A 54,935-nucleotide genomic window follows, 5' to 3' on the forward strand; every position below is an offset into this window, starting at 1 on the left:
ACGGCGCGGTGCGGGGCGGGGCTCCGAGCGAGACGCCGTGGCGGCGGCCGCGACGGCGCGGGGCGCCATGATCGGCTCGTCCATTTCGATTCCGGCATCCGCCCACCAGGCGATCAGCGCTCGCAGCGCTTTCTCGTCATGTGGGGTAAGGGCAGGTCCGGACTGGGTCATGTTGACGTGCACGTTAACGTAATAGCTTTGATCCCGACGGCGGGACGCGCTAGATGGGTAGTCGATCCTAGGGTATGACCGAAGACCTGCAAGCCGAACACCGCATAAAACAGACGCTGTACACAAAGAGGGAAGGTGCCAGCCTGATGACCGACACCGCAATCGAACGCGAATCCATGGAATACGACGTCATCATCGTCGGTGGTGGCCCGGCCGGCCTGTCCGCGGCCATCCGCCTCAAGCAGATGGCGGCTGATGCAGGTTCGGAGATTTCCATCGCCCTGCTGGAAAAGGGGGCCGAGGTCGGCGCCCACATCCTCTCCGGTGCCGTGGTCGATCCCAAGGCGATGAATGAGCTCTTCCCGAACTGGAAGGAACTCGGCGCGCCGCTCGAAGATCCGGTCAAGACCGACATTTTCGAAGTGCTCGGCGAGGCCGGTTCGATCAGCCTCCCGACCCTGATGTTCCCGCCGCTGATGAGCAATCATGGTTGCTATATCGTGTCTCTGGCCAATGTCTGTCGCTGGCTGGCCGAGCAGGCTGAGGCGCTGGGCGTGGAAATCTATCCGGGCTTCCCGGCTGCCGACCTCATCGAGGAAGATGGCGCCATCAAGGGTGTCGTCACAGGCGATTTCGGTCTGGCCCGCGATGGCGGCCACAAGGATGGCTATCAGCCGGGCATGGAGCTGCGCGGCAAATACACGCTGATCGGCGAGGGCGTGCGTGGCTCGCTGGCGAAAAAGCTGATCAGCCGCTTCAACCTGTCCGAGGGCAAGGAACCGCAGAAATTCGGGATCGGCATCAAGGAACTCTGGCGCGTGAAGCCGGAGAACCACAAGCCCGGCATGGTCAAGCATACCATGGGCTGGCCGCTTGACGGCCAGACTGGCGGCGGCTCCTTCATGTATCATTTCGGCGATAACCTGGTTTCGATCGGTTATGTCGTTCACCTGAACTACAAGAACCCCTACCTGTCGCCCTTCGAGGAATTCCAGCGTCTCAAGACCCACCCGGCCATCTCGCCTGTGTTTGAAGGTGGCGAACGGATTTCCTACGGCGCCCGTGCCATCACCGAAGGCGGTTACCAGTCTGTTCCCAAGCTGGCCTTTCCGGGCGGTGGTCTGATTGGCTGTTCGGCCGGATTCGTGAATGTGCCGCGCATCAAGGGCAGCCATAACGCCATGAAGACCGGCATGCTGGCGGCGGAGAGCGTTTTCGCCGCGATCACCGATGGGCGCCAGCATGACGAGCTGACCGAATACCAGAGTGCCTACGAGAACTCCTGGGTCGCCAAGGACCTCAAGCGCGTCCGCAATGTGAAACCGCTCTGGTCCAGGCTGGGTACTTTTTTCGGCGTCGCCTTTGGCGGGCTGGACATGTGGTGCACCACGATCTTCGGCGGCTGGTCACCCTTCGGCACGATGGGCCATGGCAAGACCGACGCGGAAAGCCTCGAGCCGGCCTCCAGGCACAAGCCGATCAATTATCCCAAGCCGGATGGTGTTTTGACCTTTGACCGCCTGTCGTCGGTCTTCATCTCGAACACCAATCACGAGGAGGATCAGCCGATCCACCTCAAACTCTCCGATGAAGAGCTGCAGAAGATGTCGGAGCTTGGCGAGTTCGCCGGTCCGTCGACGCGCTATTGCCCGGCGGGTGTCTATGAGTGGGTCGAGGACGAGACCAGCGGCGAACAGCGCTTCCAGATCAACGCGCAGAACTGCGTCCACTGCAAGACGTGCGACATCAAGGATCCCAACCAGAATATCAACTGGACGACACCGGAAGGTGGCGGCGGTCCGATGTACGCCAATATGTAGACCCCACCGCCTCCGGCCCTTGCGCCGGAGGGATTGCAGAGCGAGCATGCGGACATGAGTTCATCAGTCCGCATGCTCGCCCTCTGCCTGGCCGCGACGGCCTTCTCATCCTGCGCCAGCACGTCTGCGCCGCCCGAGGAGGGAGGCTCTGTCTATGGCGCGTTCCTGGCCGCGCGCTATGCCGGTGTGAACCGCGATGTCGACGGGGCAGCGACGCACTATGCCCGGGCCCTCGATCAGGCCCCCGGCAATGCGACGCTCGCCGACCGGGCTTTCATCACGACCCTGTTGTCGGGCAATACGGATCAGGCGGCACAGCTGGCCCGCTCGACCGTCCAGGCCGGTGACCCCAGTCGTCTGGCCACGCTTTATGTTGCCGCCGACCAGATTGCCGAGCGCCGCTATCGTGATGCCATTGCCAGCCTGGAGGCGGCGCCTGATTACGGCCCGTTCAACACGCTCATGCGCGATCTCCTGATCCAGTGGGCGATGATGGGCGAGGGCCAGGCGGTGGCGGCCATGGATGCCGCTAACGAGACGCAGGCGCCGGGCTTCCTGTCGTCTCATCTCTGGCTTCACAAGGCGATGCTGGCGGATGTTGCCGGCGAGGCAGAGGCCGCCGATGCGGCTTACCGGACTGCGGCCTATTCGGCCGTCTTCCCGCGCCTGGCGACCGAGATGTATGGCAATTTTCTCGAGCGCGAGGGACGCCCGGACGAAGCCCGGGCCCTGTATGAGACAATGCTCGAAGCCAATCCGGACGGGCCCTTCGTCACCGATGCGCTGCGTCGCCTCGATGAGGGCGCGCGCCCGCGCCGCCGGCCCGGAGTGGCGCAAATGGCGGGTCGGGCCCTGTTCGGCCCGGCTTCCGACCTCGCCGAACAGGCCGATATGGACCTCTCGGTGATTTATCTGCGCATGGTTCAGCGCCTGGATCCGGACTATGCCCCGACCCGTCTGGCGCTGGCCGGGACATTGAGCCGGATCAGCCTGCCCGACGCTGCGCTTGCGGAATATGCCGCGATCACGGACGCCCCCTTTCGTTTCACGGCCGAATTCCAGCGCATTCTCCTGCTGCAGAATATGCAGCGTACCGAGGAGGCCAACCTGCTGGCCAATCGGCTCTGGACCGAGGATGGCGGGGTTGAAACCAAGCTCCTGGTCGCCGATCTGAGGCGGATCAATGGACAGTGTGGTGAGGCCATTCCGCTCTATGAGGCGATCATCGCAGATCGCGATGTGCCGGCCGACTGGCGCTACCATTATTATGCCGCGGCCTGCTATCTTGATCAGGATGACTGGGCGTCGGCGGAGGGGCACTATCTTGCCGCGCTCGAACTCGCGCCGAACGAAGCCACCTTGCTCAATGACCTGGGCTATTTCTGGATTGATCGTGGCGAACGCATCGAAGAGGCTTTCGCGATGATCCAGCAAGCCGCTGATGCTGACCCGTCGAACGGCAATGTCATCGACAGCCTGGGGTGGGCGCACTACCGGCTCGGTCACTACGAGGCGGCGGTTGAGGCTCTCGAGCGTGCGGCCGCGCTGGCGCCGGGCAATGCGACCGCGAATTACCATCTCGGCGATGCCTATTGGCAGGTCGGGCGCGAGCTGGAAGCCGGTTTCCAGTGGCGCCGGACGCTCGATCTCGATCCGCGTCCCGAGCAGCGTGAGGGGCTGGAGTATCGCCTGACCCATGGCCGTCCCCCGAATGAAGAACAGCATGTGGCCCAGGAACTGACGACTGCGGGTGATGATACCGCGGGTGAACCGTGACACCAGAGCCGCTCACCGAGCTGGCCCCGGCCAAGGTCAATCTGACCCTGCGCGTCGGTGCGCCGCGTCCCGATGGGTATCACCCCCTCGACAGCCTGGTCGTCTTCGCGGATTGGGGCGACACGGTCGAGGTGCGTCCGGGGCCCGGCCTGCTCCTGACCCTGTCCGGCGAAGCCTCCCGCAGCCTGCCGCCAGACGGCAATAATCTCGTTCTCCAGGCCGCGCGCGCGCTGCAGGCAGCGGCCGATATCGATGACGGCGCGATGATCCGGCTCGACAAGCAGATTCCGGTCGAGGCCGGGCTGGGCGGTGGTTCCGCCGATGCGGCCGCGACGCTGCGCGCGCTCAACCGTCTTTGGGGTCTGGACTGGACCCTCGACCGGCTGGCCGAGATCGGTCTCAAGCTGGGCGCGGATGTGCCGGCCTGTCTCTATGCCCGCCCGCTTCGCATGCGCGGGATTGGGGAGTGGATTGACATCCTGCCCGCCTTTGACGCGTTTGATGCGGTCATACTCAATCCGGGCGTCGCGGTCCCGACCGGGCCGATCTTCAAGGCCTTCGATGCCGCCGACCCGGCGCCGCTTGCCGAGGCCGGCCCGATGGGCGAGGACCGGCTCGACTGGTTGCGGGGCGAGCGCAATGATCTGGAAGCGCCGGCGCTGGCCTGTCATCCGGAGATCGCCCAGGCACTCGACTGGCTGCGTGATCAACCCGGTGTCGAGCTGGCGCGCATGTCCGGCTCGGGTGCGAGCTGTTTTGCCCTGTGCGCTGATCGCGCTTCAGCGGAAGCGATTGCGAAAGCCTATGATGGTTTCGCCCGCGCCGTTCGCCTGACCGGAGCGGTGCGGTGATTGTGACGATCTGGCCGCTGCTCGCGGCGTTCATCCTGGCGTGGAGCGTGGCTGGTCTCGTCCTGCGCGTCGGCATCCTCGATCATCCCAACCAACGCTCCAATCACGCCCAACCGACGCCGCGCGGCGGAGGGCTGGGCATTGTCGTCGGTTTTTTCGGCGCGCTCGTTTTCATCCCCGTCATGGCGCCGACCGACGGCGCAGCCTTGTTTGGCCTCGCCTTGTGCACCGTGATGGCGGCAGGTCTGGGCTTCGTCGATGACCTCGTCACGTTGAATGAGCGCCCGAAATTTGCGGTGCTGAGCCTGATCAGCCTGGCCCTGGCCGGGATGACGGGGCCGGTCACCGATCTGGGTTTTGCGCTGCCCTGGATGATCGGTTGGCTCGGCTCGGCGCTCTTTGCGTTCACGCTCGCCAATGCGGTCAATTTCATGGACGGGTCGGACGGTTTGATGGCGGCGAGCCTAATCCCGGCGGCGCTGGTCCTCGCCATCCTGGGCGAGGGACCTTTCATGCTGGCCGCGCTGGCACTGGCGGCTTCGCTGGCCGGCTTCGCGGTCTGGAATGCGCCGCTTCTCTCGGCTCGCGGGCGCCTCTTCAGTGGTGATGTGGGATCGCTGGGGGCGGCGGTCATTCTCGCCGGGCTGGCACTGGTCTGGGCCTCCCGCGCACCATCAGGGTCAGTCTGGCTGGTGCCGCTGCTCGTGCTTCCGCTTCTGGGCGATGTGCTGCTGACCATGGCGGCGCGGGTCAAGGCCGGGCGATCACCCTTCGTGGCGCACCGGGCCCATGCCTATCAATTGCTCATCGCCCTGGGGATGAGCCATGGGCGTGTGGCAATGATCTGGGGCGGGATGAGTGTCGGCTGTGGCGTGCTGGCGCTGGTCGCCAACGCGGTCTCGCCGATGGCCGGACTGCCGGTCTTTGTGCTGGCGGTGATTGCTTTCAGCGTGCTGCATCAGGCCTGGCGCCGCAAGGCGCGGGCGGCCGGTCTCGATACCTGGCAATAGGCCGGGAGATCAGTAAGCGCGTTCGACCACGAAGTCGGCGAGGTCTTCCAGGGCGACGCGCCATTTATTGGCCGGGAAGATGGCCAGCGCCTCACGGGCGCGTCGGGCATGGGCGCGGGCCTGATTGACGGTCGCTTCCAGTGCGCCATGAGATTTGATCAGGCGGATGGCGGTGTCGAAATCACCCTCGGCCTGTTCGCCGCGCGCAATCACGCGGTCCCAGTATTCGGCCTCGCTCGCCGACGCGGCGGAGATTGCCAGCGCGACCGGCAGCGTCACCTTGCCTTCGCGGAAATCATCGCCGGTGGATTTGCCCAGCTTGGTCGAGGCCCCATCATAATCCAGCGCATCATCGACCAGCTGGAAGGCCAGGCCGAGTTCGCGGCCATAGGTCTCCAGTGCCGCTTCCTCGCGGGCATCTCGGCCGGCGACAATGCCGGAAACCTGCGCTGCGGCGGCAAACAGGGCGGCGGTCTTGGCATCGATGATCTGCATATAAGTGTCGACCGAGACGCCGACATCCTTGACCGCGGACAGCTGGCGCACTTCGCCCTCGGCAATCGTCGAGGCGGCGTCGGACAAGACGCCCAGCGCCTTCATCGATCCCGCTTCGACCATCAGGGAGAAGGAGCGCGCGAACAGGAAATCGCCGACCAGGACGGAGGAGGCATTGCCCCAGACCAGATTGGCCGCGACCTTGCCGCGGCGCATGCCGCTCTCATCGACGACATCATCGTGCAGCAGGGTGGCGGTGTGGATGAATTCCACCGCGGCGGCGAGCTTCAGCGGGGCAATATCGCTGTAACCCAGCATGTTGGCGGCGGCGACCGTAATCATCGGGCGTACGCGCTTGCCACCGGCTTCGATCAGATAGCGGGCCAGTTCCGGGATCAGCTCGACATGACTGTCCAGCCGCTCGAGGATAAGCGCGTCGACCTTGCGCATGTCGTCATAGGCCAGAACTGCCAGCGCTTCCGCGGCATTCGGGATCTCGGCGCTCTTCGCTGCCGCGGCCGTTTTGACACTCACCATGCTGTCCACGCCAGCTGTCCTCTTGATGCAGGCTCAATTGCTTCCGACAATAGAAATCGACGGACCGCCCGGCAAGCACAAGGGGCGGTGACGAAACAGCACAGGTCAGGGCGCTGATCCTGTGTCGGTCCCACACAGCGCCATGCGGCGCGGAGGTATGCCCCAGTGAAAGAAGTCCTGCGGACCAATGACCCGGTCAAGCTCTCCTATGCTCAATCAATTCTGCGCGATGAGGGGATTGAACCCATCGTGCTCGATCAGGGCATGTCCTCCATGTATGGCGGCGGTCTGCCGGTCATCAAGACGCGCATCATGGTGATTGACGAGGATGCCCACATGGCCGCGAGCCTGCTGGCCGAGCTGCAGGAAGAGGACCGTCCGTGACAGCGGACAGCGCCACCACGCTGGACCGCCTGCTCGACGGGCGGGTCGTCCTGCGCCAGGGCCGGGATGGCTATCGCGCCGGCATGGATGCCGGCCTGCTCGCGGCGGCGCTGGACGCGAAGGAGGGCGAAACCCTGGCTGAATTCGGCTGCGGCGCCGGTGCAGCGCTGATGTGCGCAGCCTGGCGGCTGACCGGGGCCAGCTTTGTCGGCGTTGAGCGCGATCCCGAGGCGGCCGCCCTTGCGACCGAGAATGCGGCGGCCAACGCGATGGGCGTGCGGGTGAGCGCCCAGAACGCCGATATCATGCAGCTTGGCACCTCGCTGAAAGTCGACCAGGTCTTCTTCAACCCGCCCTTCTTCGACGACCCCAAGGCCCTGCGAGCCCCGAAAGACGAAAAGCGCGCCGCCTGGCTGACCGGCGATGTGCCCTTTGCCGATTGGGTCCGCTGTGCCGCGCGGGCGCTGAAGGCCAAGGGTCGGCTGACCCTGATCCATCGCGCCGATCGTCTCGCCGACATCCTCACCGCGCTTGACCGGTCCTTCGGCTCGGTCGTGATCAAGCCGATCCATCCGCGCAGCGGCGAACCGGCCAAGCGTGTCATTGTGCAGGCAACAATTGGCGGCAAGGCGCCGCTTGTCCTGCTCGCCCCGCTGGTCCTGCATGAGGGTGAGGGGCATTCTGCCGAGGCCGACGCCATCCTGCGTGGGCGGGCTGTTCTGGAGATGGGCGCATGACCATAACGATCATTCTCGTCGTTCTCGCCTTCGTCCTGTTGATCGTGCTGGGCGCACGCGGACGCAAGCAGCGGGACAATGCGGCCGAGGCCGCGCGGCGGGCCGTGGAGGCACGCTTCGAGCGGCGTGATGAGGATGCTGCGTCGCACAAAGACGAGGACTCGCGTGCTTGATTAGACGGGCCGGCTTGCCTAGTGTCCGCGCGATTTCTTCATCTCGATTTTTCCAGCGGGAATTGATGCCATGGCCGCCGCGAAAGCGCCCTCCTTCCAGGAGCTGATCCTCCGTCTGCAGACCTATTGGGCGGGCAAGGGCTGCGCCATTCTCCAGCCCTATGATGTCGAGGTGGGCGCCGGGACATTGCACCCCGCGACCACGCTGCGCTCGCTCGGCCCGCGTCCCTGGAAGGCCGCCTATGTCCAGCCCTCGCGCCGTCCCGGCGATGGCCGCTATGGCGAGAACCCCAACCGGCTGCAGCATTATTACCAGTTCCAGGTCCTCCTGAAGCCGTGCCCGTCGGACATTCAGGACCTCTATTTGGGCTCGCTCGACGCCATCGGCATTGATCGCGATCTGCATGATGTCCGCTTCGTGGAAGATGACTGGGAAAACCCCACCGTCGGCGCCTGGGGGCTGGGCTGGGAAGTCTGGTGCGACGGTATGGAAGTCAGCCAGTTCACCTATTTCCAGCAGGTCGGCGGACTCGATGTCGACCTCGTTTCCGGCGAGCTGACCTACGGGCTCGAACGCCTGGCGATGTATGTCCAGGGCGTCGAGAATGTCTATGATCTCGACTTCAACGGCGCCGGCATGACATACGGCGACGTCTTCCTGGAGGCCGAGAAGCAGTATTCGGAATTCAATTTCGAACATGCCGATGTCGACATGCTGATCGAATGGTTCAAGGGCGCGGAAAACCAGTGCATGGCGCTGCTCAATCTCGACAAGCCGCTGCCCCTTCCGGCCTATGATTTCTGCCTGAAAGCCTCCCACCTCTTCAACCTGGTCGATGCCCGCGGCGCCATCTCCGTCGCCGAACGCGCCAGCTGGATCGCCCGCGTCCGAGAACTCGCCAAGGGCTGTGCCGAGGCCTGGGTGAAGAGCGAGCGCGCGCTGGTGGAGGCGGCTGAGTGATGAACTCGCTCTCACAGGTCCTTCCCCTTGATGGGGAAGGTGGGCCGGCGCGAAGCGGCGGGTCGGATCGGGTGAAACGCGTCAGCGTTCCGTCACCAATCGCCGATCACCCACTCCGTCTGGCCGCTGCGCGCCCAGCCACCTCGCCCATCAAGGGCGAGGACCTGACGAGCCAGGAGACCACCCCATGAAACTCCCCCTTCGCGGTGGCTGTCAGTGCGGCGCGGTTCGCTATGAGATCAGCGGGAAGCCGATGGCGCTGTATTGCTGCCATTGCGCGACCTGCCAGCAGCAATCCTCCTCGGCCTTTGGCATGTCCATGCTGGTGCCGCGGGACGGGTTCAAATATCTCAAGGGCGCGGTGGCGGCCTTTTCCATTCCCACCGACAGCAAGTCGAAGAAGCTGGGTCATTTCTGCGGGGATTGCGGCACGCGGATCGCCAATGACACGGCGGGCAAGCCGGCCCTGTCGCTCAAAGCCGGCACGCTGGATGATCGCGCCAAGCTGAAACCCGTCGGTCATATCTGGGTCAAATCGGCCCAGGACTGGATGATTTTTGATGAAGACGCGCTGATCTATGACGGCGCCCCGGATGACGGCTATTTCGCGCTCATGCAGCGCTACGCCGACCAGGAATACGCCTGACGGCGCAAGTGAAAGTCCGACACGATGTCCGAACTCCTGTTTGAAATCTTCTGCGAGGAAATCCCGGCCCGCATGCAACCGCGTGCCGAGGCCGATCTGGAAAAGCTGCTGGGCGACAAGCTCAAGGCGGCGGGTCTGGCCTGGAGCTCGCTGACCACATTTGCCGGTCCGCGCCGCCTTGGCCTGGTGATTGACGGTCTGCCGGTGAAGACGGCGGATGTCAGTGAAGAGCGCAAGGGCCCGCGCGTCGGTGCGCCGGACAAGGCCGTGGAAGGCTTTCTGCGCGGCGCCGGTGTCGCCTCGCTGGACCAGTGCGAAAAGCGCGAGGACAAGAAGGGCGAATTCTGGGTCGCCAAGATCGAAAAGCCGGGCCGGGCCACCGCCGAGGTGATCGCCGAGGCCATCCCCGAAGTGATGAAGGCCTTCCCCTGGCCCAAATCGATGAAATTCGGCGAGGGCGAGAAGACCCAGCGCTGGGTGCGTCCGATCCAGCGTCTGCTGTGCGTCTTCGGTGGCGACGTGGTGCCGGTCGAGGTGTTCGGCATCGCGGCGTCCAATATTACCGAAGGTCATCGCCGCATGGGCCGCGGGCCCTTCACCGTGTCGAACTACACCGAATACCAGGCGGTGCTTGAAGGTGAGGGGCATGTCCTGCTCGACCGTGCCGCCCGCGAAGCGCTGATCCTCGAGGGCGCGCGCCAGGTCTGTTCGGACGCCGGGTTTGAACTGGTCGAAGATGCGGGCCTGTTGACCGAGGTCGCCGGGCTGGTGGAATGGCCGGTGCCCGTGCTGGGCGAGATGGATCCGGACTTTCTCGATCTGCCGCCGGAAGTCATCACCCTGACCATGAAGACGCACCAGAAATATTTCGCGGTGCGTGATCCGAAGACCGGTCAGCTGGTCTCCAAATTCGTCACGATTGCCAACCAGGTTGCCCCTGATGGCGGCGTCGCCATCGCCGCCGGCAATGCCCGCGTCCTCTCGGCCCGCCTCTCGGATGCCCGCCACTTCTGGGACAATGACCGCAAGACGCCGCTCTCGGACATGGCGGCGCAGCTGTCGAAAGTAACCTTCCACGAAAAGCTGGGCACGGTCGCCGACAAGGTCGAACGCGTCGCCGCCCTGGCCCGCGAACTCGCCGCGGTCGTCGGCGCCGACCCGGACCTGGCCGAAAAGGCCGCTCGCCTGGCCAAGGCCGATCTCGTCTCCGAGATGGTCTATGAATTCCCCGAACTGCAGGGTGCGATGGGGCGGTATTATGCGCTCGACCAGGGCGAAGATGCTGCCGTCGCGGATGCGATCAAGGACCATTACAAGCCGCAGGGGCCGTCTGACGAAGTGCCGACCTCGCCGGTCTCGGCTGCCGTCGCGCTGGCTGACAAGCTGGATACGCTGGTTGGTTTTTGGGTAATTGATGAGAAGCCGACAGGATCGAAAGACCCGTTTGCCCTGCGCCGCGCGGCGCTGGGGGTAATCCGAGTTTGCTTGTCAGCGTCGATGCGGATTCGCCTGGTTGAACTCATTGAGCGCCATGAAGATCGAGTGCGTGTGTCAATGCGGAACCTGTCTCGGGGCTCCGTATCTGTCGATCCGGTGATTAAACGTAATCACTACCCGGCATATGGTCGGCATGTCAGCGATGACGCGACCGACCTCCTCGCCTTCTTCGCCGACCGCCTCAAAGTCCATCTCCGCGACGAGGGCATCCGTCACGATGTCATCGACGCCGTCTTCGCGCTCGGCGATGACGATCTTGTCCGGGTGACGGCGAAGGCGCGGGCGTTGCAGGCCTTTCTTGATACCGAGGATGGCGCGGCGCTGCTGGCGGGGAATAAGCGGGCCTCGAACATTCTCGCCAAGTCCGAGGGTGATCTCTCCGGTGAGCCGGATGCGGACTATCTCGCAAACGCGCCCGAATCGGCCGAGCGCGCGCTGATCGCGGCGCTCGCGTCTGCAGGCCCCGCGGCGACCGCGGCGCTGGCGGACGAGGACTTTGCCGCCGCGATGACGGCGCTGGCTTCGCTCCGTGCACCGATTGATGCATTTTTCGACGACGTGACCGTTAACACGGACGACGGCGCGTTGCGCCGCAACCGACTTCTCTTATTGTCCGCAATTCGCACGGCCATTCGCGCCGTCGCCGATTTCGACAAGATTTCAGGCTAGGGGCTCTTTCCATGACGACTGACACCAAGTGGGTTTACGCCTTTGGCGGCGGTGACAGCGAAGGCGAAGCCGGCATGCGCGAGCTGCTGGGCGGCAAGGGGGCCAATCTGGCTGAAATGGCCAAGCTGGGCCTGCCCGTCCCGCCCGGCTTCACCATCACCACGGAGGTCTGCACGGCGTTTTACGACAATAACCAGGCCTATCCCGACACGCTGAACGGCCAGGTCGAGGCTGCGCTGGCCAAGCTGGAAAAGGCGGTTGGCAAGGCGTTTGGCGATCCGGCCAATCCGCTCCTCGTGTCGGTCCGTTCGGGCGCTCGCGCCTCGATGCCGGGCATGATGGATACGGTGCTCAATCTGGGTCTGAATGACGAAACCGCCGAGGGGTTGGCCAAGCTCTCCGGCGATCGCCGCTTTGCCTATGACAGTTATCGCCGCTTCATCCAGATGTATTCCGACGTTGTTCTGGGCGTTGATCACGCCGTCTTCGAGGACATTCTCGACGGCTTCAAGGATGACAATGACTATTCCCTCGACACCGAGCTGAGCTCGGACGACTGGGAAAGCATTGTCGCCCAGTACAAGGCCGCTGCGGCGCGCGAACTGGGCCGGGATTTCCCGTCCGATCCGCGCGAACAGCTCTGGGGCGCCATTGGCGCCGTCTTCGGCTCCTGGATGACCGATCGCGCCAAGACCTATCGTCGCCTGCACGACATCCCGGCGAGCTGGGGCACGGCGGTCAATGTCCAGGCCATGGTGTTCGGCAATATGGGCGAGACCTCCGCCACCGGTGTTGCCTTCACGCGCGACCCGTCGACCGGCGAGAGCGGCTATTACGGCGAATTCCTCGTCAATGCCCAGGGCGAGGACGTGGTCGCCGGCATCCGCACGCCGCAATGCCTCACCGAGGCGATGCGCGAGAAGATGGGCGACGACAACCCGTCCATGGAAGCGGCGATGCCGGAGAGCTATGCCGAACTGGCCGCCGTCTTCGACAAGCTGGAACGCCACTACACCGACATGCAGGACATCGAGTTCACGGTCGAACGCGGCCGGCTCTGGATGCTGCAGACCCGCAATGGCAAGCGCACCGCCAAGGCGGCGCTGAAGATTGCCGTCGACATGGCGTCGGAAGGCCTGATCTCCACCGATGAAGCGGTGATGCGGGTCGATCCGGCCCAGCTTGACCAGCTCTTGCACCCGACCCTCGATCCCGATGCCGAGCGTGACATCCTCACCTCGGGCCTGCCGGCCTCGCCGGGCGCGGCCTCGGGCAAGGTGGTGTTTGACAGCGACGAAGCCGAAGAGCGCGCCAAGGCCGGCGAGAAAGTCATTCTCGTGCGTATCGAGACCTCGCCGGAAGACATTCACGGCATGCATGCCGCTGAAGGCATCATCACCGCTCGTGGTGGTATGACCTCGCACGCCGCCGTGGTGGCGCGCGGCATGGGGCGTCCCTGCGTCTCCGGGGCCGGCGCGATCAAGATCGATTATGCCAACAAGCAGTTCGTCGTCGGCCGCCGCATCGTCAAGGATGGCGAGATGGTCACGATTGACGGCGCTTCGGGCCAGGTCCTGATGGGCGAAGCCAAGATGATCAAGCCGGAGCTGACCGGTGATTTCGGCAAGCTGATGGTGTGGGCCGACAAGGCGCGGCGGATGAAAATCCGCACCAATGCGGAAACGCCGAATGATTGCGAGACCGCGGTCGAGTTCGGCGCTGAAGGCATCGGCCTGTGCCGGACCGAGCACATGTTCTTCGAATCCGACCGGATCGCCGCCGTGCGCGAAATGATCCTGTCGAATGACCAGGACGGCCGGGTGACGGCGCTGGACAAGATCCTGCCCATGCAGCGCGATGACTTCGCGCAGATCTTCCGCATCATGGGCGAGCGTCCCTGCACGATCCGCCTCCTGGACCCGCCGCTGCACGAATTCCTGCCGCACACCGAGGAAGACGTTTTCGACGTCGCCAAGGCGACCGGCCTGCCGGCCGACCAGCTGATGGCGCGGGCCCGTGACCTGGGCGAAAGCAATCCCATGCTCGGCCATCGCGGCTGTCGTCTGGGCATCACCTATCCGGAAATCTACGAGATGCAGGCCCGGGCGATCTTCGAAGCCCAGGTCGCGGTCGAAAAGGAAACCGGCTTCCAGCCCCTGGCCGAAGTCATGATCCCGCTGGTCGCCGCTCCCGCCGAGCTGGCCATTCTCAAGGCGCGCGTTGCCGGGGTCGCCAAGGCGGTTGCCGAGGAGACGGGCGGCAAGCCGAAATACCTGATTGGCACCATGATCGAATTGCCGCGCGCCGCCCTGATGGCCGGTCAGATCGCCGAGGATGCGGAATTCTTCTCCTTTGGCACGAATGACCTGACCCAGACCACATTCGGCCTGTCGCGCGACGATGCCGGCAAATTCCTTTCGGAGTACATCGAGGCCGGCATTTTCGAGAAGGATCCCTTCGTGACGCTGGATCGTGACGGGGTCGGTGACCTGGTCCGGATTGCAGCCGAGCGCGGCCGGGCGACTCGCGAAAGTCTCAAACTGGGTATTTGCGGCGAGCATGGCGGGGACCCGTCATCCATCGATTTCTGCGAGGAAATCGGCCTGGATTATGTGTCCTGTTCGCCATACCGCGTGCCAATTGCGCGCCTTGCCGCCGCCCAGGCGCGCCTGCGTCGACAGTAATAAATCCTTGTATTCGCCACTGAATATCCTGCCCCTCTTGGAAGGGGCGGGTATTTTCTTATTTGTAACCAAGTGCCCGGCTTGACCGCTATGGTCGCCTCAAATAGAGAGGCGCGCTGATTTCACGAAGGATTCAGACAAGGCGCGTCATGGTAATCTCGTCGCAAGACGGCACGATTCGTGAAAGGCCGAGTTTGACGCTGGACAGGAAATACGGAGATCGAATGGACCTCGACGCGGCACGCAGCCAGCAAAAGCAGGTAGCGACAGCATTGCACATGCTGGCGACCCTGGTGCTGTGCGCGATGACGGTCCTGCTTCTCAACCTGGCTTCCGACCGGGCCCGTGAACAGGACGAGACCCTCGTCTGGCAGGCCATGGCTGCGCGCTATCTTCAGGCCGGTGATGTCGACGCCGCCTGGCAGCCGCCGGAAGAATTGCGTTTCGCGTCGCTGACCCTGGAAGCGGACGAGGATGCCGGCGTTGTGCTGACAGCGCGTTCGCTGGATGACCTGCGTACCTTTGACAATACCCATCTGGAGTTAGCTGCCGGCATCTCGGCCGAGGTCGATTGCCTGGCGGAAGCGATCTATTATGAGGCGCGCAGCGAGGCCTTTGTTGGCCAGCTGGCCGTGGCCCAGGTCATTCTGAACCGGGTCGATAATCGCAATTATCCCAACTCGATCTGTGGCGTGGTCTATCAGGGCTCCGAACGCCGGACCGGTTGCCAGTTCACCTTCACCTGTGACGGGTCCATGGTCCGCGAGCCGCGCGGGCGCTCCTGGCGCCGGTCACAGCTGGTCGCCCAGCACGCCTTCATGGGGTTTGGCCGCGATGTGACCCGACGCGCGACGCACTACCACACGGTGGCGGTTGACCCGTATTGGAATGACGGCCTTGTGCGCACGCGCCGGATCGGCACGCATATCTTCTATCGTTTCCCGACCCTGCGCGAACGCGCAGCCGGCATTGTCCGCGAGCGCGACGCCTAGGCGGAAACCGGGTTTCCTCAGGCGGCGCCGGCCTGACTGGCACGGTATCGATGCTCCGGCCGCGACGTGATGAATCGCGCTTGGCGATGCCAAATTCATTGTTAATGTGTTGTTTCTAGTGTGCGTGTTCCGACCTCGTCCTGCTTCTGTTCCCGGGAGACCGCATGGCAGCCGCCCAAACCGGTAAGATACCCGACAGGCTTTGGCTCTGCATGAGCGACAGCAACCGCACGCGCGTCTTGTCGCGGGCGTTGGCCAAGGGTTTGGGCATGACGGTCTATATGGGGCCGACCATGGACGAAGAGGGCCCGGTCGCGCTGATCGTCGCCGATGACGCCCATGCCGCCCGGATCGCCGACGCGCGCAAGAATGCCGCGCCCAAGCAGCGGTCGCTTCTGGTCACCGGGAATGCCCGACGCAGCGGCGCCGATATCTTTCTCGATCATGATGCCGATGCCGGCACCGTCGCCAATGCGATTGACGGGCTGCGCGCCTATCGGGCGCATGAGCTCGCCATTCCCGCTGATGCCGAGATTGGTCTCGGCGCGACCCAATCGCTCGAGGCGGGTGAGTTCTCGATCCAGACCCGTGAACAGGCCAGCGATGTCGCCATCCTGCTCGGCCGCGCCACGCCGCGTCCCTGTGCGACGGCGGTTGGCCTCTATGTTTTGCTCGCCAATGCGATCGAGCACGGCAATCTCGGCTTTGATGCCACGGAGAAGGCCAAGGGGCTGGCGGAAGGCAATTGGGAGCGCAAACTCGCCAAGCGCATGACCGAGAGCGAGTATGAGGATCGCCGAGTCCATCTGCGCTTCCAGCGCGGTGGCCGCATCCTCTCATTCATCATCCAGGATGATGGCGAAGGCATTGATGCCGAGACGGCTGAGATGGCGGACCCGTCGCGCGCCGGTTATCGCGGCAAGGGCATCAAGCTGGCCAAGTCGATGGGCTTCGGTCAGGTCAATTATCTCGGTATCGGCAATACGGTGGAGGCAACCGTCCTGCTTCCGCAACGGCTTGAAAGCAGTGCAGCGCCCCGAGCCGCGATGGCGCGGTGAGGGGGACTTGCCACATGAACGTCCTCTGAACCGGGCGCTCAGCCAGGCCTCATCTCAACATTGCTAGTGTCAGCTCAAGCACGGAGATTCATCCGAACGGGAGCTGCACATGTTTCATCTCAAAGCCTTCACAAGCGCCATTGCCCTGGGTGCGACCCTGGTGGCCGCGTGGCCGTCTGCCGCCCAGGCACAAAGCCGCAGTGGTATCGATCTGCACCCCAACCGTGATTGCGGCATCCAGGTCTATCTGTCCAACTCGGCCGGCGTTGCCGTGCCCAAGGCGGATTCCCGATTGAGCGGCTCCTATGTCTTCCATCTCTACCAGGCCATTCCGACCAGCGATCTCAATCTGCGCCTGGATGGTCGATTCTCCGGTGGTGGAGCGCATGACACGGCCCTGGCTCGCAGCCATTTCGGCCTTGGCTATGTGGTTCGCGGCGGCTATCGCGGCATGGATGAGATCCGTGATGCGGAACTGGGACAGGACGCGATGTTGCGCGGCTCCCTGTCGGTTTACGACCAGGCCGGCCGCCTGACCTGCTCGACCCAGGTCGTTGATGTCATGCCGATGTCGCTCCTGACATTCCAGCGCCCGGTCGTGCAGCGCAATCAGAACCGGATCCCGACAAACGGCCCGACGCCAGCGGAACAGGCCCGCGAGCGGATCGCCGCTGCCAATGCAGCCGCGCCGCAACAACGTCTCACGCCTGCCCAGTGCGCCCGTCTGCGTTCTGCCCGACCGGCCCAGTGCCGCTACGACTGAACCTGGTTTTCCTCCGACCCCAAACTGGCCCGCCCTGATCTCAGTGGCGGGCTTTTTCTTGTCCGGACCGGCAAGATGAACAAGATCCCCAAATCCGTTCATCTACCTGTTTTGACTATGAATGCAGCTCTCAGCATTCGCTCATCACATGCCCTTTAGAACAGGTGACAGGCTTCGATGCATCGGGCGTCGGCCAGCAAAACGGAGTAGTCAAAATGAAAACCCGCTTTCTCATTGCCAGCGCCCTCGCGGCGGTTTCCATCCTCGGCACGGTCGGTGCAGCTGAAGCACAATCGCGCAACCGCGTCTCGATCGCCCAGGAAGGCTATCGGAACGATATCGCCGGCCGTCAGCAGGGCTATCGCCAGAGCATGGTGATCAACCAGCGCGGTGAGCGTCAGTACGTCACGGTCATCCAGGACGGTGCCCGCAACGGCACCACGGTTGGCCAGCGCGGTCGCTACAACGAAGCGCATGTCGATCAGTATGGCCGCAATAATGACGCCGTGGTCGGTCAGCAGGGCTACAACAATTACGCCCGCAATGTTCAGACCGGCAATCGCAATATCGTGGGTGTTTCCCAGATGGGGCGGAACAACACGGCTGTCACCGATCAGTACGGCAATAACAACGCCGCCGGGGTGATCCAGGTTGGCAATGGCCAGTCGGCCAATGTCCGCCAGACGGGCTCCGGCAATGTGACCCTGGTTATCCAGGGCGACCACTAGGACGACCCCGCCGGGCGCTGCGGCAGGACGCCGCTGCGCCGACTGGGCCGCCACCAGCCAAGGAGGCTGACATGGGTATTAAACTGATTTCCCTGAGTTCGCTGGCGGCTATGGCCAGTATCTGGTTCGCCGTTGAAGTTGATGAAGCGCCGGCTGAAGCGCGCCTCGCCACGCTGGAGAATGGTCCGGCCTGCGGCATCGATCTGACCGAGACCGCTGACGGACTCGTCGTGACCGCTTGGAGTGCTCCGGACGCCGGGTCAAGCTGGGACATGATCATCACCCAGCGCACCGGTGGAGGCTCCTTTGATCTCTATCAAGGCGGCGATATCGAATCCTTTGGTGAGGGCGCGGTTGTCCTGTCCGACATCACCCTGGACATGGAAACCGATTTCACCGCGCGGCTCTCGACCTGGAGCCCGCAGGGCGAGCTGCTTTGCCGCTGGGGCGACGCTGTCTGACGTGGCAGCGGGACCCGTCCGCTACCGACATTGCAACGACATGCCAGACCGGGACGCCCAGACGGGTTCCCGGTCTGCCAGTGCTTGGCCGCCGTTGCGGCAAGCCTGAACACGCCGGCGTCTTGTCGATGCCGGCGCGGCCCCCCATCTGTGCAACTCAACACTCGGGGAGTTAACCGAAATGAGCATCACCTTGTCGTCCGTCGCCCGGACTCAACTCGATCAGGTCTATCGCGCCGTCGACATCATCCTGGCCAAGGGCGAGGCCCACGCGAAGGAAAAGGGCGTGGAAGACAGCGTGTGGCTCAACTGGCGGCTTTCGCCGGACATGTTCGCCTTCGCCCGTCAGGTCCAGCTGGTCTCCGATTTCACCGTGCGCGGCATGTCGCGCCTCGCCGGTGCAGAACCGGCATCGCTGCCTGACACGGAAACCAGTTTCGCCGAGCTCCGCGAACGGATCGCCAAGGCGCGGGAGACCGTCTGGGCCCTCGATACCGCTGCGATCGATGCAGACCCGCAAGGCGAAATCACCTTCCCGGCGGGCCGCGATCGCGAAATGACCCTGCCGCGCCAGACCTATCTGCAGAGCTTCGTCATCACCAACGCCATTTTCCATGCCTCGACGGCCTATAATATACTGCGCCAGCTTGGCGTTCCGCTCGGCAAGGCCGACATGATGGGCATGACCGGCTAGTCGATATTTCATGGCGAGGCTAACCTGTCCGAAAACAGGGGAGTCTTGCCATGACCATTCTTGCAGCCCTGCTTCTGGCGGTTGCCCAACCGGCGGCTGCCGAAGTCCCGTCAGATACCGGGATAGACGCGTTCGAGCCGCAGGGTTTCACGACCCGCTTCACGGTCGAGATCGCGGCCCCGATCACCGAGGTGTTCGAGGCCGCGACCGGCGATGTCACCGGTTGGTGGGATCACAGTTTCTGGCCGAACCCGGCCGAAATGGTGATCGAGCCGCGCTTTGACGGCCGCTTTTATGAACGCTTCGAGGCGGGGTCGGACAATGGCACCTTGCATGCGCGGGTGATCTTTGTGCGAGCGCCGCATCAATTGCGACTGCATGGTCCCCTTGGTCTCTCCGGCCGGGCTTTCGACCTGGTCACGAGCTGGTCGCTCGCGGAAATCGATGCGGGTGAGGCGACGGCCTTTACCGTCGAATTGCATATGGCCGGGGAAGTGGATGCGGAATTGGCCGGTATCGTGCGCTCGGTCTGGGTGCATTTTATCGATGACCGACTGAGGCCCTGGGTTGAAGCCGACTGCCATTTGACGCCGGATGTGCCTTGTTCAGCCTTCGCCGATCAGCCTTGACCTTGGCAGCTCCCCGCACCAGCCCTATCTCAGGGACATGACGGATTTCGAGGACCTTCCCGGACGCTTGCCGCTCTTCCCGTTGGGCGGTGCCATTCTCCTGCCCGGAGAAATCCTGCCGTTGAATGTGTTTGAGCCTCGCTATCTCAACATGGTGGACGATGCCCGTAACGGAAGCGGGCATATCGGCATTATCCAGAGCCGCTCGGGCAGCAATCCGGAGAAACCAGAATTGGCGCCGATCGGGGGTGCAGGGCGGTTGAAGCAATGGCAGGAAACGGAAGACGGTCGCTATCTGATCACCCTTGTTGGCGTGAGCCGCTTCCGCGTGCGTCGGGAAGTCGCGGCGGACAAGCCCTATCGGGTCGCCGAAGCGGATTATGCCGATTTCGCCAATGATCTCTTGCCGCGCCAAATTACGGATGCTGACCGTGATCGGCTGCTTGGCTTGTTGCAGGCCTGGTTCGAGGCGGAACAGCTCGCCGCTGACTGGCGCACGCTTCGGGAGGCACCCTTGCCGGTTCTGGTTGATCAATTGGCCATGTCGGCCCCTTTCCCCGCCGCCGACCGGCAAGCCTTGCTGGAAGCATCGAATACGACTGCGCGGCTGAATCTGATGCAGGATCTGTTGGCCGAGCGGATCGCCGGCAATGCCGGCGGATCGATGCAATAGGCGTCAGCCGGTCAGCCAGTCCCTGGCAGGGCTCTTGGAGGTAAAAGCGCGAGCCTGGTCACCATTTCGAGCATGTGCCTCACAAGCCAGGTTGGCCTCGGCGTGCTGTTCGGAGCGAATGACATAAGCCACGCGATAGCCCTTGAAGAGCCGCGCGACAAAGCGCGTCCGTTCCTCCCACTCCATGGCGGTCAGATCATAATCCGCATCTCGGATGTCGTAGAGCACCAGACGTGATCTGAGTTGCTTGGCGATGATGGTGAAGGCGGAAGCGGGTGCGCGCTCGCTGCCCGCCTTGCGTTCGCCCTGGGCACGGAGCTCGATGACGCCGTCACTGAGCTGAAGGTCGAACCCTTCCATGGAATAGCTGGAACTCATACCTGCCACCCGTCCGGCCCCAGAAAATGCGCACCCGCGCGGAGCTTAGCGTGTTGCGGCGCTTTCGGTCACCCCACGCAGCCAAATTCGCGCCTCCTGGCGTGAGCGGCAGGACAGACCCTGGCCGTTTCGCATGTCGAGGTGATGCAGGACGCGTGCGACCTGAGCGTCCTGGTCCTGGCGATTGACGAAGGCTGTCGGCCGTCCCTGGCAAAGGCGGGCAATCAATCGCGCGCGCTCTTCCCATTCAGAATCGCTGAAATGGTAATGAGCGCCGCGCACATCGAAGAGAATGGCGCGGGTATCCGAATTGGCCAGAAAGGACTCGAAGGACCGCCGGGGATCGCGTCCCATGGCGGCCGTGCGCGTGCCGTCTGTCCGCATCTCCAGCACGTGGCCGTCAATGCGGATGTCAAAGCCTTCCATCGAATAGGCCTGGGCCACGCGCTCTCCCTTACATCGTGAAGGGGCGGTTATGGCGCCAATCATGCCGAGAATAAGGCGCTTTGGCCACTCATGGCGGGCAACCGCCATGCGCCATCGGGTAGCTAGTCCGGCACGCGGGCCTGCAGGCAGGCACAATTGCGCATCTCATTGGCGCACAATCGATCCAGCCATTCGTCCAGGGCGATGGCGAGAACGCGCTGCTGGGACCAGTTCATCTGTACCGAGACGGTCCCGAGCCGACGCTTCTGCTCGGCGGTCAGACGAACAGTTGCGCGATGCTCGAGCGGGGCGTCAGGTCCGGGCAGTGGGGGCGGGATATTGGGGGCCGCTCCTCCACTGCAACACCCGCCCAGCGGCGAAGCGGAAGCAGGTGTTTCCCGGCGCCGCCTCGCGGACGGGCCGGAACCGGATTCAGACGCCGGGTGTGCGACCGGCGCAGGCTTGCCCGCGGGAGACGCCGTCTTGCGGGCAATCAGGGATGAGCGGGTGTCGTCGTCCTCGCGCGCCAGGTTTTCCGGGCGCGGCGGATCAATGTCCCGGCGCTGCGGCAAGTCTGTATAGGAGACCTGGCCCAGGGGTGAGGGGATGGCCGGCGAGGCTTCGCCCTTGCGGGCCAGGAGACCGGCATGAAGGCTGGCGTATTTGGCGCTCATGGAGATGTCCTTCCTGTCGGGGCTCACGCCGTGAAACGGCGGCCGAAAGGTTGATGGGCGGTGCGGCGGCGGTCCGGCTTGCCCGGCGGCGGACCGCTATCGGCCTTGCGGCGATCGACCCCGTCCCAGTTGGAATTGGCGGAGGCGGCGGGTTCGGGCGGTGGCGGTGCACCTGTGCCGGCGAGGGCATAGCCCGGCTGGTCTTCCAGCGCGTCCTCGTCGTCATCGACTTCCTGGCCCGACATGCCGGCCGTGGCCGGTGACAGGATGTCGGCCTCGAAGGTGGAGCGCGGCGGCCGGTCCAGCATGTCGCGCGGATCACTGGCCCGCATGCGCATCAGCCGGTCATCGAGATAGGCCCACAGATTGGCGACTTCGCTGGCCGAGCGGCTGGTTTCGGAGACTTCACCGACCGTGCGGCCATCAATCATCGAGGCGGCAAAGTCGACGCGATGGTGCAGTGTCACCGGGGCCACCGTGCCGTGCTGGGAGAGGGCGACCGCGGTCTCGCCGGTGATCCGGGCCCGGGCGGTGGCCGAATTGATCACGAAAACCAGCGGCTTGGCCTGAATTTGCACGATATCGACGGTCGGTCCGACGGCGCGCAGATCATGCGGGCTGGGCCGGGTCGGCAGCACGACCAGATCGGCATGGGTGATCACCTCGGCAATGGTCGAGGTCACGGCGGGCGGCGTGTCGATGATGATCAACCGATAGCCGGCCTCCGAGAGCAATTTGATGTCGCGCCCCAGATCCGGCACGGAGATGCGGGCGAAGGCGGGGACGGCGCTGGACCGCGCATTCCACCATTTCGCCATCGAGCCTTGCGGATCGGTATCGATCAGCGCGACCGGTCCCGCGCCGGACACTTCCGCCTGCACCGCCATGTGCGCCGAAACGGTGGTCTTGCCGGACCCGCCCTTTTGCGACGCGAAGACCACGACTTGAGCCTTGCCTGCCATTTCAGCACCTCTCCCGTCTGACCGCCTGCTGGCCGTCTCATGGAGGGTCATGAAAACAGGCATGTCTTGCCCGAGGTCTAAGCTTCGCCCGGGAATTTAAGTCGAAATTTCGCCGTATTGTCTGAGTCTTGTGACGCAGCATGCTGCAAGGAGCCCGACCCATGGCCGAAAAGACGGTCACATCCGGTGACATTATCCGCATCATCGCTGCCGTCCTGCTGCCACCGCTCGGTGTCTTTTTGCAGGTCGGGATCGGGATCCAGTTCTGGATCAATATCGTGCTGACCATTCTCGGCTATATCCCGGGCATTGTGCACGCCGTCTGGATCATCGCCCGGCGCTGACCGCCTCCCGCAGGTCGTTTGGTCGGGCAGGGGACGCGTTCACAGCCAGTCCCGCCCGGAGCCGGCAACACCTCATGCTAGGCTGTCTGCCAGCTGAGGAGATTTGCCATGCCCGAGCCGACCGGAACCGAGACCGCCCTGAACCGCTATACCGCGCTCTACGAGGCGCTGGGGCGTGCGCGGCCGAAGCCGGATGGCGATGCGCGTCCCTTCGCGGCCGCAGCCCTGATCCGGGCGCCGCAGGGCGAGGCGGGGCAGGATGTGCGCAGCCTGGTGCAGCGCACCCGTGAGCATTTCCGCACCCTGAAGGAGGAATCCGGCGGCTGGCGGGCGCCCAGCGGGGCCCTGCGCTGGATTTATGCCGCGATGATGGCCGCCCAGTCGATCGACCCGCAGCGCTATTTCGCCCTGCGCGATGCCCTCAAGGCTGCCCGCAAGGCGTCGGGCACCGGCACGCTTTATGCCGGCGGCTCCCGCGCGGCGCTGATCCTGTCCCTGTCGGACGAGACGACCGAGACCCTGATCGCCCGTTTCTTTGCCATCAAGGCGGCGATCAAGCCGCCCTGGTGGCGCCGTGACATGTCGGTCACCGACATGTTTTCGGCCGCCCATGCCGCCGATGGGGCGACGCCGGGCGAGATCGTGGCACGCCGTGATGCCGCCGAGGCCATCTTCGCCGCTGACCGCGTGCTCAAGGGGCACAAGCGCGAAGGCGCCCGCCTGTGCACGCTGATGGGCACCAATCCGCACCAGGTCGTGGCCGGCTTTGACGCCCTGCGCCAGGCCGCCAGGGCGGAGAAAAAGCTGCGGCACGACCATGACAGGACCATGCTGGTCGCCTGGGCCTGCGAGGGCCTGGAACCGGCCGACATGGCCGCGATCGAAGGCCTGCGCGAAGCCCTGCCGCGCCGCTGTGGCGGCGCCGGTCATGCCCGCACGCGCCTGGCGCACCAGGTCCTGATCGCCGACCGTCCCGCTCCGCCGGGCACCAGCATCTCCGCCATCAGCGCGGTCATCGCCGCCCAGGCCGCCATGGTCGCCGCCATCGTCGCCTCAACCTCTGCTGCGACGACGGTGACATCGAGCTAGGCCGGGGCCCGGACGCAGGCACGCCTTTGTCCCCGTACGCGTCAGCGCCGGAGGGAGGAGAGGGGAACGGGATGTCGGCCAATGCCGATAACCGGTTGATTTGATAACGTGACATCGTCGACATCCCGTCCGCGGAGTTTTCCCGGGCTGTCTCCACCCCGATTCCAATGCGTCAGGTAGATGGGGTCGGTCGTTTAGTGCCCCGCGACCTGGTCGCACGCCCTGCCAGCGCCAATGGCTGTCACACTACCGCCCGGACAGGCTCCGCACGCTTCCGGGCACAAGTGACTGAGCTCGCGCCTCCCGTCCCGAAAACCGAGGGCATTATCGCGTGGTGGAGAGGGGGGAGGATAAGTTTGGCTGATTTTTTTGTCGGCACACACTTTCCCTCTCCCTTGGGAGAGGGGCAGGGTGAGGGGTAAACCCCGGTGAACGCAGGAGTTTTCCCCCTCATCCGCGCTACGCGCACCTTCTCCCAAGGGAGAAGGAAAGGGGTGCGCAGCGGGGATAAGTTGCGTCAATAGCCGCGCATCCGCGCTCGCCCATTTGGCTCATTGTACAGTCATCTTCGCCTCGCTAGCTTGAGCCGACAGACAGGGGACAGTTCATGACACCGACCACACGCACGCTACTCGCCAGCCTCGCCGCGCTTTCCGCACTCGCCGCACCGGCCCTGGCCCAGAAGGGCGCCGCGCCCGCGGCGACGGCCGATTGCGGTCTCTCCGCGACGGCGGACTGGGGCGGCGATCCGGCCAGCGGACTGACCGCCCGGGCCGTCACGGCTTGCGACGCGAACGGCCGCATCCACGCCACGCTCAGCCTGGTCGATGCCACCGGCACGACGCAGTTTGAGGCCCGCTACCCGACCGACGAGGTCATGCTCCTCGCCTGGGCCGAGCCGGGCCAGCTCGCCCCCGCCCTCGCGGACTGGCTGACCGCCTTCACCGATCTCGACAACACCACCCACATCCCCGGCCCCGACGCCGAATTCCCCTTCTACGCAGCCGAAGACCTCACCGAGACCGACATCAACACCCTGCGCACCGAGGCACGCGACATGGCCTGCTATGTCCAGGGGATGGAAAGCGCGAATTGCCTGGTGCGTGAAGGCGATGGCGTGCGCGAAATCGGCTTGATGCTGTTTCCGGGCTAGGTTTTCCGCCTCTCCCCGACCGGGGAGAGGTCCCGGAGCGCACCAGCGCGCCGGGGGTGAGGGGCGCGCCGCCCTGCGGCGCCAGGGAAGGTTTTTAATGGGCGCTGTCGCGCCGCCCCTCATCGACCCTGCGGGCCACTTCTCCCCGGTCGCGGAGAAGCAATTGAGGCCCTTCCCCTTGATGGGGAAGGTGGGCCGGCGCGGAGCGCCGGGTCGGAAGGGGTGAAACGCGCAGCGTTCCGGCTCCGGCCGTCCATCACCCACTCCGTATTGACAATTAGAGCGTGTCCAGAAAAAGTGTGATCGTTAGGGGAAGGGGTAGCGCCCGGAAACTAGCGTGCTTTATGCACTACGCAATGGTAGCTCAGTGGATAGAGCGTTCGCCTGCTAAGCGAAGGGTCGGGGGTTCGAATCCCCCCCATTCGTTTCCAAATCAACGATGGTTTCTGGATCTTTTATGACATCGTTACCTTATACTACTTCTCCTGGGAATATAACAAAATCTTTAGTTGCTATTAAAGCTGCTACCGTTCCGGATCGCGTATCCGGAGATTTTGTGAAGACTATATTGAAAGTGCCTGGTGGTTCTGGTGATCAGATAAATTCTTTTCTTAAAAAGTTGGGTTTCACGAACTCTGACGGCTCACCAAGTGAATTGTACAAGAAATTTAGAAACCCAAGTTCGTCTGGGAGGGCGATTGCAGATGCAATCCGGCATGCGTATGCCCCGCTCTATCAGAGAAATGAATATATGCATGAACTCGATGACGAAGGGTTGTTGGGTCTAATCGTTGAAACAACCGGTCAAGCACATGATTCTAATCCGGTGAAATTGATATTAAGTTCAATTAAGCATTTGAAGGATTTTGCAAATTTTGAAACTACGGAGATTCAAGGGGGCTCGGCTGACACTGCTGCGCAACCTTTAACAAGAGATAATGCGGCCTCAAGCAGTCATTCGGCTCAGCAAGGAATAGGCTTGAACTTAGGATATACGATTAATTTGAACTTGCCAGCGACCTCTGATCCCGCTGTATTCGATGCTATATTTAGAAGTTTGAAAGAAAACTTGTTGAGGCCCGAAGATGGCTAGGCGCCCGGACGGACTTGTTCGTGCATTTGGTATGTCAGGTCTCCAGTTGGTGAGTGGTCTTTCGGCCATCGAAAAGTCGTTTGGTATCAAGCTTGGTCATGTGTCAGGTGGAGAGGTTGGGCGCAAGGTCGAAGAGTACGGCCAGTTTGACAAAAGCATTCGGGTCGAAGCAGCCAGTATGTCAGAGCTCTACGAAGTTTTCTATTGTTTAGAAAACTCAATAAGGAAGTTAATTTCTGATGTTATGTTTGATGCGGATGGTGCTGGGTGGTGGGATGGGGACCGAGTTGACGCTAAGAGAATTAGAGAGCCAGCTGCTGCAAGGCGAAAAAAGGAAGTGGATAGCGGAATTACTCCCAGATCGGACCGTCTTATCGAGTACACGACATTTGGTGAATTATCCCAACTGATTACTGATAACTGGGAGCTTTTTGATCCGATATTCAGTTCAAAATCAGCGGTGAGCAATATTTCGAACCAGCTAAATTTGTTAAGGGGTCCGATTGCGCACTGTAATCCTACAGATGATATAGAGCACGAACGGTTAAACCTAGCTGTTCGTTCCTGGTTTAGAATTATGTCTTAATTGTTTGTTTGGGCTGTCGGGTGGTGATTATCTATATTCGAACGTGCGCCCTGAGATTGTCATATTAGCGTTTAAGAAAGATACTCCTCGGATCAAGTCCACGCCCCCTCACTCCCCCCGCAACTTCAAAACCTCATCCCGCAGCCTCGCCGCTTCCTCAAACTCCAAATCCGCCGCCGCCTCGCGCATCCGCTTCTCCAGGTCCGCGATCACCGCGACCACATTATCCCCCGCCACAAACGCCGCCTGATCCGCCTCGCGCAGGCCCTTCGGCCGACCATCGCCCTTCTTGCGTCCCTTGGCAGCCACACCACGCCCCTTGGCTTGCGACTCCATCACTTCTTCCAGGATGTCGCTGATGCCCCTTGTGATCGTCGTCGGGGTGATGCCGTGTTCTTCGTTGTGGGCGATCTGTTTGGTGCGGCGGCGTTCGGTTTCGTCCATGGCGCGTTGCATCGAGCCGGTGATGCGGTCGGCGTAGAGGATGACTTTCGAGTCAGCGTTTCGGGCGGCGCGGCCGATGGTCTGGACGAGGGAGGTTTCTGACCTCAGGAAGCCTTCCTTGTCGGCGTCGAGAATGGCGACGAGGCCGCATTCGGGGATGTCGAGGCCCTCGCGCAAGAGGTTGATGCCGATCAGCACGTCATAGACGCCGAGGCGGAGATCGCGGATCAGTTCGATGCGTTCGACCGTGTCGACGTCGGAATGCATGTAGCGGACCTTGAGGCCCTGCTCATGCATGTATTCGCTGAGATCCTCGGCCATGCGCTTGGTCAGCGTGGTGATCAGGGTGCGGAAGCCGCGCTCGGTGGTGGCGCGGGCCTCGTCGATGACATCATCGACCTGGCTGGCACCATCCGCCGCGACCGGGCGCACTTCGACCGGCGGGTCGATCAGGCCGGTCGGGCGGATGACTTGCTCCGTGAACACGCCACCGGTCTGGTTCAGCTCCCACTGGCCCGGCGTCGCCGAAACCGAGACGGTCTGCGGCCGCATGGCGTCCCATTCCTCGAATTTGAGCGGGCGGTTATCGAGACAGCTTGGCAGGCGGAAACCGTGATCGGCCAGCGTCTTCTTGCGGCTGTAATCGCCTTTATACATGGCGCCGAGCTGCGGAATGGAGACATGGCTTTCATCGGCGAAGACGAGGGCGTCTTCCGGAATATATTCGAACAGGGTGGGCGGCGGCTCGCCCGGCTTGCGGCCGGTGAGGTAGCGGGAGTAATTCTCGATCCCGGCGCAGGAGCCGGTGGCGCCGAGCATTTCCAGGTCGAACTCGGTACGCTGCTGCAGGCGCTGGGCTTCCAGCAGCTGGCCCTGACTTTCCATCCAGGCGAGGCGTTCCTTGAGTTCGGCCTTGATCTTGACGATGGCCTGGTTGAGCGTCGGACGCGGCGTCACATAGTGCGAATTGGCGTAGAATTTCACCGATTTGAGCTCGGTCATCGTCTTGCCGGTCAAGGGATCGAATTCGGTGATCTGCTCGACCTCATCGCCGAAAAAGCCGATGCGCCAGGCGCGGTCGTCATAATGGGCGGGGAAGACTTCCAGATTATCGCCGCGTATGCGGAAAGTGCCGCGGATAAAGGCGGCGTCATTGCGGGTGTATTGCAGATCGACCAGCTGGCGCATGACGGCGCGCGGATCGGCCATGTCGCCGGGCTTCAGCTCGAAGGTCATCGCCGTATAGGTCTCGACCGAGCCGATGCCGTAAATGCAGGAGACCGAGGCGACGATGATGACGTCATCGCGTTCCAGGATGGAGCGCGTGGCGGCGTGGCGCATCCGGTCGATGGCCTCGTTGATGGAGCTTTCCTTCTCGATATACGTGTCGGTGCGCGGCACATAGGCCTCGGGCATGTAGTAGTCGTAATAGGAGACGAAATACTCGACGGCATTGTTGGGGAAGAAGCTCTTGAACTCGCCATAGAGCTGGGCGGCGAGCGTCTTGTTCGGGGCCAGGATGAGGGCCGGGCGCTGCACCGCCTCGATGATCTTGGCCATGGTGAAGGTCTTGCCGGTGCCGGTCGCGCCCAAGAGGACCTGGTCGCGCTCCTCGCTTTTCAGCCCCTCGACCAGTTCGGCAATCGCCTGGGGCTGGTCGCCGGTGGGGGAATATTCCGACACGCATTGGAAGCGCTGCCCGCCCTCGGACTTTTCCGGCCGGTCCGGACGGTGCGGCGTCCAGTCGCCGGCGGTCGACACGCTGGTGAGCGTATCGAGCACGAAGTCTTCCGGAGCGGTGAGCGTGTCGTCGAGGGTCAGCTTGGCCATGGGACTGAATATGTGACGCCGCGCGGGCGAGGGCCAGTGCTGCACTGTCACCGCCTTGCCACCGTGCTGTCAGGAGCGCGCATGGCGTATGAGCGGGCGTTAGGGTGATGTTCAGCGACACAGGGTTAATGTGAAGGCAGGAGATCCAGACAGATGACCCTTGCCCTGCCCCTGCCCAACCGCCTCAGCGTGCTGCTGGTCGACGACAGCCGCCCGGTTCGCGCCGTTGTGCGAACCTTGCTGACGGGACTGGGTTTCGGCCGGATTTTCGAGGCGGCCGATGGCGATGAGGCCCTGGTCCTGGCCCGCACTTGCGGTCCGGACTTTGCGCTGATCGACTATGATCTGGGGATGAGTTCCGGCCTCGACCTGGCCCGGCGTTTCCGGGACCCGGTGCAGTCCCTGCGTCCGGACCTGCCGCTCATTCTGCTGGCGGCTGACGGCTTTGCGCATCTGGTCCGCGGGGCCGCTTCGGCGGGCGTGTCGGCCGTTCTGCCCAAACCGGTCAGCCCGTCGCGGCTGCGCGAGACCCTGTTCGGCTTGTTACAGCCTGAAATTATGGCCCCGCCAACCTACGGTGCCAGCCTCCAGGCTCTGGATGGAGTGGACCCATGCCGAATGAGCCGCTGAGCGGATTGCGCATCCTGGTGGTTGAAGATGTTGCGTCGATGCGCAGCCTGGTGGTGAAGCTGCTGGGCCGGCTCGGCTGCGAGGATGTGTTCGAGGCGGCGGACAGCGAGACAGCCTGGCACCATCTCAAGCGTCATCAGTTCGATGCGGTTCTGCTCGATTACGAGCTGACCTCCGATGATGGTGTGTCCCTTGCCCGGCGCGTGCGCAGCGACAAGGCGCTGGTCAATCGGCATGTCCCGATCATCCTGCTGACCGCGCATGACGAGGCGCCGATCGTCGAGGCCGCGGGCAAGGCAGGCGTGGATGCCTGTCTGGTCAAACCGGTCATGCCCGACCGTCTCGGGCAGCGCATCCTCGAAGCTGTCAAACACCGCCGGGCGATGAATGGTCTGCCGCCGGGCACCACGGAAGTGTCCTGGACGGACTGATCAATCGGCTGACGGTACCGTCGTGGGGTCAGGCCATTGCTCGGGAAAGATCAGACCGTCCGTGTCAAAGCCGCGGGCCTGAAGGTCGGTGAGGCGAGCCTCGACGAAGTCCGCACCGGGCTGGGGGTTGCGGGCCAGGATCCACAGATAGCGCCCCTCGGCCTCGGAAATCACGGCCCAGCTGTAGTCCTCGGCCAGGTCGATGATCCAGTAATCGCCGAAGAAGGGGCCAAAGAAGCTCACTTCCAGACGGGCATTACTGTCCGGGTCGGCGATGCGGGCGCGGCCCTCGGCTGTGTCTCCGGGACCGGCGAGCCCGTCCTTCCAACAGCGATTGAGGACGCCAATCATCCCGTCCGGGCGTCGCGAGTATTCCGCTATGACACCGTCACAGCCGCGCTCGAAGCCATGATCCGCGCGGGCAATCTCGAACCAGCGACCCAGATAGCGATCAAGGTCGACCGCGGCGACGGTCTGTGGCGGCGTGTCGCCAGCCAGCCGGTCGCGCGGCGGCGAGGTGCAAGCCGACAAGGGCAGGATGAGCAGGGCAAGCAGAATGGCAGGCGCGCGCATGACAGGCTCCAAGGGTTGCGACCTTCGGGGAGATGGCGCATTGGATCGCCCGATCAAGGCCTGCACGCCAATCCCGTCAGAGCACGGGCGGCGTGGCCTCAGGCGTCGTCATACACGTCCGCTTCGATCACCGCGTCCAGGCCCAGTTCGAGATAATCGCCGAGCATGGGCGCGCCGAGCAGGTAATCCTCGGTCGGGCCGCTGCGGCGGCTGCGGGCCTCCCGGACGGCGCGGTGGAAGTCGCGACCGTCGTAGTCGCCGCGACCAATCCAGTAGAGCGCCACCAGATCGGCCTGGGCCTCCTCGTCGAGCGAGCCCAGCCAGTCCTCGATTTCCGTGCGGATCGGATCGACCTCCCCGGTCAGCAGGTTCTCGACCGCATCGGTCTCGCCACTGTCCGGATCCCTCTCGAAATCGTCGATCTGTTCCTTGCTGTCATAGGCGCGGGCCCGGTCTATCAGGGAGCGCACCATTTTTTCTGCGATGTTCATGACCTTGCCTTTCCAAGCTTGCCAAACTGAACGCGACGCAACGGTTTGACGGTAGCACAAGACGGGGTCCCTGTGACGGGCGATCGGGTCGTCCGGCCTGCGACGGTTCAGCGCGTCTGCGCCCCAGCCCGGTCAAGACTTGGTTAAGGCGGCGGGTGCACACTCCGGGCGTCATTTGATTCCCTTGTCGCCATTGCGAGAGACCATGTCCGGCAGTTTCGACCGCATCCGCGTCCTGATCGTTGAGGACAATGCGCACATGTCGACCATCCTGCGTACCATCCTGCAGGGGTTCGGCGTGCGCACGATCGTGGAAGTGCGCGATGCCGCCGATGCCTTTGAGACAATGCGTGACGTCAATCCGGATTTTGCCCTGGTCGACTACATGCTGGGCGATCTGAACGGGCTGGAATTTACCCGGCTTGTGCGCACCGCGTCGGACAGTGCCAACAAGTATCTGCCCATCGTCATGGTCACCGGTCACACGGACCGCTCCAAGGTGATCGAGGCGATCAATGCCGGTGTGAATGAATATCTCGCCAAGCCGGTCCGCCCGGTTGATCTTTTCCACCGCATCTCGGCGCTGATCGAGCGGCCGCGCCGCTTCATCAAGGCCCCGACCTATTTCGGACCGGACCGCCGCCGCCGCCAGGACCCGCGCTATGCCGGCCCGTGGCGCCGCGATGGTGATGACGAGAAGTCATCCGCGAGCTGACACCCGCCCCGTCGCATCAGGCTAATCGACCGCCCGGTCCGTCACGAGGACCACACAGGTGGGTTGGTCGCCCATCGCCTGCTCCAGTTCGACAGCGACGGTTACAGCCCTCAGCTCTGAATCATCGACCGTGCAGGTGACGGACGTGTCGGGCGCCCACTCGAATTCGATCCGGATCGTGTCGCCATAGGGCAGCAGGAAGGTGATGATGCCGCTCAGCGCGTCATCGGGGTTGATACTTCCGGCGCTGTAGAAAGCCGTCTGGTGAGGCTCGATGGCGGTCCCCGCCAAGGGCGGCTGGCCCCATTCCCCGCTGGTCAGCTCGGTGAAGCCGAGCTCCAGGGGATTCTCACTGTTCGACTGGATATCGAAGCTCAGGCTGCGCGCAAACTCTTCCTGCAGGCGTTTGGCTTGCACCGGTTTGGGCGTGTCCGGACCCGCTGTTGGCGCTTCGGCCTGGGCGAGCGGTGTGGACGACAAGGCGATGGCAAGGGCGAGCATGGACAACATGGGGATCTCTCTTTGTTTGGAGCCCGGAAGGCTTGCATGTCTGCCGCTAAATCTTCCTGAACCGACGTCCATTGGCTGGACGCGGCGTGCGGTCAGCTTCCCTCAAGCGCTGTCTGTTCGACCTCGACCCGCCGGTAAACCGAAAACACGATCACGGCCTCTTCCGCTCCGACCGCCTTGCGCTTGCGGATAATGGTCGAGAAATCGGCATTATTGACCAGCAGGTCCGGGCCGAGACGGGTCAATTCCTCACGCAGGACAAGCGCTGTGTCGCAACTGAGCGGGGCGCCGCACCCGGAGCGGCAGGCGATGGCATCGGCCTCGCTCAACAAGGCCTGCATGCGCTGAGCCGCGACCGGATCTCCGACCAGGGCACGCCCATAGGCATCGAAACGGACCTCGTCGAGATGATAGAGAATTCCCCACTCGCTCTGCATGTGGCTCTCCGCACAACACGCCCTGAGTGTACCCGTTTTGTTCCGTCGCTTCAAGCGGCAAGCCGCGAAGGTGTCAAAGGGCGGCGAGGGCCGCCTTGATCTCGGCCTCGGTCGAGCACCAGCTCGTGACGAAGCGGGCGGACCCGTCCGGCCATTGGTAGAATTGGGCGCCGGCCTTGCGCAGCCGGGTGGCGAGGGCGTCGTCCAGACGAACGAAGATTTCATTGCCGTCGACCGGGTGCAGGACGTCTGCGCCGTTCCGGGCGGCAAAACCATCGGCCAGTGCCCGTGCCCGGGCATTCGCCGTGCGCGCGAGATCGAGCCAGAGATCATCCTTCAGCCAGGCTTCGAACTGGGCCGCCATGAAACGCATTTTCGGCGCCATGTGCCCGGCCCGTTTCTGACGCGCCTGCAGCTCCTCAAACCGGTCCATGACCGAGGGGAAGAGGATGACGGCCTCGGCGCCCAGGGCACCATTCTTGGTGGCGCCGAAGCAGAGTGCGTCGACACCGGCCTTCCAGGTCAGCTCGGCCGGGCTGCAGCCGAGTGTGACCAGGGCATTGGCGAAGCGGGCGCCGTCCATATGGACGAAAGCGGGGCGTTCCTTGACCCGGCGGGCGCGGTCTTTAACCTCGGACGGCGTGTAGGCCGTACCGCTTTCGCTCAGATTGGACAGGGACAATACCCGCACCGGGCTGGTGTGGACGAATCCTTCGGGGATCTCGCCCAGCGCCCGATCAAGCGCGCCCAGGCTGATCTTGGCATGATCGCCTTGCAGCGGGATCAGCTTGCCGCCTCCGGTGAAGAATTCCGGCGCCCCGCGCTCATCGCGATGAATATGCGCCTCATCATGGCAAAGAATGGCGCCGTGGGACGGACACAGGACGGACAGGGCCAGCGCATTCGACGCCGTGCCCGAGACCGCAAAGAGGACTTTCAGATCGGTCTCGAAAATCTCCTTCAGCCGCGCCTCGACCCGGGCCGAGATCGGGTCGGCACCGTAGGACGGAGCGAAATCGCGATTGGCCGCTGACAGCGCGTCGATCAGATCAGGATGGGCGGGGGCGGTGGTGTCGGAGAGGAAATTCATTCCCGTAATGGACAGATCAAGCCACGCCGCGTCAATCGCCGAAGGCGGGGTCCGGCACAAGCGGCGGCAGGGTGTCGCGCATCTGGTCAGCCGAGGACGTGAAACGGGCAGACGGATCGGCCAAGGTCGGCTGGCCACCCAGATCACGGCCGGGAAAACCGTTTCGTGCGAATAGCGCCTGGATCTGCTCCGCGGTCATCTGCGCCATGGCGGCGCGACCGCGGGCGATATTCTCCTCGCTGGCATATTGCAGCATGGGCAGGCCATCGCTGGCCATGAAAGGCGTGCAAGCCAAGGCTCGACGATTGGCATCTGATGTCGACTGGCAAAAGACCGAGCGAACGGCATATTCAGTACCACCGCCACCGCCCGGGAAGGGTATGGCCGCCCGGTCATCATTGAAGGGATTGGTGTCGCTGAGAATGTTTGGCGCTTCGTCGCCACCGGCGGGCTCAGGGCTGACCTCGGCCAAGTGTTCTGCGGCGGGATTGGCAACCGGTTCCGGTGTGGTCTCCGGCGAGACCTCGGGCGCGGCGTCGGGCTCTACCGCGTCTTCGATCTCTGAGACTGGTTCCGGGTCAGGTTCAGTCACCGGCTCAGGCTCAGGCTCCGGCTCGATGACCGGGTCCGTGACGAAGACGATATCGAGCACGTCGGGTTCGGGGGGGATCGCGTCAGGTCTCGGCATGAAGATCAGGCCGGTGACGATCAATGTGTTGATGGCAAGCGCCATCGCGCCGGCGGTCAGACGGCGACGCAAGGCTTCGGAAAGGGGCGTCAAAAACACCACGCCCGGTCGTTCCTCTCGCTCGGCCCCCGCCGTCACGCATCCTGCTTAGACCAGTGCGTGAGGTGTGACCAGACAGGCCGACGCAAAAGTGTCGACTCAGAGCCTTGCGGCGGGTTCGGCCCAGACGACATAGCGCTCTGGCCCGGGCACCAGGCTGCCGAAGGGCCAGCAGGTCACGAGGGCGAGCCGGGTCGGGCCGAGCGCCGGTTCGATGCCGGATCGTGCGGCGTCCACCACGTCCATGCCGGTGACACGATAGCGCAGCGGCGCCTGGCCCGCCTGCTCGACAACGATGAGATCACCCGGCCGGACCGCTTCGAGAAAGGCAAAATGCGTGTCGCGGTGGGCGGCGATCACGCTGACGCCCGGCTCACCCGGCCGGGCCGAGGCCCCCAGCAGTGTCGGGCCGAAGGCCAGGGCTTCACTGCCGCCATCCGACAGGATGATGGCGTGTTCGCCGAGAGACGGGACGGAGAGCCGCGCCACGGGCCGAAAATCGGCCCAGGGCCATGGTGTGGACGCGGACTCCCCGTCGATTGCGCGGGTCCAGGACTGTGCGAGGAGGACCTGCGCAATATCGGCCTTCAACCCCAGCCAGGCGCCTTGTGCGAAGACGAGGCATCCGGCGGCCAGAAGGCCGAGGGCGAGGCGGTGTGTCGGCCTGCCGATCACCACAGACGCTCCCCGCGGCGCGTGACCAGCCAGATCAAAGCGAGGATCATCATCAGGGCACCCAGTCCCATCAGGATCTCGCGCGGTGTCGCGGTCGCCGGCAGGGCCAGGCCATTGGCGCGTTCGGCTTCACCGCCGGCGACCGGCGCGGCGAGCCGGGCAAACAGGCGGGCGTCAGCCCTTGCGTGCTGAACCGGTGCAGCCTCGCGCTCGCGTATCGAGTCGAAATCCCAGCCTTCCGGGGTCATGACCGGGACATCGCGCGCTGCCAGCGGGGTGCCATCCGGACGGGCCGGCGTGACGTCGACCGCAACCAGGCTGGTCAAGCGAGAGACTAGGTCAAAGTCGAGAGCGGTTTCCAGCACGGCTGCGTCAATCTCGGCCTGGCTGGCGCCCTGGAAGCGGCTTTCCTCGAGGGCCCGGATCCGGTTGCGCCCGAACAGGGCGGCAATGCCCTGACCTTCGCGGGCATTGGCGAGCGACAGGGTTTCGCGCCACATTGAACCGGCCAGCGCGCCCTCGATGACCATCACGCCGTCGCGTCGGCCCAGCCGGGCGGTCAGGGTGACCGGTTCGCCATGATAGAGGTCAGGCAGCGGTGCCGGCCAGATCTCGCTCAGCGCGTCCTCCGGGAAGAGGGCATCAAGATCGGTCATGACCGGCCGCTCCAGGGCCGTGAACAGCGCTTCCATGCGGGCTTCAACCTCGGAAACCTGGCCGATATGGGTGAAGGTGCCACGGCCGAGGCGGGCGGCCCGACTCATGAAGTAGGCATTTGGCGCGGACCCGATCCCGACCGGGAAGAGGCGTGAACGGCCCAGGCGGTCATTGATGGCGGAGAAGAGCTGGGCTTCATTGCCGATCGCGCCATCGGTGAGGAAGACGATCTGGCGCACCCGTTCGTCAGAGTCGATGTCCGCATCACGCAAAGCGGCATTGAGCGCCGGCAGCATTTCCGTACCGCCCTGCGCCTCGAGCCGGCGGGCGAAGGCGAGCGCCCGCGCGATATTGCCGTGGCTGGCCGGGACCGCTTCGGGGAAGAGCTGGTCCATCGTGTTGTCGAAGCGAATGACATTGAAGTGGTCAGTCGGTTCCAGGCGTTGCAGGGCGGTGATGAGAGCCGCGCGGGCCTGACGCATTGATGCGCCGCCCATGGAGCCGGAATTGTCGATCACGAAAATGGTTTCGCGGTCGCGGCGCGCAATGGCATCGCTCATCTCTGCCGGTGGCAGGACCTGGGCCAAAAGATAGGTCTCGCCGTCCCATTCCTCGATGAAGAGGGCGGCGCTGGCGGCATGCGGGTCGGCGGGGCGCCAGGTCAGTACGAAATCGCGATTGGCCGGGATCGGGCCGGCGGCCAGCGAGACGCGGGCGGTCTCGTCCGGCAGGCGCTCAACGAGAGTGGCGTGATAAAGGCTGGCCACCTCGCCGAGCGTAAAACCGGCATCGAGTTCGGCGGTGATGGTGACCGGCAGGCGCAGCTGGTCGCGCGGCTCAACGGACGGATGCAGGATGGGCGGTGTAATGCGGGCAACGTCCGGAACGGCGGGACTGTTAGCCAGCCCGGTCGAGGCCAACAGATAATCGCTGCCCTGCGGAATGTAGCGCGGGGTCAGGCCGAGCGGCTGGCGAAGCTCGTAACGTCCGTCCGAATAGCGCGCAACGCTCTGGTATTCCAGCTGCACGATGATGGTCTCGCCCGGGCCGATATTGGCAACCGAGGTGGTGAACATGTTGGGGCGTTCCTGCTCCACGAGGCTGGCGCGCTGACCATTGCGGCGCGCGGTCTCATAAGTGCGGCGGGCCTGCTGGCGCTCCTGGATCTCCCCCTCGATGAAACGGTCACCGACCTGCATGCGCAGCCGGTCGACGCCGCTATCCTCGGGCATGGGAAAGACATAGGTCGCCTCGACCCAGGCATCCGACGGGTTTTCAAAGCGCTGGGTGATCGTGGCACGGACCACCGGGCCGGAAATGTCGAAGGCGATGTCGGTGGCGACCATGGGCGCGGGAATGTAGCGGCCCGGTTCGATCGTGCGGATCAGCAGCGCGCCCTCATTGATCTCGGAGAGGCGGACCAGCTGGCCTTCGTCAATCTCGCCGGGCGCCGGTGTGTCGGCCCGGGCATCTGACCAGAGCAGCAAGGTGGCGGCGAGTGCCGCGACGGCGAGGAGAAGCCCGAACCAGGCTTGTGACCCGGCTGTCTGGTGCGTGCGTGTGGTCGCCATGCGAACCTCCCCGATATGTGCCGGCCGCCCCGTTCTGCGAGGGTGTTTGCGGAGCGACCGGCGTCCCTGTCCACGGTCACGCTGGTCCCCGATCACGAAGGTGACAGGGCGGTAATGCGGCGATTGCGGGGAGAATTGGGGCGATGTCAGGGCGGGGCGTATCGGGGCGAACCGGGGTGAGGCATGCAGAATTGCTGCCCCCCATGGGCGATCTTGCATAGCTGGGGGATTGGCGTGCCGGGCGAGCGGGACTAGGCTTTTTGCCTCCAGCCGAGCTCTACCGGGACATCATCATGACCTTTACGCCGTCCGCCGCGCTTCAGCGCGTGAAACCTTCCGCCACGCTTGCCGTCACCCAGAAGGCACGGGAACTCAAGGCGAAGGGCATTGACGTGATCTCGCTCGGTGCCGGTGAACCGGATTTCGACACCCCCGACCACATCAAGGATGCGGCGATCGAGGCGATCCGCCGCGGCGAGACGAAATACACCAATGTTGACGGTATTCCGGAACTCAAGGATGCGATCATCAAGAAATTCCGGCGCGACAATAACCTCGACTACGAAGCCAACCAGATCCATGTCTCCACGGGCGGCAAGCCGGTCATCTACAATGCCCTGCTGGCCAGTCTGAATGCGGGCGATGAGGTCATCATCCCGGCGCCCTATTGGGTGAGCTATCCGGAAATGGTCAATCTGGTGGGCGGCACGCCGGTGACGGTGAAGGCCGGTATCGAGACCCGGTTCAAGATCAGTCCCGATCAACTGGCCGCCGCCATCACGCCGAAGACGCGCTGGCTGATCCTCAACTCGCCATCCAACCCGACAGGCATGGGCTATACGCGCGGTGAGCTGCGGGCCCTGGCTGATGTGCTGCTGGCCCATCCGCATGTCTGGGTGATGACGGACGACATGTATGAGCACATTGTCTATGAGGGCTTCGAGTTCGCGACCCTCGCCGAGGTCGAACCGGAACTCTATGACCGCACCCTGACCATGAATGGTGTGTCCAAGGCTTATGCCATGACCGGTTGGCGCATCGGCTATGCCGGCGGGCCGGCGGCGCTGATCAAGGAAATGGGCAAGGTCGCCTCGCAGACCACTTCCAATCCTTGCTCGATCTCGCAATGGGCGTCGGTGGAAGCGCTGAACGGCAATCACGATTTCCTCGCCGCGCGCAATGCGGCTTTCCTGCGTCGCCGGGATCTGGTCCTGGCGGACATCAATGCCGCTGAAGGCCTGGTCGCTCCGACACCGGAAGGCGCTTTCTATATCTTTGCAGATTGTTCCGGCGCGATCGGCAAGACAGCGCCGGATGGCAGTGTCATCAAGACTGACACGGATTTTTGCGCGGCCTTGTTGGAGGCCGAAGCCGTTGCCGCCGTGCCGGGCGTCGCATTCGGGCTCGAGCCGGGCTTTCGCATCTCCTACGCCACCTCCGACGAGGCGTTGACCGAAGCCGGCAAGCGCATTCGCCGCTTCTGCGCGTCGCTGCGCTAATTATAGAAATTATCAATGTCAGGGCCAATAAATCCTGATTTGAATTATGGAGGTGGGACGCCTACATAGAACAGGACGCCGCGGCATGGCCGCACGCGAATGACAACAAGGAGAATGATATGAGCATCAATATGGGTCTGTCCGACGCACAACGTGAAGCCATGGCCAGCGCTGTGACCGCCGTCCTGGCAGACACGTATGCGCTCTACTTCAAGACGCATGTCTATCACTGGAATGTCACCGGACCGCGCTTTCACGATCTGCACGCCCTGTTCGAGACCCAGTATAACGAGCTGTGGATGGCGACCGATGTGATCGCCGAGCGCATCCGCGCCCTCGATGTTGTCGCTCCGCGCTCCTATGACGAGATGTCCAGCGCCGCGGCGATCAAGTCCGGCGGCGAGGCCAAGGACGCCAATGACATGCTGCGTGACCTGCTCAAGGGCCATGAGACAGTTGTTGCCACGATCCGCAAGGCGCTCGACCTGGCCGGCGAGCATGGCGATGAAGCGACCGCGGATATCCTGACGCCGCGTCTCACCGAGCATGAAAAATCCGCCTGGATGTTGCGGTCCACAATCGGCTGATCTGTCGGATCGGTTCGTTGACGAGAGCCCCGGTGCCTGGCGCCGGGGCTTTTCTCTGGGCGCTCGGCAAAAAAATGCCCCGGCTCTGGGGAGAGCCGGGGCAGTGATTGTGAAGCGGGCCGGGGAAGCCCGAAAAAGATGGCGCCGGGTCCTAAAGGGGAGGAGAGGGACCCGGCGCGATGTTGCGCGCCCAAATGGGGAGGAGAGGCGCACAAAACTCAGATGGGGAGATCTGAGGAGCGGCTGTTCGCCGCGTCGGGTGTGTATATGGGCGATTTGCGCTGATGGCAGAAGTGCCATGGCGGCATGTCAGTTATGCAGAAACGCGAGGGCTGAATGCTTTTCGTCATGCATTGCTGCATTGTTGCCATAATTGGCCAGGACCAGGCGCAAAACCGGCGTGATTGACCAATTGACCCGTCTGTCAGCTCTGCCAGCGGCGCGCCTGTTCGATCAGGAAATCGCGAAAGGCGACAATCCGGCGCGAGCCGCGCAATTCGCTGGGATAGACGAAAAAGACCTCGAAATCCGGCCCGTCGAGCTCCGGCAGGACACGGCTGAGTTTCTGGTTCTCGCGGGCGACATAGTCGGGCAGGGCGGCAATGCCCATGCCGGCTTCCACCGCTTTCATGACCCCGTAGATCGTATTGACCTCGATCACCGCCGGACGCGGCGCTGCGTCGGGATCCCGTCCGGCCTTGGCCGCCCAGTCCAGACCCGGGATCGGTGCCAGCTGGGGCGGGCCGTAATAAATGATGGCGTGATCATCGAGCTCGGCCGGCGTCGCGGGCGCGCCCTTGCGGGCGATATAGTCATGGCTGGCATAGAGGTGCTGGCGCACGGACAGCAGCTTGCGCTGGACCAGGTCATTCTGTGTCGACGGCCAGGGACGGATCCCGACCTCCGCTTCCAGCCCGGCCAGGTCGAGTTCGTGGTCGTCCAGCATGAGGCGGATGCGGATATTGGGATATTCATCGTGAAATTCGGCGAGACGCGGCGCCAGCCAGATCGCACCCAGCGCTGTGGGCGCCGTGACTTTTAGCTCGCCGGACGGTTCGTCGCGGGCATCATGCACATGCGCTTCCGCGATCGCGACCTTGGAGGCGATCTCATGCGCCGCGCCGTAGAGGAGATTGCCCGGTTCGGTGGGAATCAGGCCACGGGCGTGGCGATGGAAGAGGGTAACGCCGAGATCGTCTTCCAGCGCCGCAATCTGCCGGCTGACAGCCGATTGCGACAGGCCGAGCATCTCGGCAGCCTTGGTCAGGGACCCGGCCTGCGCCGCCGCATGAAAAGTCTTCAGCTTGTCCCAGTCCATGCCCCGTCATCTCCCCGTACGGAATCGGTTTGGGGCAGTCTATCCGGAAAAAGGCGAATCGCGAGCCTGCTACTCGGTGCCGTCCTGATCCCCGTCCTGAACTTCGTCCTGGTCGGTCTCATTCGCGCCTGGCTCGCTGGTGTCGAGCGTTGGCAGGTCTACCGTGAAGACTTCGCCGTAACGGCCCTCGCGAAGCAGTTCAATTCGCCGGTGCTGCACGGCCGACATCAAGATGGCGGCATTGGTTGGCATGGTCGCGCAATTGGCAACCACGCCGGTTTGCTGGGTTTGTTCGGCATTGTTGAAACCGAATGAGGTCATGGTCGACGGGCCGGCAACTCCCGTGCAGCGGCGCGAGCCATTGATCATGTCCGCAATCTGCCAGTCGGACACGCGGGCTGACACGGGACGGCCTGGCTCGAGCTGTTCCGCTGTCTCGTCATTGGCGTAGCGGGCCAGGTGCTGACGCAGATCGGTCTCGAAATCCGGGAAAAGGACCCGGGCCTCATCATAGGCTTCGGAGACGCGAAGCTCCCTGTCATTCACTTCAACTCCGCGCAGGGCATTCACGAACTCCCGTGCGGTCTGGTCAAGCTGTTGCCAGACGCCAGCACCGGTATACGCCGAGCGGCGCAGCTCCGGACTGCCGACAGACCCGTTGAAGAAACCGTACATGACGCGCGGATCGTCCCAATTGGCGTAGACGATGTTGTGGCGGATATCATTCAGGCTCAGGCGCTGACCTTCGACTTCGAGAATCTTGGCTTCGAAGACATTCTCGTCCGTGCCGTCGGCCTCCATGCGATTGATCCAGCGGACCGGATAATTGAGCATGGTCTGCTCGATGATCGCGACATTGTAGAGATTGAACCAATAGGCCAATTGCTCGTCCCGATTGAGACGTGACAGGCCACCGATCTGATCCGGCAGCGCCTCGAGATCTTCGCGCTGGTAGGTGATGGCCTCCCGGTATTCATCGTTCAGCACGTGATAGACAACCCGATTGCCTTCATAGCGGTAGCGCGTCGTGTTGGATGTGTTGATGCGGGTTCCGGTCTGAACCGGGCGGGTCCGCTCCGGGTCGCGGTCCATTGGCGGTACGTTGAGGACGATACCGCGCAGGATCACGCTCCAGCCTTCGTGATCAATCACCAGATTGGAGTCTTCATTGGCCTCGGCGAAGATCGAGAAATCCGCCATGGGCTGGGACTGGGCGTCGCTCACCGGGATTGAGGCAATGGCAATCAGGGCGATGCCGGCAAGAAAATAACGACGCATGGGAAAGCTCCAGTCACGATTGCGCCGTTTGGGCGCTTGATTGGGCGCGAAACTAGCGGCAGCGTGTGACAAGACAAGGGGGACTGGCGTTAAATAAATTCCACCTCCCCCTCATCTCACCGAAGGCCTCAGGCGTTGATATTGCTTGATCGGCTGGCCGGATACCGCGCACCCTTGACCTGGTCAGCCAGCGCGTCGAGACGTGCGCGTTCCTCGCCGCCAAGGCCAATTTCGGACCCGCGAAGGTTGGACTCCAGATTGGCCAGCTTGGTTGTCCCCGGAATGGTCAGGATATCCTCGCCTTGACCGAGAACCCAGGCCAGGGCGATCTGCGCCGGCTTGGCATTGTGGGCAATCGCGATGGCCTTGACCTCTTCCACCAGTTCGAGATTGGCCTTGAAGGCCTCATCCTCGAAACGTGGCTGGGTCGCCGCCGAGCGGAAATCGCCCTTCGCCGGCTTGTAGTCGGCCGTATAGCGCCCGGTCAGCAAACCCCGTCCGAGCGGGGAATAGGCGACGAGTGAGGCGCCGATATCGCGAACACCCTTGAGGGGCCCATCCTCGATATCGCGTGAGAAGATCGAGTATTCCGACTGAAGGGCCGAGATCGGGTGCACGGCATTGGCCCGTCGCAATGTGTCGGCGGAGGCTTCCGACAGGCCAAGGGCGCGCACCTTGCCCTCTTCGACCAGCTTCGCCATGGCACCGACCGTGTCCTCGATCGGCGTCTTCAGATCGACGCGATGCAGATAATAAAGATCAACATGGTCGGTTTTGAGAAAGCGCAGGGAGTCTTCGATGGCGCTGCGCATATTGGCTTCCGACCCGTCGACATCGAGAAAGGCGCCGGTCTCCTTGTCACGGACGGGCCCGAACTTGGTAGCGATGACGACCTTGTCCCGGCGGTCATGGAAGGCTTCTCCGAGCAATGTCTCATTGGCACCCATGCCGTAGAGCTGGGCCGTGTCGAAATGGTTGACCCCGGCCTCGATGGCGGCATGCAAAAGGGCGACACCGTCCGAGGTTTCCACGGCGGGGCCGTAGAATTCCGACAGGCCCATACAGCCCAGTCCGATGGCGTTCACGAAAATGCCCGAATGTCCGATTTCGCGTTTCATCATGTTCTCTGGTCTCCCGCTGCTCGCCGCCGTTTTGCGCGACGAGGGTGTTGATGCCTGGCGAGCCGCTTGGCAGCTGGCAAGCTTGCTGCGTGTGAGTGCTCACTCACAGATAGGTGGCGTTGGTTACCCATGCAAGGGCGATCGGGAAATTATAGCGTCAGAGCGTCCAGCTGTCCCAAGCGGCATCAATAGCCGCCTCGATATCGGACGCAGCCCAGTCATGACCGGCTAGCGCCTGTTTCAGCATGGAGATCAGCGGCGGAAAGAAGAAGGCGCGCAAGACATTGGCCGGCAAGGGTTTGATCAGGCCGGCCTGCTTTCCGTCGCTCATCAGCGCCGCAACATGGCGGTAGAAACCTTCATGGGCGACGCCTTCACTGCCCGCGAGCGGGCTTTCGCCGAAGCGCTGTCCATAGGTGAAGGCGGCCGCGTCGGACAGGTAGGCATTCCAGACGCCAAGCCAGAGCTGGCCGAAACGGTCGCGCAGCGAGGCGTCCGGTCTGGTCTCGGCCTGGATGCTCTCGAAAACTTCCTGCTTGAGCTGCCGGTAGACCGCCACGAAGAGCTCGTCCTTGCTCGGGAAATGGCGATAGAGCGTGCCCTCCGCCAGCCCGGTCTTGCGCGCGATCGCGGCGGTGGTTGCCGCGGCAAATCCGTCTTCGGCAACAAGGTCGAGCGCGGCGCGCATGATGCGGTTCCGGGTCGTGCTCAGATCGTTCAGCATGACATCCGGTCTCCCGTCATGGCGCGCCGCAGCGCGAGGGTGTGGCTATTCCTGTGATGCCAGGAAGCGTTCGGCATCCAGGGCAGCCATACAGCCCATGCCGGCAGCGGTCACGGCCTGGCGATAGACATCATCGGTCACATCGCCAGCGGCGAAGACACCCGGAATGGAGGTCTTCGGTGTGCCCGGCTCGACAACCAGATAACCACCATCCTTGGTCTCGAGCTGATCAATGAAAAGCTCGGTCGCCGGGGCGTGGCCGATCGCGACGAAGAAGCCATGCGCCGGAATGTCGGTCGTGGCGCCGGTCTTCACATTCTTGATCCGCACGGCGGTCACGCCGGCCGGATCGCTGTCGCCGAGGACTTCCTCGACTTCGCTGTCCCAGACGATTTCGATCTTTTCGTGCTTGAACAGGCGGTCCTGCATGACCTTTTCGGCGCGCAGGCTGTCGCGGCGGTGCACGAGTGTGACCTTGGAGGCGAAATTGGTGAGGAAGAGGGCTTCTTCGACAGCCGTATTGCCCCCGCCGACCACGACGACTTCCTTGCCGCGATAGAAGAAACCGTCACAGGTCGCACAGGCGGAGACGCCGAAGCCCTGGAATTTCTGCTCGCTCTCAAGGCCCAGCCATTTGGCCTGGGCGCCGGTGGCGATAATGACGCTGTCGGCGGTGTAGGTCGTGCCGCTATCGCCCTTGAGGACGAAGGGGCGCGATTTCAGATCGGCTTCGACAATGATGTCCGACACCATGTCCGTGCCGACCTTTTCCGCCTGCTCGCGCATCTGCTCCATCAGCCAGGGGCCCTGGATGACATCGGCGAAGCCGGGATAATTCTCGACATCGGTGGTGATGGTCAGCTGCCCGCCCGGCTGAAGACCGGCGATCAGGGTCGGCTCGAGCATGGCGCGAGCGGCATAGATGGCGGCGGTGTAACCGGCAGCGCCGGAACCGATGATGATCAGGCGCGAGTGACGCGTCTCGGACATGGTCGAACCTCAAAGTCTTGCAGGGGCGGGGCCCCGAGTCGGGATTGGCCTTCTATATAGGCGGTTGGCCGGCAATTGCCTGCCCGCCAATGCAGCGCGCCTAGTCCGGTTGCTGTGGCAGCAAGGCGCGCACCATTCCGCCATCCCGGCCTCCCGGCCAGCTCATGGTGTCGAACGGGTCGTCGCCGGCTTGTCCGGTCGCGATCAGGTGAGCGGCATAGAGATGGGCCGAACGCGTCCCGGACCGGCAATGCATGACAACGGGGCCGTCGGTCTCCTCCAGCAGGGCTGCGAGCTGTGTGGTCAGTGCCGGGTCTGCCCCGGAAGCGCCGCCGATCGGCATTTCGACATAGCGCATGCCGCGTGCTTCGACCGCCGCGGACAGGTCGAAGGGCAAGCTGGCTGTCTCCTCCCGGGTGCGTGAATTGATCACCATCCGGGCGCCTTCGGCCGCCCAGGCGTCGAGATCAGCTTCGCTGGGCTGGCTGGCCAGCCAGACCGTTTCATGGCGAGCCACAATGGCGCTGTCATCCTGCAGGGTCATGGTCACTCCGATTAGGCTGAGAAAGGCAATGAACAGGGACATCAGGCGGCCCTCCCGGTCTGAGACGATGGCTCGACCTGCACGCGCGCCAGCATCTGATCGGCGACGCGCTGCGTTTCGAGCAGGGGGGTGTAGGTCCAGCGGTCCAGCTCACCCAGATAGGGACGCACGGCGCCACGGGCTTCAAGATCGGCATGAAGGCGGGCAAACTTGCCGGGCGTTCCGCTGAGCGGCAGGACATAGACCGGGGTGCCGGTCGCGCAGGCTTCGACCAGCATATTGGTCGATTCCTCGGTCACGAAGATCCAGTCGGCCGCGGCGAGGAAGGCGAAATAGGGATTGGGACCGTCGCCATCAAAATACCAGACCTGGTCCTGGTCGGCGAAACGTTCGCGGAAGCGGTCCCGGACGCGCTCGGGCGTGCGTCGCGAGACCGTGACCATCAGCGAGAGGTCGCGCGCGAGCAGCGAGTCGAGGCGGGTCTCCAGGTAATTCGCGGCCGCATTGTCCAGCTTGAAGCGTTTTGAATCGCCGCCGATCAGTACGGCGGCGCGCGGCGAGGCATACGCCTCAAGTTCGCGCGAAAAGGCTGACTTTGCGGTCGTCAGCATGTCATGGGTCACACGATTGGGCGAACCGATCATGGGGAGCACATTGGCGCCGGTCAGCCGGTCGTGGCGAGGTGCGATGACAAGGTCGAAATCATTGTGACGGGTCCGCGGATCCTGGACATAGACAAAGACGCAATCGGGAAAGATGCGTCTTTGGCGGCGCGCCAGCGGGATGGCCGCCCGACCGCAGCCGATCCAGATGTCCGGCGTGGACTCGGCGGGCAGGGTGACGAAGCCGTCCTTGCGCGCAACAACCCGTTCGATATGCACTGCGCCCTCGAGACGTGCCTCAAGCGCTTCGGCCAGGCCAAGCGCCTGATTCTCGATGCCGCGGCGGCCATCGGAAACCACCCAGATCGTCATGCCTTCATGTGCGGTGCCGGTCATGGTGCCAGTTAGAATGCGAGCCCCTTCCAGCGTCAAGCGTCCGCTCGCTTGACAGGTGGTGTTACGCATGTCACATCATGTGACACATGTAGCGTCGGAGCAGGAATGGCTCCGCGTCCGAAGCAGGAAGACCGCGAATGACCGCCACCGCCCCATCCCAGGCTGAACTGGCCATACTCAAGCATTTGTGGACTGCGGGTCCGCAATCGGCACGCGAGGTCCAGGACCAGATTGCCGCCCCGACGGGTTGGTCCTACTCGACCACGCGCACCTTGCTGGCGCGGATGACGGAGAAAGGCCTGGTCGAGCGTCAGGGCGTGCATGGCCTGTCCGTCTTCAAGGCGCGGGTCGAGAAAGTTACCCTGATGGGACGGCTCATCCGCGACTTTGCCGCCAATGTCCTCGACATGGATGGCCCGCTGCCGGCCACGACTTTCGCCAATAGCCGCCTCTTCTCCGATGAGGAAGCCGAGGCGCTGACCCGTCTTTTGGAGACCAGCGGCGAGGATGACTCGGGAGATCGGTCATGACCGGCTTGATGGATGCGCTTTTCGTGGGCGCCGCCCTGTCCCTGCTTTCGGGCCTGTTGGCGCTGATATTCGCCGACTGGCAAACCCGCCGCGGACGGACCGGAACCCGGCTCTGGCGCGCCGCTCGCTGGGCAGCCCTGGCGCCGCTCGTGCTAGCGCCGATCATCTATTTCATTCCCGAATCCACTATCGCGCCGATGCATGCGCCGCTGCCGGACGGACCGGCGACGTTCGGACCGGCCTTGGCAGTCGCCGACGCGCCTTTCGATCCGCTGGCCGCGTTGATGGGGATGGATTGGGCGCGGGTCCTGGTCGCGCTTTATGGCCTCGGCCTCGTCGTGGCGCTTGGCAGGGCTGCCTTGCGTCATATGCGGCGGGCCAGCCTCGTTGCTGGCAGCCGTCCGGCCCCGGACATGGCCCAGGATTACCTGTCCATTCTGGCCTCGCGTGTTGGTGTGGAGACACCGGACTTCCGGCTGCGCGACGGCTTGGCGTCGCCGATCCTGACCGGTTGGTCGCCCATCATTCTCGCCGATCCCGGCCTGCTCGATGACACCGCCGCCAGCCGCTACGCGCTGACCCATGAACTGGTTCACCATCGCCGCGGCGATGAGCAGGACCGGCTGCTCGGTGCAGCCCTGATGGTCGGGCTCTGGTTCCATTGGCCGCTGCGCCGCATCGAGCGTGAATTGCATGAAGCTCGCGAGATCGATTGTGACGCGGAAAGTCTGGAAGCGCTGGGGGGCGCAGAGCGGAAGCCCTATGCGGCGACGCTGATCACCATGATGCGGAGCCCGGCCCAACTGGTGTCGGCCTTCGGTCCCGATGACAGGAGACATCGAGAAATGCGTATCAAAGCCATCCTTTCTGGCCGCTCGGCCCGCCCGTCCTCGCGCCTGGTTGCCGTCCTTTTGGCCGGTGTGTCGGTTCTACCCGTCGCCTGCGCCCAGGCGGCGCTGACCGATCGCACCCAGCTGGCCGTCGATCTGAACAATCCGGGCGACAATCATGTCGTGCGCTTCCACGCAGCGCCGCATGGCGAGGCCAATGCTGATGGTGATCATGAGCTCCATTTCAGCGACGAGCTCCACGAAGAGCACGCCTTTGGTCCGGACACCGACCTGCATGAACATGACGGCGCTGATGGTCACAGGGTCTTTCGCACGGAAGATGGTCGCACCATCATTTTCGACGAGGCCGAGCTGGACGAGGATGGCAATCTGGAAATGCCGTTCGGCGATGCGGATGGCAATGTGATGTTCATTCCCGAAGCGGGGGAGGGTGAAGTCGTCTTCTTCTCGGAGGATGACAGTGAGGGGCGCGAATTCGCTTTCACCGACGCGGCCGGCAATACGGTTCGCTTCGACGGCGATTACGCGGTCGAATGGCGCTCCGAAGACGGTAATTACGCCCTGCGTGAAGCGCCGGAGGCCCCGGAGGCGGTAGAGCCAACAACTGAGCCCGCGCCGCACGCCGATGGACACGAGCCTGTGCCTGCTGCCTCACCGGCTCCGGAAGCTGTCCCGTCCGCTGAAACCGAGCCCAAGCCCTCAGATGCGCCGCGCGCGCTGCGCCGCGTCGAGCCGCCGGCACGCGCCGCTTTCACCCATCCTGTAGCCGAGGGACGCGTGACCTCGCATTTCGGCAATCGTCCGGCTCGTCCGGCCGGCGCTCCTGTCTTCCATGGCGGTACCGATATCGCAGCCGCGAGCGGTACGCCGGTCTGGGCGCCCCAGGATGGCGCGGTGATCCATGCCGAAATGGGCTTCAACGGCTCGGACCGCTGGGGCAATACGGTTGTCATTCAGCATGCCGATGGCTGGCAGACCATCTATGCCCATCTCGACAGTATCGAAGTTGAGGTCGGCGATACGCTGGTCGCCGGAAATCAGTTGGGGACGGTCGGCACGACGGGTGCCTCGACCGGTCCGCATGTGCATGTCGAGCTGCGCTACAATGGCGAACGCGTCGATCCGGCAAGCCGGCTGACCGGTCTCCGCTAGACGCGACCGGCTCGGTTGGTTTCAAAAGGGGCGGCCTGCGGACCGCCCCTTTTTTGCGTCGGCGACTGGGGCTTCGACTTGCGGGTATGGCACTGATCATCCCATCATCCCTGCCATCACAAACACAAACCAGATTTTCAACGGTCGGGGATGACAATGGCAGAACGTGAATTCGATATCGTGGTGTATGGGGCGACCGGCTTTACCGGGCGACTCGTGGCCGAGTATCTCGCCGCCGAGCATGCTTCGGTCCATTGGGCCATGGCGGGCCGCTCCGAGGCCAAGCTGGCCGAAGTGCGCGATCTGATCGGTGCGCCGTCCGATACACCTCTCCTGGTGGCCGACAGTTCCGATCCCGCCTCACTGGACGCCCTGGCGTCGAAGACCCGCGCCGTGATCACGACGGTCGGGCCCTACCAGCTCTATGGCGAGCCGCTTGTCGCCGCCTGTGTGAAGGCGGGTACCGATTATGTCGACCTGTGCGGTGAGCCGGCCTGGATGCATGACATCATCGCCGATTACGACAAGCCGGCGCGAGAGAGCGGCGCCCGGATCGTGCTGTCCTGCGGCTTTGATTCCATCCCCTTCGACCTCGGCGTCTATCACCTGCAACAGGCCGCGATCGCAAAGAGCGGTGCGCCGATCAGCCGGGTGAAGGGCCGCGTCCGCAAGATGAAGGGCACGTTCTCGGGCGGCACGGCGGCGAGCTTTGCCGAGACCATGAAACGGGCCGGCAAACAACCGGAAATCATCGACTGGCTGAAAAACCCTTTCTCCCTGGTGCCGGGTTTTGACGGTCCGGAGCAGCCTTCCGGTGCAAAGGTCATCTTCGAGGATGATCTCAATTCCTGGTCCGCCCCCTTCATCATGGCGACGATCAACACCAAGAATATCCACCGCTCCAACGCCTTGCTGGATCACCGCTATGGCAAGGACTTCGCCTATGACGAGATGTTCCTGACCGGGCCGGGCGAGCAGGGCGAGGGCTTTGCCAAGATGATCGCCAATGACAAGTCGATGTCGGAAAACCCGCCCAAGCCGGGCGAGGGGCCGTCCAAGGAAGAGCGCGAGACCGGCTTTTACGATGTCATGTTCACCGGCCTCACCAAGGACGGCGAGCGCATGACCTCCAGCGTCTCCGGCCAGCGTGACCCGGGCTACGGCTCGACCTCCCGCATGATTGCCGAGGCCGGGCTGTGCCTGGCGTTCGATGTAGATCGCGACGCCACGCCGGGCGGCGTCTACACTACCGCCCCGGCCATGGGCGACGCCCTGATCAAGCGCCTGCAAAAGCATGCGGGTTTGACGTTTGCGATCGAGGGGTAGGGGACAATGCAAAACGGCCGGAGCGTGAACTCCGGCCGTTTTCTGTCTGCATCGTTGGCGGCCGGAAACCTACCCCCAGCTCACCGACATGATCTCATAGCTCTTGAGACCACCGGGCGCGTTGACCTCGGCGACATCGCCGACTTCCTTGTTGATCAGGGAGCGCGCGATCGGGGAAGAGATGGAAATCTTGCCCGATTTCACGTCCGCCTCGTCATCGCCGACAATCTGGTAGGTGGATTCCTGCTCGGTATCCTCGTCCAGCACGGTCACCGTGGCGCCGAATTTCACGGTGTCGCCCGACATCTTGGAGATGTCGATGACCTGGGCCCGGGCGAGCTTGTCCTCAAGCTCCTGCACCCGGCCCTCAATCCAGCCCTGGCGTTCCTTGGCGGCATGGTATTCGGCGTTCTCCGAAAGATCGCCATGCTCGCGCGCCTCCGAAATCGCCGCAATCACGGCCGGGCGTTCGATCGTCTTGAGACGTTTCAGTTCTTCGTCGAGGGCGATTTGCCCGGCGACGGTCATCGGGATCTTGTTCATGCGACCACTTATCTTCGGGAAAGAGGAGACAGGCTAGCCTCCGCTTTATTGACCATCAAGAGTAGGTCTGCAGCGCTTGCGGTTCAAGCGCTCCCTCATCGATGCGGCGCAGTGAGGCAATCGCGGCCCGGGCCGCCGAAGCGGTGGTGTAGCAGGGGATACGCGATTCAAGCGCAGATCGCCGGATGGAATAGCTGTCCAGATGCGACTGACGGCCTTCCGTTGTATTGAAGATCAACTGGACTTCGCCATTCTTCATGGCGTCGACAATGTGCGGGCGACCTTCAAAAACCTTGTTCACACGGGTCACCGGAATGCCGGCATCCTCGAAGGTCTTGGCGGTCCCGCCGGTGGCGAGAATGGTGAAACCGAGCATTTTCAGGACGCGCACGGGCTCGACCATGGCGGCCTTGTCGCCTTCCTTGAGCGAGATGAAGACGCCTCCCTTGCGCGGCAGGGCGATGCCGGCGCCGAGTTCGGCCTTGGCGAAGGCGGCTTCGAATGTGGTGTCGATGCCCATGACTTCACCGGTGGAGCGCATTTCCGGGCCCAGCACCGGGTCGACGCCCGGGAAGCGCGCCCAGGGCATGACGGCTTCCTTGACCGAGATATGCTTGGGGGCCGGGTCCTTGAGGCCGAATTCCTTCAGCTTGGCACCGGCCATGACCTTGGCCGCGATCTTGGCGACCGGCTGGCCGATGGCCTTGGCCACGAAGGGCACGGTCCGCGAAGCGCGCGGATTGACTTCGAGCACATAAATCTCGCCGTCCTTGACCGCGAACTGGACATTCATCAGGCCCTTGACCCCGATCGCCTTGGCCATGGCAACGGCTTCGGCCTTGAGTTCGGTAATCACCTCCTGGGAGAGGCTGTAAGGCGGCAGCGAGCAGGCACTGTCGCCCGAGTGCACGCCGGCTTCCTCGATATGCTGCATGACGCCGGCAACCCAGACATCCTCGCCATCGCAGATCGCGTCGACATCGACCTCGTCGGCATCGGTCAGATAGCGGTCCAGCAGAAGCGGCGACTTGCCGGAGACATGGACCGCTTCGCGGATATAGCGCTCGAAACTGTCCATCTCGCGGATGATCTCCATGGCCCGTCCGCCCAGCACATAGGACGGGCGCAGGACCAACGGGAAGCCGAGCTTTTCCGCTTCGGCACGCGCTTCCGCGTCCGAGGAGGCAATGGCATTGGGTGGCTGTTTCAGGCCGAGATTGTCGAGCAGATCTTTGAAGCGGCGACGGTCTTCAGCGAGGTCAATGGCGTCCGGTGCGGTCCCGAGAATCGGCACGCCTTCCGCTTCCAGCTCGCCGGCCAGCTTGAGCGGCGTCTGCCCGCCATACTGGACGACCACGCCCAGCAGCGTGCCCTTCTCGCGCTCGGTTTCGATCAGCTCAAGCGTGTCCTCGATGGTCAGCGGCTCGAAATAGAGGCGGTCAGCGGTGTCGTAATCGGTGGAGACGGTCTCCGGATTGCAATTCACCATGATCGACTCAATGCCCATATCGCCAAAGGCGAAGGCGGCATGACAGCAGCAATAGTCGAACTCGATCCCCTGGCCGATGCGATTCGGACCGCCGCCCAGGATAATGGCTTTCTTCGCGTCCGTCGGATCGCTCTCGCATTCCGCCCCGGTGCCAAAGGCGGGCAGCTCGTAGGTCGAATACATATAGGGCGTGGCGGCGAAAAACTCGGCGGCGCAGGTGTCGACGCGCTTGAAGACCGGGCGCACACCGAGCGCGCGGCGGGCCTTGCGAACCTCGGCTTCCTCGACTTTCACCAGCTGGGCCAGACGGGCATCGGAAAAGCCCATGGCCTTGAGGTCGCGAAAGGCGTCTGCCGTGTCGGGCAGGCCCAGCGTGGCGATATCCTCTTCGGTGGTTACGAGTTCCTCGATCTGGCGCAGGAACCAGGGCTCGTAGAGTGAGGCGCGCTCGACTTCTTCGACATTCAGGCCTTCGCGGAAGGCCTGGGCGATCACACGCAGACGGTCCGGCGTGGGCAGGGCGAGGGCGGCGCGGACGGCCTGCTTGCGGGCATCCAGATCGACCGCATCCTCGACACCGGGAATCTCGATCTCGTCAAACCCGCACAGGCCGGTTTCCATGGAGCGCAGCGCCTTTTGCATGCTCTCCTGGAAGCTGCGGCCGATGGCCATGGCTTCGCCGACCGATTTCATCGAGGTCGACAGCTTGGCCTCGGCACCGGGATATTTCTCGAAGGCGAAGCGCGGAATTTTGGTGACGACATAGTCGATGGTCGGCTCGAAGGAGGCCGGGGTGGCGCCATCGGTAATGTCATTGGCAATCTCGTCGAGCGTGTAGCCGACGGCCAGCTTGGCGGCGACCTTGGCGATCGGGAAGCCGGTCGCCTTGGAGGCCAGGGCCGAAGAGCGCGACACACGCGGATTCATCTCGATGACGACCATGCGTCCGTCGGCCGGATTGACCGCAAACTGGACGTTCGAGCCGCCGGTTTCGACACCGATCTCGCGCAGCACGGCGATCGAGGCCGAGCGCATGATCTGGTATTCCTTGTCGGTCAGGGTCAGGGCCGGGGCGACGGTGATCGAATCGCCCGTATGCACGCCCATCGGGTCCACATTCTCGATCGAGCAGATGATGATGCAATTATCCGCCTTGTCGCGGACGACTTCCATCTCGAACTCTTTCCAACCGACAATGGATTCCTCGACCAGGATCTCGTCGACCGGCGAGGCGTCGAGTCCGGTGCCGCAGATATGGCGGTATTCCTCGACATTATAGGCAATGCCGCCGCCGGTGCCGCCGAGCGTGAAGGAGGGGCGGATGATGGCGGGCAGGCCGATCTCGCTCATTACGGCTTCCGCTTCCGCCATGGAGTGGACGGTGCGCGAGCGCGGGCTTTCCAGGCCGATCTTGTCCATCGCGTCGCGGAAGCGTTCGCGGTTTTCCGCCTTGTCGATGACATCGGCCTTGGCGCCGATCATCTCAACCCCGAACAGGTCCAGCACGCCACGCTTGTCGAGCTCCAGGGCGCAGTTCAGCGCCGTCTGGCCCCCCATGGTCGGCAAGAGCGCGTCCGGACGTTCTTTCTCGATGACCTTGGCCACCATGTCCGGCGTGATCGGCTCGATATAGGTTGCGTCGGCCAGTTCCGGGTCGGTCATGATGGTGGCCGGATTGGAATTGACCAGGATGACCCGATAGCCCTCGGCCTTCAGCGCCTTGACCGCCTGAACGCCCGAATAATCGAATTCGCAGGCTTGTCCGATAACGATGGGGCCGGCGCCAATGATCAGGATGGACTGGATGTCGTTACGTTTGGGCATGGGCGTGGCCTTCTTTTCCCGTGTCGCGTGTCAAGCGCGCGCGCTCGTCGCGACCCTCCGGGGACGGAGTGCCGTGCGAGCGATCAGTTTTGGTGCTGAAGCGGGTACCTATCGCGGAATCGGCGCGATGGCGAGGGGTAAACTGTGAGAATTGGTGCTTTCTCGACAAGTTATTGAAACTGCCCGACTTCACCAGCTCATATTTC

At 63.5% G+C, this 54,935-nt stretch carries 54 protein-coding genes, 1 tRNA gene and 1 pseudogene; 33 read left to right on the forward strand and 23 right to left on the reverse strand.

Annotated elements, in window-relative coordinates; all coding sequences use genetic code 11:
* Nucleotides 1-317: 317 nt before the first annotated feature.
* Genes Q0X62_RS05760 through Q0X62_RS05775 form a run of 4 tightly spaced genes read left to right on the forward strand, consistent with a single transcriptional unit; the run spans nucleotide 318 to nucleotide 5,628 of the window.
* A complete protein-coding gene (locus Q0X62_RS05760) occupies nucleotides 318-1,991 on the forward strand; it encodes an electron transfer flavoprotein-ubiquinone oxidoreductase (RefSeq protein ID WP_297732642.1) in 1,674 nt (557 codons plus the stop codon).
* 54 nt (nucleotides 1,992-2,045) lie between these two features.
* Nucleotides 2,046-3,767 (forward strand): tetratricopeptide repeat protein, encoded by a 1,722-nt coding sequence (locus Q0X62_RS05765; RefSeq protein WP_297732644.1) that lies wholly within the window; start codon nucleotides 2,046-2,048, stop codon nucleotides 3,765-3,767.
* Nucleotides 3,764-4,618: a 4-(cytidine 5'-diphospho)-2-C-methyl-D-erythritol kinase gene (locus Q0X62_RS05770; RefSeq protein ID WP_297732646.1), complete on the forward strand. Its 855-nt coding sequence runs from the start codon at nucleotides 3,764-3,766 to the stop codon at nucleotides 4,616-4,618. The genes Q0X62_RS05765 and Q0X62_RS05770 overlap by 4 nt, the downstream gene beginning before the upstream one ends.
* Complete coding sequence (locus tag Q0X62_RS05775; RefSeq protein WP_297732648.1) at nucleotides 4,615-5,628, forward strand: hypothetical protein; 1,014 nt, start codon at nucleotides 4,615-4,617, stop codon at nucleotides 5,626-5,628. Before Q0X62_RS05770 ends, Q0X62_RS05775 begins: the two co-directional genes overlap by 4 nt.
* 9 nt (nucleotides 5,629-5,637) lie before the next feature.
* Here Q0X62_RS05775 and Q0X62_RS05780 read toward each other — a convergent pair whose 3' ends face one another.
* Nucleotides 5,638-6,660, reverse strand: a complete 1,023-nt coding sequence (locus Q0X62_RS05780; RefSeq protein ID WP_297732650.1) for a polyprenyl synthetase family protein — start codon at nucleotides 6,658-6,660, stop codon at nucleotides 5,638-5,640.
* A gap of 165 nt (nucleotides 6,661-6,825) precedes the next feature.
* Between Q0X62_RS05780 and Q0X62_RS05785 the strand changes: the two genes are divergently transcribed.
* The 15 genes from Q0X62_RS05785 to Q0X62_RS05855 all read left to right on the forward strand — a co-directional run bounded on the left by Q0X62_RS05785 (nucleotide 6,826) and on the right by Q0X62_RS05855 (nucleotide 20,409).
* A complete protein-coding gene (locus Q0X62_RS05785; protein WP_297732652.1) occupies nucleotides 6,826-7,044 on the forward strand; it encodes a DUF2007 domain-containing protein in 219 nt (72 codons plus the stop codon).
* Nucleotides 7,041-7,781: a methyltransferase gene (locus Q0X62_RS05790; RefSeq protein ID WP_297732654.1), complete on the forward strand. Its 741-nt coding sequence runs from the start codon at nucleotides 7,041-7,043 to the stop codon at nucleotides 7,779-7,781. Before Q0X62_RS05785 ends, Q0X62_RS05790 begins: the two co-directional genes overlap by 4 nt.
* Nucleotides 7,778-7,954 carry a hypothetical protein gene (locus tag Q0X62_RS05795; protein ID WP_297732657.1) on the forward strand — a complete coding sequence of 59 codons (177 nt, stop codon included), beginning with the start codon at nucleotides 7,778-7,780 and terminating at the stop codon, nucleotides 7,952-7,954. Before Q0X62_RS05790 ends, Q0X62_RS05795 begins: the two co-directional genes overlap by 4 nt.
* A gap of 70 nt (nucleotides 7,955-8,024) precedes the next feature.
* Complete coding sequence (locus Q0X62_RS05800; RefSeq protein ID WP_297732659.1) at nucleotides 8,025-8,915, forward strand: glycine--tRNA ligase subunit alpha; 891 nt, start codon at nucleotides 8,025-8,027, stop codon at nucleotides 8,913-8,915.
* Nucleotides 8,916-9,102: 187 nt separating this feature from the next.
* On the forward strand, nucleotides 9,103-9,561 hold the full coding sequence (locus Q0X62_RS05805; protein WP_297732661.1) for a GFA family protein: 459 nt from the start codon (nucleotides 9,103-9,105) through the stop codon (nucleotides 9,559-9,561).
* A 24-nt stretch (nucleotides 9,562-9,585) separates the two neighbouring features.
* Complete coding sequence (gene glyS, locus Q0X62_RS05810) at nucleotides 9,586-11,727, forward strand: glycine--tRNA ligase subunit beta (protein ID WP_297732662.1); 2,142 nt, start codon at nucleotides 9,586-9,588, stop codon at nucleotides 11,725-11,727.
* Between the two features lie 11 nt (nucleotides 11,728-11,738).
* Nucleotides 11,739-14,411, forward strand: coding sequence for a pyruvate, phosphate dikinase (gene ppdK / locus Q0X62_RS05815; protein WP_297732664.1), 2,673 nt, complete (start codon nucleotides 11,739-11,741; stop codon nucleotides 14,409-14,411).
* 224 nt (nucleotides 14,412-14,635) lie between these two features.
* On the forward strand, nucleotides 14,636-15,403 hold the full coding sequence (locus Q0X62_RS05820; RefSeq protein WP_297732666.1) for a cell wall hydrolase: 768 nt from the start codon (nucleotides 14,636-14,638) through the stop codon (nucleotides 15,401-15,403).
* 212 nt (nucleotides 15,404-15,615) lie between these two features.
* Complete coding sequence (locus Q0X62_RS05825; protein ID WP_297732668.1) at nucleotides 15,616-16,461, forward strand: ATP-binding protein; 846 nt, start codon at nucleotides 15,616-15,618, stop codon at nucleotides 16,459-16,461.
* A 109-nt stretch (nucleotides 16,462-16,570) separates the two neighbouring features.
* The gene (locus Q0X62_RS05830) at nucleotides 16,571-17,224 is read left to right on the forward strand and encodes a hypothetical protein (protein WP_297732670.1); all 654 of its coding nucleotides are present in this window, start codon (nucleotides 16,571-16,573) and stop codon (nucleotides 17,222-17,224) included.
* 215 nt (nucleotides 17,225-17,439) lie between these two features.
* The gene (locus Q0X62_RS05835; RefSeq protein ID WP_297732672.1) at nucleotides 17,440-17,952 is read left to right on the forward strand and encodes a curlin-associated protein; all 513 of its coding nucleotides are present in this window, start codon (nucleotides 17,440-17,442) and stop codon (nucleotides 17,950-17,952) included.
* A 71-nt stretch (nucleotides 17,953-18,023) separates the two neighbouring features.
* A complete protein-coding gene (csgH, locus tag Q0X62_RS05840) occupies nucleotides 18,024-18,413 on the forward strand; it encodes a curli-like amyloid fiber formation chaperone CsgH (RefSeq protein WP_297732674.1) in 390 nt (129 codons plus the stop codon).
* 181 nt (nucleotides 18,414-18,594) lie between these two features.
* Entirely contained in the window at nucleotides 18,595-19,107 is a 513-nt protein-coding gene (locus Q0X62_RS05845) for a DUF1993 family protein (RefSeq protein ID WP_297732676.1), read from the forward strand.
* Between the two features lie 50 nt (nucleotides 19,108-19,157).
* A complete protein-coding gene (locus Q0X62_RS05850) occupies nucleotides 19,158-19,736 on the forward strand; it encodes an SRPBCC domain-containing protein (protein ID WP_297732678.1) in 579 nt (192 codons plus the stop codon).
* Between the two features lie 37 nt (nucleotides 19,737-19,773).
* Nucleotides 19,774-20,409: an LON peptidase substrate-binding domain-containing protein gene (locus tag Q0X62_RS05855; RefSeq protein WP_297732680.1), complete on the forward strand. Its 636-nt coding sequence runs from the start codon at nucleotides 19,774-19,776 to the stop codon at nucleotides 20,407-20,409.
* A 3-nt stretch (nucleotides 20,410-20,412) separates the two neighbouring features.
* Here the strand turns inward: Q0X62_RS05855 and Q0X62_RS05860 are convergent, their stop codons facing one another.
* The 4 genes and pseudogenes from Q0X62_RS05860 to Q0X62_RS05875 all read right to left on the reverse strand — a co-directional run.
* On the reverse strand, nucleotides 20,413-20,787 hold the full coding sequence (locus Q0X62_RS05860; RefSeq protein ID WP_297732681.1) for a hypothetical protein: 375 nt from the start codon (nucleotides 20,785-20,787) through the stop codon (nucleotides 20,413-20,415).
* A gap of 45 nt (nucleotides 20,788-20,832) precedes the next feature.
* Entirely contained in the window at nucleotides 20,833-21,231 is a 399-nt protein-coding gene (locus Q0X62_RS05865) for a hypothetical protein (RefSeq protein WP_297732682.1), read from the reverse strand.
* 104 nt (nucleotides 21,232-21,335) lie between these two features.
* On the reverse strand, nucleotides 21,336-21,887 hold the full coding sequence (locus Q0X62_RS05870) for a hypothetical protein (protein ID WP_297732683.1): 552 nt from the start codon (nucleotides 21,885-21,887) through the stop codon (nucleotides 21,336-21,338).
* Nucleotides 21,888-22,219: 332 nt separating this feature from the next.
* Nucleotides 22,220-22,849 (reverse strand): annotated as a pseudogene (locus tag Q0X62_RS05875) (ParA family protein); the annotation flags it as partial.
* Between the two features lie 161 nt (nucleotides 22,850-23,010).
* Here Q0X62_RS05875 and Q0X62_RS05880 point away from each other — a divergent pair.
* The 6 genes from Q0X62_RS05880 to Q0X62_RS05905 all read left to right on the forward strand — a co-directional run bounded on the left by Q0X62_RS05880 (nucleotide 23,011) and on the right by Q0X62_RS05905 (nucleotide 27,114).
* Entirely contained in the window at nucleotides 23,011-23,193 is a 183-nt protein-coding gene (locus tag Q0X62_RS05880) for a YqaE/Pmp3 family membrane protein (RefSeq protein WP_297732685.1), read from the forward strand.
* Nucleotides 23,194-23,301: 108 nt separating this feature from the next.
* Nucleotides 23,302-24,282, forward strand: coding sequence for a hypothetical protein (locus tag Q0X62_RS05885; protein ID WP_297732686.1), 981 nt, complete (start codon nucleotides 23,302-23,304; stop codon nucleotides 24,280-24,282).
* A 607-nt stretch (nucleotides 24,283-24,889) separates the two neighbouring features.
* Complete coding sequence (locus Q0X62_RS05890) at nucleotides 24,890-25,435, forward strand: hypothetical protein (protein ID WP_297732687.1); 546 nt, start codon at nucleotides 24,890-24,892, stop codon at nucleotides 25,433-25,435.
* Nucleotides 25,436-25,788: 353 nt separating this feature from the next.
* Nucleotides 25,789-25,862, forward strand: a tRNA-Ser gene (locus Q0X62_RS05895).
* A 30-nt stretch (nucleotides 25,863-25,892) separates the two neighbouring features.
* Nucleotides 25,893-26,528 (forward strand): DUF5343 domain-containing protein, encoded by a 636-nt coding sequence (locus Q0X62_RS05900; protein WP_297732688.1) that lies wholly within the window; start codon nucleotides 25,893-25,895, stop codon nucleotides 26,526-26,528.
* A gap of 31 nt (nucleotides 26,529-26,559) precedes the next feature.
* On the forward strand, nucleotides 26,560-27,114 hold the full coding sequence (locus Q0X62_RS05905) for a Swt1 family HEPN domain-containing protein (RefSeq protein ID WP_297732689.1): 555 nt from the start codon (nucleotides 26,560-26,562) through the stop codon (nucleotides 27,112-27,114).
* A 108-nt stretch (nucleotides 27,115-27,222) separates the two neighbouring features.
* Here Q0X62_RS05905 and uvrB read toward each other — a convergent pair whose 3' ends face one another.
* Nucleotides 27,223-29,388 (reverse strand): excinuclease ABC subunit UvrB, encoded by a 2,166-nt coding sequence (gene uvrB / locus Q0X62_RS05910; RefSeq protein ID WP_297732690.1) that lies wholly within the window; start codon nucleotides 29,386-29,388, stop codon nucleotides 27,223-27,225.
* 153 nt (nucleotides 29,389-29,541) lie between these two features.
* Between uvrB and Q0X62_RS05915 the strand changes: the two genes are divergently transcribed.
* Both Q0X62_RS05915 and Q0X62_RS05920 read left to right on the forward strand, forming a co-directional pair.
* Nucleotides 29,542-30,018: a response regulator gene (locus Q0X62_RS05915; RefSeq protein ID WP_297732691.1), complete on the forward strand. Its 477-nt coding sequence runs from the start codon at nucleotides 29,542-29,544 to the stop codon at nucleotides 30,016-30,018.
* Entirely contained in the window at nucleotides 30,000-30,449 is a 450-nt protein-coding gene (locus Q0X62_RS05920; protein WP_297732692.1) for a response regulator, read from the forward strand. The genes Q0X62_RS05915 and Q0X62_RS05920 overlap by 19 nt, the downstream gene beginning before the upstream one ends.
* Here the strand turns inward: Q0X62_RS05920 and Q0X62_RS05925 are convergent, their stop codons facing one another.
* Entirely contained in the window at nucleotides 30,450-31,022 is a 573-nt protein-coding gene (locus Q0X62_RS05925) for a lipocalin family protein (protein WP_297732693.1), read from the reverse strand.
* 98 nt (nucleotides 31,023-31,120) lie between these two features.
* The gene (locus Q0X62_RS05930) at nucleotides 31,121-31,513 is read right to left on the reverse strand and encodes a DUF3775 domain-containing protein (protein ID WP_297732694.1); all 393 of its coding nucleotides are present in this window, start codon (nucleotides 31,511-31,513) and stop codon (nucleotides 31,121-31,123) included.
* Nucleotides 31,514-31,718: 205 nt separating this feature from the next.
* On the opposite strand from Q0X62_RS05930, the gene Q0X62_RS05935 reads away from it, so the two are divergent.
* Nucleotides 31,719-32,228, forward strand: a complete 510-nt coding sequence (locus Q0X62_RS05935) for a response regulator (protein WP_297732695.1) — start codon at nucleotides 31,719-31,721, stop codon at nucleotides 32,226-32,228.
* Nucleotides 32,229-32,249: 21 nt separating this feature from the next.
* Here the strand turns inward: Q0X62_RS05935 and Q0X62_RS05940 are convergent, their stop codons facing one another.
* The 6 genes from Q0X62_RS05940 to Q0X62_RS05965 form a co-directional block, all read right to left on the reverse strand.
* Nucleotides 32,250-32,738 carry a hypothetical protein gene (locus Q0X62_RS05940; RefSeq protein WP_297732696.1) on the reverse strand — a complete coding sequence of 163 codons (489 nt, stop codon included), beginning with the start codon at nucleotides 32,736-32,738 and terminating at the stop codon, nucleotides 32,250-32,252.
* A 92-nt stretch (nucleotides 32,739-32,830) separates the two neighbouring features.
* Nucleotides 32,831-33,175, reverse strand: coding sequence for a hypothetical protein (locus Q0X62_RS05945; RefSeq protein ID WP_297732697.1), 345 nt, complete (start codon nucleotides 33,173-33,175; stop codon nucleotides 32,831-32,833).
* A gap of 73 nt (nucleotides 33,176-33,248) precedes the next feature.
* Entirely contained in the window at nucleotides 33,249-34,265 is a 1,017-nt protein-coding gene (locus Q0X62_RS05950; protein WP_297732698.1) for a low specificity L-threonine aldolase, read from the reverse strand.
* Between the two features lie 31 nt (nucleotides 34,266-34,296).
* Nucleotides 34,297-35,052 carry a hypothetical protein gene (locus Q0X62_RS05955; RefSeq protein ID WP_297732700.1) on the reverse strand — a complete coding sequence of 252 codons (756 nt, stop codon included), beginning with the start codon at nucleotides 35,050-35,052 and terminating at the stop codon, nucleotides 34,297-34,299.
* A 99-nt stretch (nucleotides 35,053-35,151) separates the two neighbouring features.
* A complete protein-coding gene (locus Q0X62_RS05960) occupies nucleotides 35,152-35,727 on the reverse strand; it encodes a class GN sortase (RefSeq protein ID WP_297732702.1) in 576 nt (191 codons plus the stop codon).
* Nucleotides 35,724-37,955, reverse strand: coding sequence for a marine proteobacterial sortase target protein (locus Q0X62_RS05965; RefSeq protein ID WP_297732704.1), 2,232 nt, complete (start codon nucleotides 37,953-37,955; stop codon nucleotides 35,724-35,726). The genes Q0X62_RS05960 and Q0X62_RS05965 overlap by 4 nt, the downstream gene beginning before the upstream one ends.
* 293 nt (nucleotides 37,956-38,248) lie before the next feature.
* Between Q0X62_RS05965 and Q0X62_RS05970 the strand changes: the two genes are divergently transcribed.
* Together Q0X62_RS05970 and Q0X62_RS05975 are read left to right on the forward strand one after the other, a co-directional pair.
* Nucleotides 38,249-39,454 carry a pyridoxal phosphate-dependent aminotransferase gene (locus Q0X62_RS05970; protein ID WP_297732706.1) on the forward strand — a complete coding sequence of 402 codons (1,206 nt, stop codon included), beginning with the start codon at nucleotides 38,249-38,251 and terminating at the stop codon, nucleotides 39,452-39,454.
* A 119-nt stretch (nucleotides 39,455-39,573) separates the two neighbouring features.
* Entirely contained in the window at nucleotides 39,574-40,041 is a 468-nt protein-coding gene (locus Q0X62_RS05975) for a DNA starvation/stationary phase protection protein (protein WP_297732707.1), read from the forward strand.
* Between the two features lie 424 nt (nucleotides 40,042-40,465).
* Here Q0X62_RS05975 and Q0X62_RS05980 read toward each other — a convergent pair whose 3' ends face one another.
* From Q0X62_RS05980 to Q0X62_RS06010, 7 genes are all read right to left on the reverse strand, one after another.
* Nucleotides 40,466-41,359, reverse strand: coding sequence for a LysR family transcriptional regulator (locus Q0X62_RS05980; RefSeq protein ID WP_297732709.1), 894 nt, complete (start codon nucleotides 41,357-41,359; stop codon nucleotides 40,466-40,468).
* Between the two features lie 69 nt (nucleotides 41,360-41,428).
* Nucleotides 41,429-42,637, reverse strand: coding sequence for a DUF547 domain-containing protein (locus Q0X62_RS05985; protein WP_297732711.1), 1,209 nt, complete (start codon nucleotides 42,635-42,637; stop codon nucleotides 41,429-41,431).
* A 128-nt stretch (nucleotides 42,638-42,765) separates the two neighbouring features.
* Nucleotides 42,766-43,758 (reverse strand): aldo/keto reductase, encoded by a 993-nt coding sequence (locus Q0X62_RS05990; protein ID WP_297732713.1) that lies wholly within the window; start codon nucleotides 43,756-43,758, stop codon nucleotides 42,766-42,768.
* 157 nt (nucleotides 43,759-43,915) lie between these two features.
* On the reverse strand, nucleotides 43,916-44,482 hold the full coding sequence (locus Q0X62_RS05995) for a TetR/AcrR family transcriptional regulator (protein ID WP_297732715.1): 567 nt from the start codon (nucleotides 44,480-44,482) through the stop codon (nucleotides 43,916-43,918).
* Between the two features lie 45 nt (nucleotides 44,483-44,527).
* Nucleotides 44,528-45,472: a thioredoxin-disulfide reductase gene (gene trxB, locus Q0X62_RS06000; RefSeq protein ID WP_297732717.1), complete on the reverse strand. Its 945-nt coding sequence runs from the start codon at nucleotides 45,470-45,472 to the stop codon at nucleotides 44,528-44,530.
* Between the two features lie 100 nt (nucleotides 45,473-45,572).
* Nucleotides 45,573-46,058 carry a sulfur transferase domain-containing protein gene (locus tag Q0X62_RS06005; RefSeq protein ID WP_297732719.1) on the reverse strand — a complete coding sequence of 162 codons (486 nt, stop codon included), beginning with the start codon at nucleotides 46,056-46,058 and terminating at the stop codon, nucleotides 45,573-45,575.
* Nucleotides 46,058-47,014, reverse strand: a complete 957-nt coding sequence (locus Q0X62_RS06010; protein WP_297732721.1) for a mitochondrial fission ELM1 family protein — start codon at nucleotides 47,012-47,014, stop codon at nucleotides 46,058-46,060. Before Q0X62_RS06010 ends, Q0X62_RS06005 begins: the two co-directional genes overlap by 1 nt.
* 137 nt (nucleotides 47,015-47,151) lie before the next feature.
* On the opposite strand from Q0X62_RS06010, the gene Q0X62_RS06015 reads away from it, so the two are divergent.
* From Q0X62_RS06015 to Q0X62_RS06025, 3 genes are all read left to right on the forward strand, one after another.
* On the forward strand, nucleotides 47,152-47,544 hold the full coding sequence (locus Q0X62_RS06015) for a BlaI/MecI/CopY family transcriptional regulator (RefSeq protein ID WP_297732723.1): 393 nt from the start codon (nucleotides 47,152-47,154) through the stop codon (nucleotides 47,542-47,544).
* Entirely contained in the window at nucleotides 47,541-49,547 is a 2,007-nt protein-coding gene (locus tag Q0X62_RS06020) for a M23/M56 family metallopeptidase (protein ID WP_297732725.1), read from the forward strand. The genes Q0X62_RS06015 and Q0X62_RS06020 overlap by 4 nt, the downstream gene beginning before the upstream one ends.
* 156 nt (nucleotides 49,548-49,703) lie before the next feature.
* Nucleotides 49,704-50,873 carry a saccharopine dehydrogenase NADP-binding domain-containing protein gene (locus Q0X62_RS06025; RefSeq protein WP_297732727.1) on the forward strand — a complete coding sequence of 390 codons (1,170 nt, stop codon included), beginning with the start codon at nucleotides 49,704-49,706 and terminating at the stop codon, nucleotides 50,871-50,873.
* 69 nt (nucleotides 50,874-50,942) lie between these two features.
* Here Q0X62_RS06025 and greA read toward each other — a convergent pair whose 3' ends face one another.
* Together greA and carB are read right to left on the reverse strand one after the other, a co-directional pair.
* Entirely contained in the window at nucleotides 50,943-51,416 is a 474-nt protein-coding gene (gene greA, locus Q0X62_RS06030) for a transcription elongation factor GreA (protein ID WP_297732729.1), read from the reverse strand.
* 55 nt (nucleotides 51,417-51,471) lie between these two features.
* Nucleotides 51,472-54,729 (reverse strand): carbamoyl-phosphate synthase large subunit, encoded by a 3,258-nt coding sequence (gene carB / locus Q0X62_RS06035; RefSeq protein ID WP_297732731.1) that lies wholly within the window; start codon nucleotides 54,727-54,729, stop codon nucleotides 51,472-51,474.
* Nucleotides 54,730-54,935: the final 206 nt, after the last annotated feature.

The organism is uncultured Maricaulis sp. (genome assembly GCF_947259345.1).
Classification (GTDB): domain Bacteria; phylum Pseudomonadota; class Alphaproteobacteria; order Caulobacterales; family Maricaulaceae; genus Maricaulis.

What these genes read in the sequence shown, in the direction of transcription:
- Q0X62_RS05760 (WP_297732642.1), top strand. Translation starts at nt 318, where the DNA reads ATGACCGACACCGCAATCGAACGCGAATCCATGGAATACGACGTCATC.
- Q0X62_RS05765 (WP_297732644.1), top strand. Translation starts at nt 2,046, where the DNA reads ATGAGTTCATCAGTCCGCATGCTCGCCCTCTGCCTGGCCGCGACGGCC.
- Q0X62_RS05780 (WP_297732650.1), bottom strand. Translation starts at nt 6,660, where the DNA reads ATGGTGAGTGTCAAAACGGCCGCGGCAGCGAAGAGCGCCGAGATCCCG.
- Q0X62_RS05795 (WP_297732657.1), top strand. Translation starts at nt 7,778, where the DNA reads ATGACCATAACGATCATTCTCGTCGTTCTCGCCTTCGTCCTGTTGATC.
- Q0X62_RS05800 (WP_297732659.1), top strand. Translation starts at nt 8,025, where the DNA reads ATGGCCGCCGCGAAAGCGCCCTCCTTCCAGGAGCTGATCCTCCGTCTG.
- Q0X62_RS05805 (WP_297732661.1), top strand. Translation starts at nt 9,103, where the DNA reads ATGAAACTCCCCCTTCGCGGTGGCTGTCAGTGCGGCGCGGTTCGCTAT.
- glyS (WP_297732662.1), top strand. Translation starts at nt 9,586, where the DNA reads ATGTCCGAACTCCTGTTTGAAATCTTCTGCGAGGAAATCCCGGCCCGC.
- ppdK (WP_297732664.1), top strand. Translation starts at nt 11,739, where the DNA reads ATGACGACTGACACCAAGTGGGTTTACGCCTTTGGCGGCGGTGACAGC.
- Q0X62_RS05820 (WP_297732666.1), top strand. Translation starts at nt 14,636, where the DNA reads ATGGACCTCGACGCGGCACGCAGCCAGCAAAAGCAGGTAGCGACAGCA.
- Q0X62_RS05825 (WP_297732668.1), top strand. Translation starts at nt 15,616, where the DNA reads ATGAGCGACAGCAACCGCACGCGCGTCTTGTCGCGGGCGTTGGCCAAG.
- Q0X62_RS05830 (WP_297732670.1), top strand. Translation starts at nt 16,571, where the DNA reads ATGTTTCATCTCAAAGCCTTCACAAGCGCCATTGCCCTGGGTGCGACC.
- Q0X62_RS05835 (WP_297732672.1), top strand. Translation starts at nt 17,440, where the DNA reads ATGAAAACCCGCTTTCTCATTGCCAGCGCCCTCGCGGCGGTTTCCATC.
- csgH (WP_297732674.1), top strand. Translation starts at nt 18,024, where the DNA reads ATGGGTATTAAACTGATTTCCCTGAGTTCGCTGGCGGCTATGGCCAGT.
- Q0X62_RS05845 (WP_297732676.1), top strand. Translation starts at nt 18,595, where the DNA reads ATGAGCATCACCTTGTCGTCCGTCGCCCGGACTCAACTCGATCAGGTC.
- Q0X62_RS05850 (WP_297732678.1), top strand. Translation starts at nt 19,158, where the DNA reads ATGACCATTCTTGCAGCCCTGCTTCTGGCGGTTGCCCAACCGGCGGCT.
- Q0X62_RS05855 (WP_297732680.1), top strand. Translation starts at nt 19,774, where the DNA reads ATGACGGATTTCGAGGACCTTCCCGGACGCTTGCCGCTCTTCCCGTTG.
- Q0X62_RS05860 (WP_297732681.1), bottom strand. Translation starts at nt 20,787, where the DNA reads ATGAGTTCCAGCTATTCCATGGAAGGGTTCGACCTTCAGCTCAGTGAC.
- Q0X62_RS05870 (WP_297732683.1), bottom strand. Translation starts at nt 21,887, where the DNA reads ATGAGCGCCAAATACGCCAGCCTTCATGCCGGTCTCCTGGCCCGCAAG.
- Q0X62_RS05880 (WP_297732685.1), top strand. Translation starts at nt 23,011, where the DNA reads ATGGCCGAAAAGACGGTCACATCCGGTGACATTATCCGCATCATCGCT.
- Q0X62_RS05885 (WP_297732686.1), top strand. Translation starts at nt 23,302, where the DNA reads ATGCCCGAGCCGACCGGAACCGAGACCGCCCTGAACCGCTATACCGCG.
- Q0X62_RS05890 (WP_297732687.1), top strand. Translation starts at nt 24,890, where the DNA reads ATGACACCGACCACACGCACGCTACTCGCCAGCCTCGCCGCGCTTTCC.
- Q0X62_RS05900 (WP_297732688.1), top strand. Translation starts at nt 25,893, where the DNA reads ATGACATCGTTACCTTATACTACTTCTCCTGGGAATATAACAAAATCT.
- Q0X62_RS05905 (WP_297732689.1), top strand. Translation starts at nt 26,560, where the DNA reads ATGTCAGGTCTCCAGTTGGTGAGTGGTCTTTCGGCCATCGAAAAGTCG.
- uvrB (WP_297732690.1), bottom strand. Translation starts at nt 29,388, where the DNA reads ATGGCCAAGCTGACCCTCGACGACACGCTCACCGCTCCGGAAGACTTC.
- Q0X62_RS05915 (WP_297732691.1), top strand. Translation starts at nt 29,542, where the DNA reads ATGACCCTTGCCCTGCCCCTGCCCAACCGCCTCAGCGTGCTGCTGGTC.
- Q0X62_RS05920 (WP_297732692.1), top strand. Translation starts at nt 30,000, where the DNA reads ATGCCGAATGAGCCGCTGAGCGGATTGCGCATCCTGGTGGTTGAAGAT.
- Q0X62_RS05925 (WP_297732693.1), bottom strand. Translation starts at nt 31,022, where the DNA reads ATGCGCGCGCCTGCCATTCTGCTTGCCCTGCTCATCCTGCCCTTGTCG.
- Q0X62_RS05930 (WP_297732694.1), bottom strand. Translation starts at nt 31,513, where the DNA reads ATGAACATCGCAGAAAAAATGGTGCGCTCCCTGATAGACCGGGCCCGC.
- Q0X62_RS05935 (WP_297732695.1), top strand. Translation starts at nt 31,719, where the DNA reads ATGTCCGGCAGTTTCGACCGCATCCGCGTCCTGATCGTTGAGGACAAT.
- Q0X62_RS05940 (WP_297732696.1), bottom strand. Translation starts at nt 32,738, where the DNA reads ATGTTGTCCATGCTCGCCCTTGCCATCGCCTTGTCGTCCACACCGCTC.
- Q0X62_RS05945 (WP_297732697.1), bottom strand. Translation starts at nt 33,175, where the DNA reads ATGCAGAGCGAGTGGGGAATTCTCTATCATCTCGACGAGGTCCGTTTC.
- Q0X62_RS05950 (WP_297732698.1), bottom strand. Translation starts at nt 34,265, where the DNA reads ATGAATTTCCTCTCCGACACCACCGCCCCCGCCCATCCTGATCTGATC.
- Q0X62_RS05965 (WP_297732704.1), bottom strand. Translation starts at nt 37,955, where the DNA reads ATGGCGACCACACGCACGCACCAGACAGCCGGGTCACAAGCCTGGTTC.
- Q0X62_RS05970 (WP_297732706.1), top strand. Translation starts at nt 38,249, where the DNA reads ATGACCTTTACGCCGTCCGCCGCGCTTCAGCGCGTGAAACCTTCCGCC.
- Q0X62_RS05975 (WP_297732707.1), top strand. Translation starts at nt 39,574, where the DNA reads ATGAGCATCAATATGGGTCTGTCCGACGCACAACGTGAAGCCATGGCC.
- Q0X62_RS05980 (WP_297732709.1), bottom strand. Translation starts at nt 41,359, where the DNA reads ATGGACTGGGACAAGCTGAAGACTTTTCATGCGGCGGCGCAGGCCGGG.
- Q0X62_RS05985 (WP_297732711.1), bottom strand. Translation starts at nt 42,637, where the DNA reads ATGCGTCGTTATTTTCTTGCCGGCATCGCCCTGATTGCCATTGCCTCA.
- Q0X62_RS05990 (WP_297732713.1), bottom strand. Translation starts at nt 43,758, where the DNA reads ATGATGAAACGCGAAATCGGACATTCGGGCATTTTCGTGAACGCCATC.
- Q0X62_RS05995 (WP_297732715.1), bottom strand. Translation starts at nt 44,482, where the DNA reads ATGCTGAACGATCTGAGCACGACCCGGAACCGCATCATGCGCGCCGCG.
- trxB (WP_297732717.1), bottom strand. Translation starts at nt 45,472, where the DNA reads ATGTCCGAGACGCGTCACTCGCGCCTGATCATCATCGGTTCCGGCGCT.
- Q0X62_RS06005 (WP_297732719.1), bottom strand. Translation starts at nt 46,058, where the DNA reads ATGTCCCTGTTCATTGCCTTTCTCAGCCTAATCGGAGTGACCATGACC.
- Q0X62_RS06010 (WP_297732721.1), bottom strand. Translation starts at nt 47,014, where the DNA reads ATGACCGGCACCGCACATGAAGGCATGACGATCTGGGTGGTTTCCGAT.
- Q0X62_RS06015 (WP_297732723.1), top strand. Translation starts at nt 47,152, where the DNA reads ATGACCGCCACCGCCCCATCCCAGGCTGAACTGGCCATACTCAAGCAT.
- Q0X62_RS06020 (WP_297732725.1), top strand. Translation starts at nt 47,541, where the DNA reads ATGACCGGCTTGATGGATGCGCTTTTCGTGGGCGCCGCCCTGTCCCTG.
- Q0X62_RS06025 (WP_297732727.1), top strand. Translation starts at nt 49,704, where the DNA reads ATGGCAGAACGTGAATTCGATATCGTGGTGTATGGGGCGACCGGCTTT.
- greA (WP_297732729.1), bottom strand. Translation starts at nt 51,416, where the DNA reads ATGAACAAGATCCCGATGACCGTCGCCGGGCAAATCGCCCTCGACGAA.
- carB (WP_297732731.1), bottom strand. Translation starts at nt 54,729, where the DNA reads ATGCCCAAACGTAACGACATCCAGTCCATCCTGATCATTGGCGCCGGC.